Below are 55,412 nucleotides of genomic sequence, written 5' to 3' on the forward strand. Positions count from 1 at the left end.
GGCTGGTCGGACTCCTATCACGATGTCATATCTGCTCTGCCCCTCCCCTTCAAAGACAAGTATGCCGTCGTCCGATCGGGTGAAGCCTTTATTTCGGTTGACGATGAAGCTGCGATAGTTCGGTTCTTGGATGAAGCGGCGATCCAGGCAAAGAAGTCGTTGCTGGCTCTCGAAGAAGTACAAGACGCAGCGATGTTGCTTTGTGCGTATCATTTCGCAATGCGACCTATTCAGATTGCAATGCTCGCGTTTCGTGACGTAAAAATTCGTCGAGAAGATGTCGGCATGCTCGCGTCTGTCCACATCACATTCCGGATGGCGAAGCAGCGGAGTTCCAGTGCCGCCAAGCCGCTGCTCAGGCGCGTGAAACGCGAGTGGACCCCACTCTTCGTCGAGATCGAACGGCACTTTCAGGCTAGTGGCGATGATGCGGGCGCTAGGGTGTTCGGCGCCACATCCGCTAATGAAGCAAGTCGTCGCATCAGCTCCCTACTTCACGACCTTCTCGAGCTCGGCGCGACTGCCGTCAATCTGCGGCATACAGCCGCTCAGCGCCTCGTCGACGCTGGCGCAAGCCAAGAGGAACTGGCCGAGTTCCTTGGGCACTCGGATATGACTACTGCGCTGGTCTACTACGAAACATCAGCCAACCAGGCTGAGCGGGTGAACAAGGTACTGGGAATCTCCGAGATCTATCAGCGTGTAGCTCGCATTGCCCACGATCGGTTTATCAGTCCAGAAGAGCTGGCGCAATTGAAGGAGTCTCAGCAGATCGGCGGAGCGCCTCATGGTGTTCCGATCGCGGGGATCGGTGGATGCACCTCCGGGCAGGCTGCGTGTCCCTACAACCCGATTTTGTCCTGCTATGGCTGTAGGAAGTTCATGCCGATTCACGATGTTCTGATGCACTCGAAAGTTCTAGCCGACTTTCGGGGTGTGGCACGGTTCTTCCATGAATCATCTCGTGGCGACGTGGCATCGCCAGCCTATCTACAGCTTGAACGGACAATCGCTGAAGTTCAGGCTGTGGTTCTCGAGCTCGAAGGTTCGCCGTCTTGAATCCTCACTTCTCAGGTTTCATCCAGCTCGGGAAAGAGCTCGCCGCAACGCATGGAGTCGCCTGGGAGATTCCGCTGGATCAAAGCGGCACTGCGAACAAAGGACATGAATGGGACCTCACTACGCTAGCAGGGGGCGTTGCTCCCAAGCATCGCTTGCGCCACTTCAGTTCGGAAGGTTCGGCACTTGATGCGATCAACGCAGCTCGCTCTTCCAACGGGATGCCGGCTCTGCCTGCTCGCACTTTGTCGCCGGCATGGCAGGACCTCATCAAAGCTGCAGTCATGGAACAGCTGTTTGTTCGCCGCAACTCGTTCGGCCACATCGCCAACAATGTGGCACGCCCCTTGCGCGTGATCGCTACATGCGCGGGAGACACCGAGCCGTGGAGTGTCACTATTGATGAGATGGCTCTCGCGGTTCGTACCGGCAACAGCATCCAGGCATCGGGCAAGCTTGGCGATTTGATCGCGGGGCTGACCAAGGTGCTATTTGATACCAACCACTTGGCCGACGTGGGACCGCTCTACCCTGCCCTCGCCACCGCACGTCTCCAGCCTAGAGTCACTCGACGGTCCAAATTTCTCAATTCTCAAGAGGAAATTCGGCACAACCTGGAAGATCGCAAACGCGCTGAGCGCCTACCCGAACGTCGCGCTTTCTGGGAGCTGGTCCGGATCGTCATGACCGAGCAGCCCCAGACCTTCATGGACGAACTGCGTTTTGCAGCCATTCGGATCATGATCTTGACGGGCTTCCGAATTGGAGAGGCCACGCTCCTTCCCGCTGAGTGGCGAGCGGACCGGCACTACTACGACTCGAAGCAGCGGCCTGCCGGGGAGCTAGGTGGGTATTCCCATTCGCTTATGATCCGACACTTCGCCGAAAAGCAGCAAGCAAAGAACGCCGATAGCAAGGTGCTCATCGCCAGTACTCACTACGTTCCTCAGATGTTCGAGGAGATTGTGAGCGAAACCCTGACCCATGCTGCGGCAATCACCAACCCGCTACGGAACACGCTGAGAAAGCAGACTGAAACAGGGCGAGTTTTGCCAGACTTTGCGCTCAGTGATCTGGTGCCGACCACGCAAATCTACACCCGCCTCTCTGGAAACGCCTTTTGGTTAGACCTGGCCGAGGACAAAAAGCAGTATTGGATGCAGAGGTGCCGTCAGAACTATTCTGCTGATTGCTTCGACGAGCTCCACAAGGTTCAAGAGAGCTTGAACGCTAGTTTCCAAGGTGAAATGAGTGCGACCGCTCGCATGTACTTTCGCCGGATGGCGGGATTCGAGGGAAAGGATGGTGGCGCATTGGTACTGAGAGACGTGGAAGGCAGGGCAGTTTCACCCAACGGAAGGCGCGACATGAGCAAGGTCTTCGTGAGAATTGGGGATCTTGAAAATTATCTTCGTGTCGCGGCCGGCTCAAAGTTGCCGGATACCGAGCTTTTCAGTCTGACCGATCGCAGCTTTGCTTCCTGGGAGTTCCTTTTCCTGCATCCGAAACGCTCCCTGGCTGAGGAGCGAAACAATGGGGTCTGCGATGTCACCCGATACGTCTCCGTTGGTCGGCCCGATACAAGCTTGGTCAATCTTTCCCTGGGAGAGCAGAAGTCCCGCGACACGCTGTTCAAACGGTATGGTCAATCTGACGACGACAAGGACTTGGTGCTCACCTCCCACACCTTGCGTCACCTACAGAACACAGAGCTTTTCCGTCTCGGCGTAGCCGACACCATCATCTCCAAACGCTTCAATCGCCGCAGCGTGGTCCAAAGCTACGAGTACGATCATCGCAGCTTGGCGGAAGAGCTGGATCAACTCGAACTGCCTGCAGACGTGGAAATGGCGCTCGGCGAGAAAGCCAGCACTGTCGCGAAGATGATCCAATCCGGGAAAGCCAGCGGTCCAATCGTGGATGCGTTCAAGAAGATCCAGAGTACCGAGGGTGACACCGCCGCGTTCGAGTTCCTTAAGGTCGAAGCGGACGGTTTTCACGCGACTCCCTACGGGCATTGCTTGAACAGCTTCACTGTCGACCCGTGTCCAAAGCATCTCGAGTGCTTTTCCGGCTGCCGCCATCTATCGGCAACCAGCTTGCCGGAGAACCGCCGTCACCTGCAGACGCTAGAACTCAAGCTGATCGCGGCTGTCGAGATCGCAGAGGCCAAGCCTTCAAAGAGCATCGGCCGCACAAACCAGATTCAACATGCCAAGGTCAGACTTGACGGCGTGCGCACGCTCCTGGCGACCAAGCAAGGCGAAAAGCCATTCCCCGATGGTCCCGACCTCTCTCTTCCTCGCCGCACTGGAGTCATGGATGGATAACGACAGCTTGCAACAAGCCACATCCCATTCCGATCCGGAAATGTGCCGAGTGCTGGAGGACTTGCTATCGCGCGACGAGGACATCACCGCGCGAGCAGTTGCACGTTTGCATCCGCGAATCAACGCAGCGTCGTCGATCACCCGGAGCGTAGAACGCAGCCGCATGCTTGCGCAGTATCAGGAGCGGCAAGCCGAGTTCCGTCGTTGGCGAGGCAGGCCGGGAAAGCTGTCTGGTGTTGCCGCGGCCAGCGCCCTGGCGGATCGCGATATGCGCATCGCCGAGCTCGAATCGCAGGTCGCTCTGCTAACGGCATCCCACGTCGCGATGATCCGCGCAGTTGGCGAACTGGGCGGCTTCAGCAAGTGGGCACAATTCTATGAATCGTACAGCGGCTCAAGGGACCGGCTGGTGCAGTTGGGCGCGCTGCCAGAAGCAACAGTGGAGTCACTTCCGCAGCGCAGGCCAAAGTAGCAGGCCATGCTTCGGCCGCGGGCCGGCAGCGAGTGATTCACACGAATCTATTGCGAAGTAACCACTGAGCGGGCGCCAATTCCTCAAGAGCGTAGACCGCGCCGTTGGGCAGCGGCAATCCAGTCTGGAAACGGCGGAAGCGGCGCATGTCCTCACTGGTGTCCACGCCGAACCCAAGCAGCTTCCAAGCCACCATGCCGATCCAGATGCCGTGGCCGAAGCAGACCGTTCCATCGGGAAGCAACGGGAGCCGGTCGGCCATGAACACGGATACTCGGCTCGCGAACTGCCCGAAGCTTTCGGCCTGCTCGCCCATTTGTTTTGTGGGATCACCCTCTTTCCAGAACGCATCGGCGATAGGGCGCCGTTGTGCTTGGTCCATGCCAGCGATCAACACCGGGTCGACCATGTCGAATTCTTGTAGCAACGGCTCCTGCTCGATCTTGACCTGCATTCGCTTGGCGTAAGGCTCGGCGGTGTCCAGTGCCCTAATAAAGGGCGAGGCAAGAATCCTGGGAGGCCGAGCTGGCAGCCGTGCAGATAGCGCGCCTGCCTGCTTGCGCCCCGCTTCTGTCAGTGGGATCAAGGCATGGGGCATGGTGATGCCTCCAGCGTTGGAGACACTTTCTCCGTGGCGTACCAGATAGATGGAGCGAAGCATCAATGCAGCCTTCTTGTAAGTATCAGGTATATCGGGGGTGAACCCGTCGGCCGTCATCATCGCATCGCTTCCCGAAACCGTGGGGAGGGAAGCCATATCTGGCGGTCTCCCCGCCGCGATGGCCCAGTGTGGGTATACATGGTGTAATTCTCCTCGACAAACGGCGGCCGCCGGTCGCCCTCCCCCCTTTAAGCCGCCTTTGGTGCTACTTCCGATGACGCATAACGCAGGCATGAGCGATGCCCTTCGCAACTCCCCCTTTCGCGGCCAGCGGCTGGATCATGCGGGATGAGCGCTCCGTACAGCGGCCCCTATGAAGCGCTGAGAAAAGCCCTCCACGGTCTTCCGGCGACCGGTCATCCAGGCTTTGAAGGTTTCATCGGGCATGTGTTGAGCGCGATTACCGGAATCGGTTTTCGCCTCGCTGCAAGCGGGCAGCAGGATGGAACCGATGGCGATTCGGCGCAGCCCGTCGATTTCTTGAGCTACGAGTGCAAGCGTCACGATGCGCATGTCGATAGCCAAAGCGTGCTGTCCAAGCTCGCCGAACTCTCCACTCGTCAGGATGTGGATCTCTGGGTACTGGCGGGCACTGCGCCGGTCCATAGCCAGCTTGCGCGCAAGATTACCGCGATCGGGCAGGCACAGTCTCTGGAAACATTGGTCCTTGATTGGACCGAGACCACAAGCCTACCGCCTCTTGCAGTGGCCTGCGCCATGGTCGCGTCGGATGTACTCGAGTTCATGTCGAGCGGTGGACTCTCGGAACAGGATCTTCAGTGCATCCGTGACGAACTCGGCCGGGTGCCACTAGATGAGCGCTTCCTCTCACATTCCGATGCCATTCGCGCACAATTGGATACCGCGCGCCTCGGCCTTGAGGGTATCCGCCAGCGCAACATCGCGTGGATGCAATCGAGACTGTCTGATCGAGACACCGCCAGGATTGCATTTGGCCAACCTCTGGCGCCAAGAGCCGCGACGAAAAGCCATACCCTTGCTCGTCCGCGGATCACCAGCCGCGTCCAGAGTTTTCTGCGTGGCGAAGGCAACCAATCTCCACTGTTCATCCTCGGCAACGAGGGCGTCGGCAAGTCGTGGGCGGTCGCTCAAGCATGGGCACTGGAATCCGAACCGCCCGCACTTTTCATCTGCTCGGCCGATCAGTTCATGCAGATCGTACCTGGCGAGGCCATCAAGGTTGTTGCGAAGATCATCGCCAAGCAGTGCGGCGCGCAAACGCATGAATCCGAGAACATCCGCTGGCAACGAAAGTTGGAACGATGGCTGTCCACTACTCACCATAATGTTCGCTTTTTGATCTATCTCGATGGCATCAACCAGCAGCAGACCGTCGATTGGGCTAGGCTGATCGATGCCCTGGACGCGCAGATACGGCCAGCTGGCGGCCGCGTGATCGTCTCTTCCCGTCGTGCATACTTCGACAGCTACCTGTCGGGTAGGCTGATGTCGACACGCCCGCACACCATTTCGGTCCCGCAATGGGATGAGGAGGAGCGCGACGCCATTCTCCGCCAACGCGGACTCGATCCGGCGATCGTGACACGCATGGTGCTGGAATCCCTCCGCAACCCAAGGCTCCTTGGAATCGCCCTGGACCTGCTCGACAACGAAGCAATCGCAAGTCTGGAACAGCTCGACATCGGGACACTCCTGTTCGCGCACCTTCTCGCCGCCAACCAGTCCAGCCAGCAGCCCATGCCGGCGCATCTCCTCGTTAGACGACTGAGCGACCATGCCAAACAGCTCATTGCCAAGGTCAACAACGGTCAGTTCGAAGATCTGTTGATTTTCGAAGATCTCGAATCTGTCGTCGAGGAGCACTATTTCCATCCGATCGAACACGATCCGACACGTTATATCCTGAGCCAGGATGGCCTCCGTCTGGCGCTGGCGCTTGCCGTGCTCGATCATCTACGCCAAGCGATGCGCAATGGCCGCCCCCTGGTGCCGAGCGCACTGGCGCTGATCGATCCTGTGGCCGCACTCGACGATGCCAGCGGCGTGGTGCTTGCGGCGCTGTCGATCAGCTGTGCCGACGACAAAGAGAGTGATCAGATCCGCATCGCCCTGCTCGTTGCCTTTGCAGAAATGCAGAATCCGAGCCATGACGATCTCGCGCCCTTCATCGCACGGGCCATCACAAGACCTGCGACATTCATGGAGGCCGCCTACACGCTGTGCCTGGGTCGAAACAATCGGCCAAATCTCAACTGGATCAAGCTGGCGATCTGGGACGCTGCATCCAACACGGCGGCCTGGACCGTCGTCTCCGACCATCTTCTGCGATGGCTACGCACGCACACGCTGGATCCGACCCGCGTACTGTCGCATCGACATGGGGATGATCCCGAGCAACTGAAAACGAAACTGCAGGAAGCCGCGGACAAGCTCGATAACGCAATCGACGCGCTGACGCCGGCCGAGCGCCCTCTGCTCGATAGCCTCAACCGAGTGACCGAAGATTCGGCGCCGCTGCATGAACTCGCGATTGCTCTGATGGCCGGTCGACCGCTTGCGCCTTTTGCCGATGCATTCGCCGCATTCGCGCTGGGGTGCCATCTCGACCCGACTCCCTTTACAGCCGTCGATCGCCTAACCTGGATCTGCCGCCTCAACACCGTTGACTGGCCAGCGATGCGCGAGGCCATTCTGATGTGGGCCGACCGTCTGACAGGCGCCGAGTCCTCACCTTCTGCCCGTTGGTCGGGCGCGACGCTGCTGTACATGACCGGGCACCCGGAGGACGCGATCCGCGGCTACAGCCTGCGGATGTCGATGTCCCAGCGCATGACGCACTGGCAAAGGTTGAAGCGTTCATGGCGCGCCATGGATGCGAGCGACGTCAATAGCTCGGAGCCCGAAGACCTGGACGAATGCGAACAGCGCTTCCGCGAACTCCCCGTCAGCAAGCTGAGTCTGACTTTCGGCGTCACTTCCGAGGATCACACCTTCCGGGAAGCGCTCGCGCCCCTTGCGCGGTTTCGACCGGATATCGCGATCTCAAAGATCCGTGAGCTGGCCATCGATGCACCAACGCGTAGCGGAATGCCATTTCGACAAGGCCTACTCAAAGCCCACAAGCACGGTGCCGCTTTGACTCCCGAGATCGCAACCACATATCTTAAGCTGCGAGAACGAGATCTGCTCCAACGCTGCACGAAGTTATCGTCTGAGCATCCGGCTCTGCTAAGCAGTACGTGTCTGGATCTCGCGCTGCCTCACATAACGCCCGAGCAACAGCTGGAGGCGTTCTCATTCGAGGGTGCTGACAGACATGTCTGGCACCGGCTGGTCGCGAAGTTCAAGGCGGCGGAACTGCAGCCCCAGGACATCGATACGGCACTGGCTATGGCCATCGATTCGCGCAAAGACATCGCAACGTGCTACTTGCTGTGCTTGCTGAGCACTATTCCTATGCTAGATAGCCGGGGGCAAACGGCTCTGGATTTGCCCCATTCTTCTTGCGAGATGATCCGCATCCATGCCCTCGCCCTGATCGAGGCCCAGGGAACACGCTTCCAGCTGCAGCAATTCGTAGCAAGTGAATGGGACGCAGCAGGAAAAAGTGCTGCCGAGGCGTATTACGGATCACTGGTCCTACTTCGAGCCCTCTCTGAAGCCGACGCAGATCTGGCGAGCGTCGCGCGAAGAATCACCCCTGATCTTTTCGGGGCATTGGCAACGGCTTCTGACACTGGCGCCAAGCTCTGCGCTGAGTTCCTCGAATCAAACATCCGCCACGCCCTTCGCAGCACGATTCCGCCACCGGCGGTCGACATCAGCGTCAACGACTCCATCGATGGCATCGCGACAAACATCAGCGTCTCCACCAAGCCGTCCGCTGAATCCATTGCCGACGCATTTCGTAATTTCGGCGATCTGGCGGCCAGTGAAACTGAGGACCGGGAGAAAAGCGACGTTTTCAACGAGTTCGTCGATATGCTTGAAGCTCAGAAAGTATCCTTCGTCCTGCGCCCGCTCACGCCTGAGCAGACCGCCAGCATTCTGCGCGCCTGCCCGGAACGCATCGATCACTGGATCGAATTACTGCTACCTCCAGACAGCGTCCCCAACTGGATTTGCAAAGGAATCGCCTTGGCATTCGCAGCCCATCTTGCTGCCGACGATGCTGATACGGCGCTGCGCCTCATTGATGGGTATACCCGGGTTGATGACATCGTAACCCGATCTTTTGGATTCACCCGCCTAGACATGTTGCAACAGGCGATCTGGTCGTCCACGTCATCCGAAGAGTTCAATCTCAAGCGCCGAAATCGCCTCGCCCTCGCTTCCAATGATGCAGCGCTCGCGCAGGAAGTGATGGCGGCCGAACGTTGGGGGCACACTAAGTTTCTCGATGATCTTGTTCGCGAATGGGTATCGGCGCCGGAACCCGCACTCCGAGCGCGTGCTATTTCCATTCAGGGCTGGCGTGGCCTGTCGGACGTGTGGCCAGCGGAGCTAGAGGCCGCTGCCGGCACGGTTGGCTTCCTGGCTCAAGTCCATACCGCGGCCAAGAATGCGCACGACAAGAATCGTAATGCCCGCTATTGGTACGAGAAGATGTGCCATGCAACCACCAGCGTCGATTTCTGGCGTTCAATGACCTTGATGTCGAACACGGTCGACCATCGTACCGACCTGTGGAGAGAGATTCCGGCGCAAGCCAGTAAATGGGTGTCGATCTACGAGGCCGATATCCTCGACGCGACCCGAAACGCCATCCGTCACCAAAAGTCAAAACTCGAACGCACCCTGTACGGAATCAACAAGCCGCCGCAGATCTACCTCATCAAACCCCACGAGGCAGCTCCCGGAAAGAGACTAGAAGAGATCGAGGGAGCGGCGCTGTGAGCGTTGGCAAGCATGCAAGCCCATCGACACGTGGCTTTGTTATTCCGCGTTAGGGAAAATCTGACAGCCGATCGCGGCAACCACTGGCTGCGAGTATCTTGGAAGATCGTAATCTGAACCAGCCCCGCCAGCTCGGCCTCGCACCCGTCCACCGGATGCCGCTCGCCTCTGCGACGGCTGACCGGTGTGCTCGCTGGCACTTCTATGGATCTGCTCCAGCTCATCGGCTGGCGCGGGCCTTGATCGGCCTCCTTGTAAGTGTCCGTGATAACGGGAGTGCCCCCGCTCCACACTGACTTGCGCGCGCCTCGGAACCCGTGCTAGGCTTTTGCCATACCAGCGACTAGGAGTAGCTCCGGTCTAAGGTCTGGTCCCTAGGGCGTTTTATCAACTTACGCATGCCCGGTCGCAGGCTAACGCCCGACCGGGCATTTCGTTTTTGCAGCTCTAGCCGGTAATGGGCTACGCTCCCCTCCATTATAGGGAGCGAGAGGCCGCGATTCATGACCCCACAGCCGTTACACAAGCTGTTCGACGCCATGTATCACGGCAAATACCGCTTCGACGAGTTTTTGGCCCTTTCTCCCAGGGAGAACTACAGCCCGGTTAGCTGGAAGAGCCGCACCATCTATAAGCCATCCAGAATGTTGAGGGACTTTCATACCTTCCTCAACGGCTTTGTCCTAGAGCACCTGCCTGTCAACACTTCAGTCTCCTTTGCATATCGCAAAGGGGCAACCCTTATACAGGCGGTGGAGCCCCATGCTAAGAGCCGGGCCTTCTTCCAGGCCGACCTAGAGCGGTTCTTCGACAGCATCACAACGCCGCTGATTCGCCGGGTCTTGTTGGAGAGCGAGACGCCCGTCGCCGACCTTCATGATCACTTGGACCACATCCTCGGGCTGCTCACCATCGATGGGAAGCTACCCATCGGCTACTCCACCTCCCCGATCGTGAGCAACGCCTGTCTGCTCTCTTTTGACCATCGCTTGGCGCAAGTCAGCCAAGATCGTGGCTGGATTTACACGCGCTACGCCGACGACATCATGCTGTCTACTGAGGATCGCGCCAATCTTTCGAATGCAGGGGCCGTCATTGAGACCTGCCTCGCCAGTGAACTGGGCGACGAATTCAAACTCAACCCGGCGAAGAGCAAGCTGACCACGGTTGGCCGAAAGGTCAAGCTCTTAGGGTTGGTGATCCTACCCACAGGAGACATTGCCATTGATCGGGATGTCAGGAACCGCATTGAGGCTTGGATTCACTTCTACCTACGAGACCGGGCGCGGCTATTGAAGATATTTGAGGAAACATATAGCCAGGGAATGGAAGAAGGATTGGAGCGGCTCAGTGGCATGATCAGCTACACCCACGCTGCCGATCCGGCCTATCTTGAAAAGCTTAGGAGAAAGTTCGGCACCACCGTCATTGACAGCCTCCTGCATAGGTCTGCCCAATGAGTCGCCTCCAAGTAACGCTTGAGGCTATCCAGCACGTTACTCATCTCCACCTTGATATGGATCTCTCCAAGAGCGGACTGATGTGCCTCGTTGGCCGAAACGGGGCAGGAAAGACAACCCTGGTGCGGGCTCTCCGGAACCTGTCCAACTCAGACACGTTCATACGGACAGCCACGCCTTACGCGTTCTCCCAGAAAAGCCGGATCGTCTACGACTTGGGCGGCGAACAGGCAACGTTCGCCTATAACAACACCCTTCGTTCTCTGGACTGTCGAGACAAGATATCTAAAGAACTACGTGAACTCGTGGCCGCAGAGCTCCCGATGCCATACGGAGCTCGGTTCAACTACTTCAAAAGCGCAAGTGAGGCCGACCAAGACATTCGGACAGCCATCGCCTTAAAAACCTATCATTGCCCCGGTGAGTTGATCGCCTTTTTGAACGCGATCTACGAGACCGACCGCTACTCGGCAATGGCCGAGGTCCGGGTCCGGGGAAAGAACTACTACGCTCTTGTCAGGGAAGATGGGACATACATTCGAGAGGATTACCTTAGCTCCGGGGAGCACTTTCTCATCAATCTCTTCCGGACCATCAAGGGTCCCTCGAAGCTGTTGGTGATTGACGAGATTGACCTATCCTTAGATGCGGCCGCCCAAGCGAATCTGCCTAGCTGGTTGCGCGAGTTCTCCGGACAATACGATTGTAAGATCCTCTTCACAACGCACTCCCTCGCACTCATGCGGCAGCTAGAGGTTGATGAGATCTTCTACATGGAAGACAACGCTGGCAGTGTTTCCATCAAGCCTACGTCCTACAGCAATGCGATGTTGATGTTGTTCGGATTTGCTGGCTATGACAGATACATGTTGACGGAGGACAAGATGCTTGTTGCCTTCATTGAACACCTCATACGACGCTACTGTCCAGAAACACTACTTACTTACAAGATAATCTTCATCGGAGGGGCCTCTCAAATTGCCGGACTGATTGATGGCAAAGAAGCAGATCAGCTTCTGGCTTCTCAGGAAAAGGTCGTTGGCATTTTGGACGCTGATCAAAGGAACGAGAAGTTTTCGGATCATCCCCGTATCCGAATGATCCCCTTAGAGAGTGTCGAAGAGGCCATCCTGGCAGCGAGTCGCGAGGACGCCATGTTCCCGTTCCGCGCGGCGAGAAAAGATTTCTCCAAGGGAAAAGACTTTAACCACTACCTAAAACAGCAGGGTGCCACTCAAGCCCAGATCTTCGACTATTTGATAGCTCGTCATGAATCGGCGTTCCAAGACATTGCGGAGTTTTTGCGCGGCTTCTTGCCTCCTCCTCATAGATAGAGGTTGTTGGCGCATATTGGCGGCCACACCGGCTCGAGGTTAACCCCCGAATCACCTACATCTCCACAGACCAAGGCTGGCTGTATCTGGCCGTGATCCTGGATCTGTACTCGCGCAAGGTCGTGAGCTGGTCGATGTCAGAGCTGGTTTTCCGGTTACGGCACCTCCCCAGATATGCGGTTCTCCAAGGCTACTGCGCAACACTGAATACCCCCGGCATCATTTATGTGTTGCGCTCGGCAAGTTCCACAACGCAACAACTTGGCCACTTAGTTTCACGCAACATTGCGCGTGTCCAGACCTCAGAAAAGCACTACGAAAGCCGCATCGATTGCTCGCAACACCTCAAACAACTACCAAGATTGCGAAATTTCCATTACATTTGTAGTGCCCGCGGTCCTCATCCCCGCAGGCCCAGTTGATTGATGCTGAGGAAATGCCCCCATCTGCAGCGGACATCCTCCTCATTTACTGCGGAAACCTGTCCCAGATTTGGCGGAGCTTTGGATCAGCCAATACTTATACGCCGGCCATCAGCGGACAGTCGTTGAAGGCTAGCAAGCGAAGACCCTGCACCAATCTATCTGGCTACTTGAGTCGGAGGAACGTCAAAGAACGCCGCCTAGCACTTCTCCAGCCAAGCGATCATCCACGATCCACGTGAACGAATTGCCTGAAGAGCGCGCCACGACCCCGATCTCTAGGCGCGTCACCGCTTGCCGGCGAATTTTCCTTTCGATCGCGCGAGGCAGCACAAATTCGTGGACAGAACCGCGGTGGACCCTATAGGTCAATACGAAACGGCCACCCTGAATGATGATCTCAGGATTGAGGTAGTGCTCGCTGGCCACAAGGCGGCCGTCTGGATCGAACTCTGACTTATAGCCGGCGGGCACGACTCGGTACATTCCTGCGGTGCGTTGAATATCGAATACCGGACGCAGCATGTCTGTCCGGCCATAGATGCGAAGCGGATCGGTGTTTCCCAAGGCTTCTTGTCGCGTCCACCACTCGGCCCTCCTGTCGTCAGTCAGCTGGGGCGACTCAACCCAGTTGCGGCCTCGCTCTCGATCGCCGGCGGATCCCGCAGCGCCGATGCGGAGCATCTTCTCGAGCAGCCAGCGCGAGTCGTTGCCGCCCTGAAGGCTGAAGTCACTATTCAAGATCGGGGAGGTGGAGTCGATCAAACCCATCCGCAACAGAATCATGTCCACATAGTGGCGAACTTCACCGCCTAGACCTTCAAGATATGCATCACCAACATCACTATGAACGCCAGGAAGCGGTATGACCCGAATCCGGCCGTTCGAATCAGACACATCTTGGTCGACGCGGAAGAAGATACGTCGCTCGTCGAGCGAAACAAAATGCATTACGTGATCTACTGACGCCGGGATCCCCAACAGGAGGTTTCGCCGCTGACCGGTGGCCACGGTGAGGCCGCTCCACGGGAAAACCCGGCTACGAAAATACGCAGCTCCGCGTCAGGCTGTTGCAACCGGAGATCTTGGATCTGGGACATGGTGTTATAGCATGCGACCTTGGCTCGAGGCGCACTGGTACTACCAAGAGCGCCATCCCAGAATTTCGCCAATAGCCTGCCTTGAGTGGCCGTTCCTTCGTAATACTGGACTTGCGCCATCACCTCGCTTCCGTGCGATAGCTTGTCGTTGATATGTGCCACGATGGTCTGGCGTCCGCTTATCTTGACCGCCGCGCGATCGTTCCAAGTTCCATCGAACAGCACAGGAACCACGACCACCCGACGATTGTCAATCGAAGCAGCCACGCGCCATGGACTGACGGTACGGCGAGCGTCCACGATTTTCTGCAAATCGTTAAGTGGGAGCGGACGCGGCGAGGTAGCGCAACTGGTCAAAGAAATGAGCAATACGCCCCCGCCGATCAGACGCCACACGCGGCCAAAGTCAACCCGAATCTTTTCCATTTCAAAACCCACTTCTAACTCCTACCTTGCATTCCACCACGAGCAGCCGACCGCTCTTGAGCTTGGCGACGAAGTCGGGGTAGGTTCCTTCACTTCTCGGCTTCCGCCGGCACACGCACGAAGTCCACATACAAGCGCTTCGCCAAGGCCCTGCCTGCCTTGCCCAATGGCCGGGTGCTCACCAGCACGGCATCGCATAGGGCTGGCTTGCGTAGTGCAATGCACTCTGCGCGCAGTACAGCCCGATACTTGATGACTTGGTAGATGCCCCGCATGAGCTCGGCGTCGCTGGCGTTGCTGGCTTTGACCTCCACGGCCAAGCTCTCGCGCCCATTGGTGAAATAGGCATCTAGGCTGTCGCCGGAACTCAGTCTGTGCTCGTTCACCCCGGCCTCGAATGCTCCGTAGTCCTCGAACCATTCCGAGTGCGCTGCCACCCAGGCCTTAAGTGCTTTGTGCGTGGCGCTTTCGGGCCGGTAGGCGGTCGGAATGGCAGGCAGTTCAATGGGGTTCCCTTCGTCGGGGTTGGCATGTGCCGCGTCGAGCACGTCCGCCCCTAAGGCGTGAGCCACCCGGTCCCACTTCGGCCCGTAGTCGAACACCGCGGCCATGGCGGCTTGGATGTAGGCCTCGCGGTTGGCAGCCATCCCTGCCCCGCCGTCGTTGAAATAGTAGTGGGCGACTTCATCCGCACCATGACCGGGTAACTGGGTATCGGCTTGGACGACGATAAGGTTTAGCGGCGGAATCTTCTCGCCCCACTGCTCACCCAACTCCTGGATGGCGAAGCCCACGGCTCCAACGGCCGGGCCATACAAGGTCTTGCGGGCCTTCGGCTCCAGACCATGGAGGCGCTCTAGCTCGGCGGCGAGCTCCCCGTAGGTGATAGGCCGCCCGATCTTGGCCCGTTGGATGAGGATGGACGGAATGTGAGGCACCACCTCACTGCGCCATGGTGAACGCGCCAGCTCTTGCCGGTTCCAGTCGTAGGCCATGCAAATCCCCTGAGTACCGGTTGAAGTCTAACTGAGCGTTGGGCCAGGCCGAATTGCCCCCTAGCCCTGACAACGCTCACTAATCCACTACACATATATCCATTTCAGGCCATGAATGAATAGTCACGCATTCCTTAACTGTCACTGGGCTCTATATGACAGAGAGAAAATCGCTAACCCGTTGCGCACCGCAACTTGCTTTCATTTGAGACCAACTCCTACACTCCGCCGCATCACAGGTGTCCTGCCGCCGTCACGGTGCGCAGGGTGAAACGGGAAGCCGGTCCGATGCCGGCGCTGCCCCCGCAACGGTAGGCGAGAAAGCCCGACGGACGACCACTGCGCGCAGCGCGGGAAGGTGTCGGATTGATGCGCGACGCATCGCTCGCAAGCCCGGAGACCGGCCTGTGCGGGATGTCTGGAAAGGCATCCCTCTCGGGCGTTGCGGTGGGCGACTCGGCGAGCTGATGGAGCCGCCGTGCGCGCCCGTCATCTTGTCCTGTCCTCCACCCCGCCTTCCTTCGCGGGTGTGCGATTTGGAGACAGGCAAATGAATGAGATGCATCGTGTTGCGGCCAGCGCCGCGACGGTCAAGCTGCTGATCGACGGCGAGTTCGTCGAGTCCGGCAGCGCGCAGTGGCGCGACGTGGTCAACCCGGCGACGCAGGACGTGCTGGCGCGGGTGCCGTTCGCCACCGCCGGCGAGGTCGATGCCGCCGTCGCCTCGGCGAAGGAGGCCTTCAAGCGCTGGCGCAGGACGCCCATCGGCACCCGCGCGCGCATCTTCCTGAAGTACCAGCAGCTGATCCGGGAGCACATGGGTGAGCTGGCCACCATCCTCACCGCCGAGCAGGGCAAGACCCTGCCCGACGCCGAGGGCGACGTGTTCCGTGGCCTGGAAGTGGTCGAGCACGCCGCCGCCATCGGCAACCTGCAACTGGGCGAGCTGGCCAACAACGTCGCTAGCGGCGTGGACACCTACACCCTGCTGCAGCCGCTGGGCGTGTGCGCCGGCATCACCCCGTTCAACTTCCCGGCGATGATCCCGCTGTGGATGTTCCCGATGGCGATCGCCACCGGCAACACCTTCGTGCTCAAGCCATCGGAGCAGGACCCGATGGTGACGATGAGGCTGGTGGAGCTGGCGCTGGAAGCCGGCCTGCCGAAGGGCGTGCTCAACGTCGTCCACGGCGGCGAAGACGTGGTCAACGCGATCTGCGACCACCCGGACATCAAGGCGGTGTCGTTCGTCGGCTCGACCAGGGTCGGCACCCACGTCTACAACCGCGCCTCGCTGGCTGGCAAACGCGTGCAGTGCATGATGGGCGCGAAGAACCACGCGGTCATCCTGCCCGACGCCAACAAGGAGCAGACCCTCAACGCGATGGCCGGCGCCGCGTTCGGCGCGGCCGGCCAGCGCTGCATGGCGGCCTCGACGGTGGTGCTGGTGGGCGAGGCGCGCGGCTGGATTCCCGGGCTCGTCACCAAGGCCAGGACGCTGAAGGTCAACGCCGGCACCGAACCCGGCACCGACGTCGGCCCGGTGATTTCCTGCGCCGCGCGCGAGCGCATCGAGGCGCTGATCGCCTCCGGCATCGAACAGGGCGCAACCCTCGAACTCGACGGCCGCAGGCCGGAGGTGCCCGGCTTCGAGCGTGGCAACTTCGTCGGCCCCACCATCTTCTCCGGCGTGAAGCCGGGCATGCGCATCTACGACGAGGAAATCTTCGGCCCGGTGCTGGTGATCCTCGAGGCCGAAACGCTGGACGACGCCATCGCGCTGGTCAATGCCAACCCCAACGGCAATGGCACCGCCGTGTTCACCCAGAGCGGCGCGGCGGCGCGCAGGTTCCAGGAGGAGATCGATGTCGGCCAGGTCGGCATCAACCTGCCGATCCCGGTGCCGCTGCCGATGTTCTCCTTCACCGGCTCGCGCGCGTCCAAGCTCGGCGACCTCGGCCCCTACGGCAAGCAGGTTGTCACCTTCTATACCCAGACCAAGACGGTGACGGCGCGCTGGTTCGACGACGAGACCGCCGGCCACGGCGTCAACACCACGATCAACCTGAAGTGATGGCCGCCGTCATGAACCTGCACGCCGCACGGCCGCCCGGGCTGGGCGAAGAGCAGCTCGCGTTCCGCGAGGCCGCGCGCGATTTCGCGCTGGCCGAGCTGGCCCCGCACGCGGCACGCTGGGATGCCGATGGCCTCTTCCCGCGCGAAGCCATCGCCAAGGCCGGCGAATTGGGCTTCTGCGGGCTTTACACGGACGAGGCCGCCGGCGGCAGCGGGCTGACCCGGCTGGACGCGGCCATCGTGTTCGAGGAACTGGCGGCGGTCGATCCGTCCACCGCCGCCTACATCAGCATCCACAACATGGCGACGTGGATGCTGACCGCACACGCGCGCCCCGCCCTGCGCGGCGCCTGGGGCGCGGCGCTGGCGAGCGGCGCGAAGCTGGCCTCGTACTGCCTGACCGAACCGGGCGCCGGCTCCGACGCGGCCTCGCTGAAGACGCGTGCCTTACGTGATGGCGCCGATTACGTGCTGGATGGCAGCAAGGCTTTCATTTCCGGCGCCGGCGCGACCGACATGCTGGTGGTGATGGCGCGTACCGGCGGCGACGGCGCGCGCGGCATCAGCGCGTTCGCGGTGCCCGCCGATTCCCCCGGCATCACCTACGGGCGCAAGGAAGAAAAGCTCGGCTGGAACAGCCAGCCCACGCGCGGCATCACGTTCGAGAACGTGCGCGTTCCGGCGGCCAACCTCCTGGGTGAGGAAGGCGAAGGCTTCAGGATCGCGATGAAAGGGCTGGACGGCGGCCGCCTCAACATCGCCGCCTGCTCGCTGGGTGCAGCGCAGGGCGCACTGGACGCCGCGCGCCGCTACCTGGGCGAGCGCCGCCAGTTCGGCAAGCGGCTCGCCGAGTTCCAGGCGCTGCAGTTCAAGCTGGCCGACATGGCGACGCAGCTGGTCGCCGCGCGGCAGATGGTGCATACGGCGGCAAGCAAGCTCGATGCGCATACCCGCGATGCCACCGTCTGGTGCGCGATGGCCAAGCGCTTCGCCACCGATGCCGGCTTTGCGATCTGCAACGACGCCCTGCAACTGCATGGCGGCTACGGCTACATCCGCGAATACCCGATCGAACGCCTGCTGCGCGACTGTCGCGTGCACCAGATCCTGGAAGGCACCAACGAAATCATGCGCGTGATCGTCGCGCGCCACCTGCTGGATACCGAAGAGGAATTGCGATGAGCACCGACGTCATCAAGCACTACCGCCGCCGCGAATGGGCGGGATTGAAACTGGATATTGATGGCCACACCGCCGTCGTCACCCTGTCCAACCCGCCGGCCAATACCTGGACGGTGCACAGCCTGGCGGCGCTGCGCGACCTGGTCAAGGCGCTGGACGAGGACCGCGACATCTACGCGCTGGTCGTCACCGGCGAAGGCGAAAAGTTCTTCTCCGCCGGGGCGGACCTCAAGCAGTTCACCGACGGCGACAAGGCGCTGGCACGCGAGGCCGCGCGCCGCTTCGGCGAGGCATTCGAGGCGCTGGCCGCGTTCCGTGGCGTGTCGATCGCCGCGATCAATGGCTACGCGATGGGCGGCGGGCTGGAATGCGCGCTGGCCTGCGACCTGCGCATCGCCGAGGAACAGGCGCAGATGGCGCTGCCCGAAGCAACGGTCGGCCTGCTCCCCTGCGCCGGCGGCACCCAGAACCTGCCGCGCCTGGTCGGCGAGGGCTGGGCCAAGCGGATGATCCTGCTGGGCGAGCGCATCGACGCCGCCACCGCGCTGCGGATCGGGCTGGTGGAGGACGTGACTCCCAGAGGCGAAGCGAAGGCGCGTGCGCTGGCCTGGGCGAAGCAGGCCGAGAAACAGAGCCCCAGCAGCGTGGCCGCGTGCAAGCGCCTGGTGCAGGCCACCCGCATGCAACACCACGCCACCGCGCTGGTATCCGAGCGCGAGGCCTTCGTCGACCTGTTCGATCGCGCCGACCAGGCCGAAGGCGTCAACGCTTTCCTCGACAAGCGCGCCCCGCAATGGAAGAACGCATGAACGCCACCGCCGAGGCACCGGCTTCCGAACCGTGCGTGCTGTTCGAGGAGCGCCCCACCGGCAACGGCATGCGCCTCGGCATCGCCACCCTGAACGCGCCGAAGACGCTCAACGGCCTGTCCCTGGAAATGGTGCGACTGCTGGACGCGCAGCTGGTGCAATGGGCCGGCGACGACGGCATCGCACTGGTCGTCCTGCAGGGCGCGGGCGAAAAAGCCTTCTGCGCAGGCGGTGACCTGCACGGCCTGTACCGCGGCATGCGCGAGCACCAGCAGCGCGATCGCTGGGAAGGCGATGCCTTTGCCGACCCCCGCGGCAACCCGCACGCCGAAGCCTTCTTCGCGACCGAATACCGCCTCGACCACCGCATCCATACCTATCCCAAGCCGGTGCTGTGCTGGGGCCATGGCATCGTGATGGGCGGCGGCATCGGCCTGATGTCGGGGGCCAGCCATCGCGTGGTCAGCGAGCGCTCGAAACTGGCCTTCCCGGAAATCACCGTCGGCCTGTTTCCCGACGTGGGCGGCAGCTGGCTGCTGCAGCGCGTGCCGCAGCGCGCCGGCCTGTTCCTGGCCCTGACCGGCGCGCCGCTGGATGCGGGCGATGCCATCCACGCCGGCATGGCCGACGTGTTCGTGCCGGAGGCGCGGCGCGCCGAGGTGTTCGACACGCTGGCCGCCGAAGCGTGGACGCTCGACGGCGCACGCGCGCAGCTCGAGGCCCTGCTCGCCCGCTTCGCGCAGCCGACCGCGCCTGGACCGTTGCAGCGCCATGCGCAGACCATCGCCGACGTCTGCGCGCACGACACGCTGGAAGCCATCGTCGACGCCATCGCCGCACTCGATGCCGGCGAAGACCCGTGGCTGCACAACGCGCAGGCCACGCTGGCCGCTGGATCGCCCGGCTCGGCGCGGCTGGGTTACGAGCTGCAGCAGCGCGCCGCCACGCTGTCGCTGGCCGGGGTGTTCCGCCTCGAATACGTCGCCGCCCTGCACTGCGCCGCGCACGGCGATTTCGCCGAGGGCATCCGCGCCCTGCTGATCGACAAGGACCGCACCCCACGCTGGCAGCCGGCGACACTGGCCGCCGCCACGGCGGGCTGGGCGCAGGCGTTCTTCGCCGCGCCGTGGCCGGCCGACGCCCATCCACTGGCCGACCTCGGCCGCTGACGGAGAACCCCTTATGTCCCGCATCGCCTTCATCGGTCTCGGCAACATGGGCGGGCCGATGGCCGCCAACCTGCTCAAGGCCGGCCACGTGCTGCGCGTGTTCGACCTCGCGCCTGCCGCGGTAGCCGCCGCCGTCTCTGCCGGCGCCAGCGCGGCGTCCAGCGCCATCGAGGCGGTGGCGGACGCCGAGGTCGTGATCTCGATGCTGCCGGCCAGCCGCCACGTCGAAGGGCTGTACCTCGGCGACGCCGGCCTGCTGGCGAAGATTCCCACCGGCGCGCTGGTCATTGATTGCAGCACCATTGCCCCGGCTTCCGCGCGCAAGGTCGCCGAGGCCGCCGCCGCCCGCGGCCTGGCCATGATCGACGCGCCGGTCTCCGGCGGCACCGCTGGCGCAGCGGCCGGCACCCTGACCTTCATCGTCGGCGGCAGCGCCGAGGCGCTCGAACGCGCGCATCCCGTGCTGTCGGCGATGGGCAAGAACATCTTCCACATGGGCGACGCCGGTGCGGGACAGGTCGCCAAGCTGTGCAACAACATGGCGCTGGGCGTGATCATGGCGGCCACCGGCGAGGCCATCGCGCTGGGCGTGGCGCACGGGCTGGACGCCAGGGCGCTGTCGCAGATGATGGCGGTGAGCACCAGCCGCAGCTGGGCCACCGAGGTCTGCAACCCATGGCCCGGCGTGCTGGAGAACGCACCTGCCTCGCGCGGCTACAGCGGCGGCTTCGGCAACGACCTGATGCTCAAGGACCTCGGACTGGCCGCCGAGGCGGCGATGGGCACGGGCGCGTCGATCCCGCTGGGCGAGCTGGCGCGCAACCTGTACGCGATGAACAGCCGGCAGGGCAACGGCGAGCTGGATTTCTCCAGCGTGATCAAGCTGGTGGCGAAGGACGCATGAACGCCACCCGCGAGAAACTGGTGCTTCCGGGCGGCGGCGACAAGCTGCTGCTCCATTCCTGCTGCGCGCCATGCTCGGGCGAGCTGATGGAAGCGTTCGTGGAATCGGGCATCGACTACACGATCTTCTTCTACAACCCCAACATCCACCCGCTCAAGGAATACGAGCTGCGCAAGCAGGAGAACATCCGCTTCGCGCAGAAGCATGGCGTGCCGTTCGTCGATGCGGACTACGACACCGACAACTGGTTCGCCCGCGCCAAGGGCATGGAGAACGAGCCCGAGCGCGGCATCCGCTGCACCATGTGCTTCGACATGCGCTTCGAGCGCAGCGCGCTCTACGCACACGAGCATGGCTTCCAGGTGATGACCAGTTCGCTGGGCATCTCGCGCTGGAAGAACATGGCGCAGATCAACGACTGCGGGCATCGCGCGGCCGCACCTTACCAAGGCCTGCTCTACTGGGACTACAACTGGCGCAAGGGCGGCGGAAGTTCTCGCATGATCGAGATCAGCAAACGCGAGAACTTCTACCAGCAGGAGTACTGCGGCTGCGTCTATTCGTTGCGCGACAGCAACCGCCACCGCCGCGACCAGGGCCGCGACAAGATCCGACTCGGGGTTAAGTTCTACGGCGCCGAGGACACCGAAGGATGATCCTGCGCGGCGCCCCACTACCGTTGCCGGTACGGAGCTGATGGCAAAGCCCACCTATCTGGTCACGGTGGTGTACCGGGGCAAAGAAGCGCTGTTCCGCGACTTTCTGAAACAGGAACGACATCAGCGCCAATCCGGTATTGAAACCATCCTGCCTGCCGAGGAACTGGCTTTCATCGAACCCGTCCGCGCGAGCAACCGACGCGAAGCCCTGGTTCTGGCCAGGGCACTCCACCCGGGGCACGATATCGCGCCTCGAATCGTCAAGCGGGCGGCACGGCCTGGCCGGGGATGAATCGAAATTGGGCAACCGCTGGTTGCCCATGCCCGTCCTTGTGCAAGGCCCGCTCATGCGGACATACGGACCATTGCTTTGGGGGACACTGCGGAACGGTGAAGATGCCCCGCTCGGCACATCATGCGTGCCCGGGGTGGCTGCGAGCGCGGTAGTTCTCCGCCCATTCCACGGACTGGGCGATGCCTCCGAACGGAAAGAAATGCAGGTTCACCTTTCCGTGCGCTTCCGTCAGGCCATTGGCCAGGCGATCGACAAACAGGTCCGGCCCGGCCGTGCCAAGCAGCTTGCCGATCGAGATACCGTACTTGGACCAGATCGATGCGCTTGCACTGACACCGCACATGGCCGCGTAACGTACCAGTACCGCCACACCTGCAGGACCTGGCACGCCCACGCGTACCGGATGCTCGATGCCAAGCTCGCGCAATGCCTCCAGCCAAGCCACTACGGCGTCGGCATCAAACCCGAACTGCGTGACGATCAGCGGCGTCATGCCACGGCCTTCGATGCTGCGGCACTTGCGTGCAAGCACCTCCCAGCGAGTCGCCTCGCCCATCACCGGATGACCTTCCGGGTGTCCGCCCACCCCGAGGAACTTGATGCCCGCACGTTCGAACACACCGGTTTCAATAAGCGAGGCGCTGTCGGGAAACGGCCCCTTGGGGCGGGACGAATCGCCGGCGATCACGAAGCACCGCTCAGCCCCGGCCTCGGCAACCGCGCGCGCGACGAACGACTCCAGTTCAGCGAGCGAGGCGATGCGCCGTGCCGGGACATGCAGCATGGGCTCGAAGCCGAGTCCACGAACCGCAGCGGCTGCGCTCAACCGCGCATCGTCGTCTTCGCCCGGCAGATTGGGAATGAACATGGTTGAGCCGGGAGCCATCCGGGGTGCCACTGCGGCCAGCGCAGGAATTGATCTGGCGCTTACTTCCAGTGAATAGCCGTCGATGATGGGTCTGGCAAGGCCGGGCATATCGGAAGGCCGCGCGAGCGGGCTGCGCCCGGTGTTGCCATTCATCGCCTGGCACCCGGCCGGGCGGCAGCGACCGCGGCCGGGTGCCGGGCCAGGTCGATGAAGGCCCGCACGTAGTCGATGCCGGTGTCCGCCTCACGCGCGCCAAGGAATATCTGCTTGGCGATGCCGCGTGCGCCCAGCCGCACCGGCACCACCTCCATCCTGCTCGCATACTCCTCCACCAACCAGCGGGGCAGCGCGGCCACACCGCGGCGGCTGGCCACCATCTGCACCATGATGTCGGTCGTTTCGATGGTCTTGTGCCGCCGTGGCGTCACGCCGGCGGGCAGCAGGAATTGGCTGTAGATGTCCAGTCGCTCGATATCCACGGGGTAGCTGATCAGGATCTCCCGGGTCAGCTGCTGGGGCTTGACGTAAGTTGCCGACGCCAGGGGGTGATCCCTGGCCACGACCAGCACCTGCTCGTAGTCGAATACGGGCTCGAACTTCAGGCCCGGTTTGTACAGCGGGTCGGGGGTGACCAGCAGGTCGATCTCGTAGCCGAACAGCGCGCCGATCCCGCCGAACTGGAACTTCTGCCTGACGTCCACATCCACGTCCGGCCATGCGGCCAGATAGGGCGACACCACCTTGAGCAGCCACTGGTAGCAGGGATGGCATTCCATGCCGATGCGCAGCGCTCCACGCTCCCCCTGAGCGAACTGGTCCAGGCGCTCTTCGGCCAGGTCCAGCTGCGGCAGCACACGGTTCGCCACCGCCAGCAGGTATTGGCCGGCCTGGGTGAGACGCAGGCTTCGGCCTTCGCGCAGCCAGATATCCGTGCCCAGTTGCTGCTCCAGCTTCCGGATGCTGTGGCTCAACGCCGATTGGGTCAGATTCAATACGCCCGCCGCGGCCGTCAGCGAGCCCTGCTTTTCGACCTGCTGGACGATGTTGAGGTGGATGCGCTCAAGCATATTTATGAATTCCAATCATGGATTCTTGAATTAATACCATTTTACCTCATCGAACCTCATGGCTAGGATCGACTTTCGGCATCCATTCCCCCTCGGCTGCCGGACGAACCCGCTACATGAAAGGCGAAAATGACACCCCCATTTCCACTACGCGTCGTTGCGGTCTCCGGCGGACTGCAACGGCCTTCCAGGGCTGCGACGCTGGCTGAGCATCTATCGGACCTGATCGCAGCGAAGATCCCCTGCCAACGCCACCTGATCGAGCTCGGCCAACTCGCCCCCCAGCTCGCCGGTACGGTCAGGCGCAGCCAATTGCCCGACACGGTGGAGCGGGAGCTCGCAGCGGTCGAACAGGCCGATGTCCTGGTAGTGGCCACGCCGGTCTACCGTGGCTCCTACACCGGGCTGTTCAAGCACTTCTTCGACTTCATTGACCAGGACGCCCTGGTCGATATGCCGGTCCTGCTCGCTGCCACCGGCGGCAGCGAGCGCCATGCGCTGATGATCGACCATCAACTGAGGCCACTGTTCAGCTTCTTCCAGGCGCGCACCCTGCCGCTGGGCGTATACGCGACCGACAGGGATTTCGCAGGCGACAGCCTGCGCAACGACGACCTGATCCAACGCGCCAGGCTGGCGGTCGAACGGGCCTTGCCGGTGCTCGACCTGACCTGTCACGCAAGAACCCGCGCCACCGGGAACGTCGCAGCCGCCTGAAAGCCTCTCCTCCCCGCGCACCGGATCAGCATGACGCTGTGCCGGACTCCACCCGCAGAACCCACGGTAACGGGCCGCCATGAAAGAAAACTTCGAATTCAGCATCAAGCGCATCTGCTTCGATGAAAACTACCAGCCCTCGGACAGCACCCGCCTGACCACCAACTTCGCCAATCTGGCCAGGGGCATCAGCCGCCAGGAAAACCTGCGCAATACGTTGAAGATGATCGACAACCGCTTCAACAGCCTCGCCGACTGGGACAATCCCACCGGGGATCGCTATGCCGTCGAGCTGGAGATCATCTCCGTCGAGATGGACGTGGGCGCCCATGGCGCGGCCGCCGCCTTCCCGCTGATCGAGATACTGAAGACCACCATCGTCGACGGCAGAACCGGAGCGCGCATCGAGGGCATTGCCGGGAACAACTTCTCCTCCTACGTGCGTGACTACGACTTCAGCGTGCTGTTGCCGGCGTACAACAGCACCCGGCCGGTGTTCGGCACGCCGGAGGATTTCGGCGACCTGCACGGCAAGCTGTTCAAGCACTTCGTGAGCTCCGACGCCTACAAGGCCCATTTCGGGAAGCCGCCGGTGATCTGCATCAGCGCATCGAGCAGCAGGATCTACCTGCGCACCGCGAACCAGCACCCGGTGCTGGGCGTGGAGTACCTGCAGAACGAGCTCTCCTCGACCGATCACTATTTCGCGAAGATGGGCATGCAGGTGCGCTTCTTCATGCCGCCGAACGGCGTTGCGCCGCTGGCCTTCTATTTCTTCGGCGACCTGCTCGGCGACTACACGGACCTGGAGCTGATCGGCACCATCAGCACGATGGAGACTTTCCAGAAGATCTACCGGCCGGAGATCTACAACGCCAACTCGGCCGCCGGGAGCGTCTATCAGCCCAGCTTGAAGCACCAGGACTACTCCCTGACCAAGATCGTCTATGACCGCGAGGAACGCAGCCAGCTGGCCGTCAAGCAAGGAAAATTCACGGAAGAGAACTTCATCACCCCATACCGCCAGACGCTTGAGCGGTGGGCCGCCAACTGCGCGCTCTGACCATCACCCGGAACAAGAAACCACCCGTCATGAAGAAACTGTTGCCCACTTCAACCGCCGGCAGCCTGCCCAAGCCGTCCTGGCTCGCTCAACCCGAAAAGCTCTGGTCCCCCTGGAAGCTGCAGGACGAGGAGCTGGTTGAAGGCAAGCAGGATGCATTGCGTCTTTCGCTGCACGAACAACGGCAGGCCGGCATCGACATCGTCAGCGATGGCGAGCAGACCCGCCAGCACTTCGTCACCACCTTCATCGAACACCTTGAGGGCGTGGATTTCGAGAAGCGCGAGACCGTACGCATCCGTGACCGCTACGACGCCAGCGTGCCGACGGTCGTGGGTGCGGTGAGTCGACCGCAATCGGTCTTCGTTGACGATGCCAGGTTCCTGCGCCAGCAGACCAGGCAGCCGATCAAATGGGCCCTGCCTGGCCCGATGACGATGATCGACACGCTCTACGACGCCCACTACAGGAGCCGCGAAAAGCTGGCCTGGGAGTTCGCCGGAATTCTCAACCAGGAAGCCAAAGAGCTGGAAGCGGCGGGCATTGACATCATCCAGTTCGACGAACCCGCGTTCAATGTCTTCTTCGATGAAGTGAATGATTGGGGTGTTGCCGCCCTGGAACGTGCCGTTGAAGGACTGAAGTGCGAGACCGCCGTGCATATCTGCTACGGCTATGGCATCAAGGCCAACACCGACTGGAAGAAGACGCTGGGCTCGGAGTGGCGCCAGTACGAGGAATCCTTCCCGAAACTGCAACAGTCCAGCATCGACATCATTTCACTGGAGTGCCAGAACTCACATGTGCCGATCGATCTGATCGAGCTGGTTCGCGGAAAGAAAGTGATGGTAGGCGCCATTGACGTGGCCAGCGACACCATCGAGACGCCGGATGAAGTGGCAAACACACTGCGGAACGCCCTTCGGTTTGTCGACGCGGACAAGCTCTATCCTTCCACCAACTGCGGCATGGCCCCCCTCGCTCGTCGGGTCGCCCGAGGCAAGCTGCTTGCCCTCAGCGCAGGCGCAGAAATCATCCGGCGCGAACTGTTGACCTGATGGCCGGCGGAAGTCCCGCATGGTTCCGAGGGGTGGCGTCAGCGAGTTGAAGGCAGCAAAGTGCAGCCGGTGCAGTTGTCCTCCCCCTCGGACTTCAGCACCGTAGAACGGCACGACTTCACGGATCCGGGTGATCGAATCAACCGGCGATATCGACCGGCAGGACGTCAATGAAGTCCTGCTGGCTTTGCGCCGATACGGCAGCGAGCTGCGTTGGACAGGGACCGATCCGAGGTCGTGCCAGCGCAGTCCGCGTCTGGATGGGCTGCACGACCGGTCCGCCAGAACCAACAGGGCCATTACGTCGCATTTTCGGCCTGCGCGTGCAGCGGGCCAGTCGGCGTAGTCGCCGGCGCTTTCCGCGAGCAACGACAGGAGGCGCGGGTTCACTCGCTGGTGCTGGCCCACTCGTTACGGCAGGAACGTACCGCAGCCTGGCAATCCCCGGTGCTCGCGACCGTTGGAGGGGGCAGACCGGGCCTGTGTTGACCACGCTGCACTACTTTATCGATTGCATCCGGGTCGACTCTGCCGCCTGAAACGGAAGACGAATTCGCAAACCAATCGCCACCCCTGCTCGACATACCGCGCCGATTCCTCTCGTAGGAAAAGATCTACCTGCACGGAAACACAGAAGCGGCAAGCCGCATGCATCAAGAAAAGCCAGCGGTGCGCAAGGGCGCTGGGAGTCGGCCCGGATTGCCACCCCCGCAGCCATCTGCTGGATGCTCTTCAATGGAAGGAAAGCTGCACCAGCCCCTCCATTTCCCTGCTGATGGCATGGGACTGTGCATGGCACCGGGTGTCTTTTCCCCAACGCTGGTCCAGGCGATCCAGCATTCCATCGTCCCACTCCCATCCGCGATGCCAGCATCCGCGGTCACCGGCAGGCGTCGTGGACGCGATTGTCCCAGTAGCTGGACAGGGCGAATCCCCGCTTCAGGCCCGCCGCGCGATAGGCCGCATCCCTGCCCTGCCTGGCCTTGGTACAGGCATCGCCCCCGGGGCGCCGGGCACTCCGGCCGGAACCCGCGCCGGAATGACCAGCCCTGCGTCCGGCACGTACCGGTTTTCGTACTCCCGCCGTCGCCCCAGGCTCGATCGATGCCTGCGGAAGCACACTCCACATCTTCAGCGCTGCACCATCGCAGGGCATCGATTGATAGGACGCCTGTCCCTGCTCCATGCACTTGAACACCTGCGTCTGCTGGGGCGTCGGCACACCAGCCGCAAGCAGAAGAAAGAGATCGAGAACCTTCATCATCCGGACCACCCGGCTCCACGGTATGAGGTCCAACATTGGAGGAAGTGAGTGAGCCGAACCATCGGAGAAGCCGGTGCAACCCTGCCGGAAAATGCCGTGCATCCAGGTCTGCAGAGGCAGCAGCAGGCGTGTGAAGATTTTTTTTCACAAATGGCTTGCTCGGCCCGAAAAGCCGGGCTATCATTTCTTTCTCGGCAACAACGGGGCCATAGCTCAGCTGGGAGAGCGCCTGCATGGCATGCAGGAGGTCAGCGGTTCGATCCCGCTTGGCTCCACCAAATCCGGACATTAGGCCGTTCGGATAGTCGAAAAAACTTGATGAAGTTTCGCGTCCCCATCGTCTAGAGGCCTAGGACATCACCCTTTCACGGTGGCGACCGGGGTTCGAATCCCCGTGGGGACGCCATTCATCGAAAACAAAGACCCAGATTTTGCAGGGTCTTTTTTGTTGGAGAAGCTGCCTGCCCAACAGGCAATGAGGAAGAAGAAAAAGCTTCCACTCCGACGAAGAGTCCGGTATTATTCCGCGCTCGAAAATTTGGATACGGGGCCATAGCTCAGCTGGGAGAGCGCCTGCATGGCATGCAGGAGGTCAGCGGTTCGATCCCGCTTGGCTCCACCAAATCCGGACATTAGGCCGTTCGGATAGTCGAAAAAAACTTGATGAAGTTTCGCGTCCCCATCGTCTAGAGGCCTAGGACATCACCCTTTCACGGTGGCGACCGGGGTTCGAATCCCCGTGGGGACGCCAATTCAAGGAAGCTCTGCCCAGGCAGGGCTTTTTTGTTGCCTGGAAGAACGCAGGCCTGCACCGCCGCCACTTCCCTATGGCTGCAGCACCCTGGACAGGGCCCCGCGCAGATCGCTTCCCGTGTAGGGTTTGGCCAGCTTCACGCCCGCATCGAAGATCGCAGGCAACCGCCCGGCCTCCATCCCGGTCGCGACGAGGAAAGGAATCCCGCGCCCGACCAGCACTTCCGCAACCGGCGTGCTGTCCTCGTTGTCGGCCAGGCAGAAGTCGAGGAAGGCGAGCTGCGGACGCAGCTCATCGATCATGCCCAAGGCAGACTGCACGGTGTCCGCGACACCGACAACCTGCAGCCCTTCGCGCTCGAGCTGCAACTGCAGCAGCGTTGCATTCAAGTCGTCGTTCTCCACGATCACCACCCGCACGGAGTGCAGCAAACCCATCGCAATCCCCTGATCCCGGATGACTTGAGTATAGCCACCGGCGCCGTCCGGCACTTTGCGAAAAATACCCGCAAATCCCTGCCCAACCATAAAGCCGTCCGCTATACTTGCGCCCCTGCCAGCCGAAGTGGCGGAATCGGTAGACGCAGCGGACTCAAAATCCGCCGCCCTTAAAAGCGTGTGGGTTCGAGTCCCACCTTCGGCACCAGCACAGCAAAGGCCAGGCAGCGATGCTTGGCCTTTTTGCATCCATCGCCACGGCCGAATGCCGGCGCCCCACCTTGCCGAAGAAAAAGAAGGCCCCGGATACCGGGGCCTTCCTTTCGTCTGCATGGGGAGGTCAGCGCATCAACTGCGGCGCGCGCGCGCGAACGCTTCGGCCAGGGCATTGTCCGCCGGCGGCGCCGAGCTGCCTGGACGTGCGCCCCGCGACGGTTCGCCGCGGCCGCCATCGCGCCGGACAGGATGACCCTGCCCCGCGCCCTTGTCCGGTCGTTTGGCGGGCGCCGGACTGTCGTCCAGCCGGCGGGTCAGCGCGATGCGCTTGCGGGCGACGTCGACCTCCAGCACCTTCACCTTGATGATGTCGCCGGCCTTGACCACGTCGCGCGGGTCCTTGACGAAAGTGTCAGACAGCGCGGAGATGTGGATCAGCCCATCCTGGTGCACGCCGATGTCGACGAACGCGCCGAAGGCGGCCACGTTGCTGACCACGCCTTCCAGCACCATGCCTTCGCGCAGGTCCTTGATGTCCTCAACGCCGTCAGCGAAGCGCGCCGCCTTGAACTCGGGACGCGGGTCGCGGCCGGGCTTTTCCAGTTCCTTCAGGATGTCGCGTACCGTCGGCACGCCGAACGTCTCGTCGGTGAACTGCTCGGCCTTCAGGCCGCGCAGGTAGCCGCCGTCGCCGAGCAGCGTCTTGATCGGCCGCTGCGCCGCGGCGACGATGCGCTCCACTACTGGATAGGCTTCGGGGTGCACGGCCGAGGCGTCCAGCGGCTCGTCGCCATCGGCGATGCGCAGGAAGCCGGCGCACTGTTCAAACGTCTTGTCGCCCAGGCGCGGCACCTTGAGCAGGTCGCGGCGGCGTTTGAACGGCCCGTTCTCGTCGCGGTGGCGGACGATGTTCTCGGCCACGGTCGACGACAGGCCCGACACGCGCGACAGCAGGGCGGCCGATGCGGTGTTGACGAATACGCCCACCGCGTTGACGCAGTCCTCCACGCGCGCGTCCAGCGCCTTGGCCAGGCGGAACTGGTCGACGTCATGCTGGTACTGGCCGACACCGATCGCCTTGGGTTCGATCTTGACCAGCTCCGCCAGCGGGTCCTGCAGGCGTCGCGCGATCGACACCGCGCCACGCAGCGACACGTCCAGACCCGGGAATTCCCTGGCCGCGAACTCCGATGCCGAGTACACCGACGCGCCGGCTTCGCTGACCACGACCTTCTGCAGTTTCGGGTTGTTGCAGGCCTTGAGGACCTCGCCGGCCAGCTTGTCGGTCTCGCGGCTGGCGGTACCGTTGCCGATGGCGATCAGCTCGACGTCATGCTTGGCGCACAGATGCCTGAGGGTCTGCAGCGACTGTTCCCACTGGCGCCGGGGCTCATGCGGATAGATCGTCTCGGTGGCCAGCAGCTTGCCGGTGGCATCGACCACGGCGATCTTGCAGCCGGTGCGGATGCCCGGGTCCAGACCGAGCACGGCCTTCGGGCCGGCCGGCGCGGCCAGCAGCAGGTCCTTGAGGTTGTCGCCGAACACGGCGATGGCCTCGGCCTCGGCCTTCTCGCGGGCGTGGTTGAACAGGTCCAGCAGCAGGTGCATGTGCAGCTTGGCACGCCAGGTCAGGCGGCAGGCATCGAGCAGCCAACGGTCCGCCGCACGCCCCTGGTCGGCGATGCCCGCCTTCCATGCCACGCGGCCTTCGGCGTACTGGTGGCCGGTCTCGGCTTCATTGCCCGGGTCCAGCTCGAGGAACAGGATTTCCTCGCGGCGCGCGCGGAACAACGCCAGCAGGCGGTGCGAGGGAATCTTCGCCAGCGGCTCGGCGTGCTCGAAGTAGTCGCGGTATTTGGCGCCCTCGGTTTCCTTGCCCTCGGCGACACGGGCGCGGATCACGCCGACCTCGCCCAGCCACTGGCGCAGTTCGCCGACCAGTGCCGCGTCTTCGCCCCAGCGCTCCATCAGGATCGCCCGCGCGCCTTCCAGCGCGGCCTTGGCATCGGCCACGCCCTTGTCCGTATCGACGAAGCCCGCGGCGAAGGCCTGGGGATCCTGCGTGGGATCGGCGAGCAGGCCATCGGCCAGCGGCTCCAGCCCGGCTTCGCGGGCGATCTGCGCGCGGGTGCGGCGCTTGGGCTTGTACGGCAGGTACAGGTCTTCCAGGCGCGACTTGGTGTCGGCAGCCAGGATGTCGTTGCGCAGCTCGTCGCTCAGCTTGCCCTGCTCGGCGATGCTGGCCAGCACCGCGGCGCGCCGGTCTTCCAGCTCGCGCAGATAGGTCAGGCGGACTTCCAGATTGCGCAGCTGGGTGTCGTCCAGCCCGCCGGTGACTTCCTTGCGGTAGCGGGCGATGAACGGAACGCTGGCGCCTTCGTCCAGCAGCGCGATCGCGGCCTTGGCCTGTGCGGGCTGTGCGCCGATCTCTTCGGCGATGGTCTGCGCGATCTGCTGCGCGAGCTTGCTGTCTTGCATGGATTCCAGGGACTACCGCTACTCGGGAAGCCTGCATTCTGGCAGCGCGTCCCGGGAGGGGAAACCCATTGACAGCCCGCCCCGGGATTGCTCTGCGCAGCCGCGGGCCGGGCTCCCCGCCTTCTATCCCAGGTGCCGGTTCAGCCGCTGGAACGCGATGTCGTCGCGCAGTGTTTCCAGCACCATCACCCGCATCCGGCCCTTGCCGCTTACATCCATCACCCGTTCCACATAGATTTCCGGACCATCGTCGGTATCCATGCGGGTCTTGCTGAAACCATAGGGCACCACGCCCTTCTTGCCATCCTTGCTGCCACCGATATAAAGAACGACTGCCATGGTGACCGGTACTCCTGTTGCGTTTGTAACGAGCCCACTCTAGGTGGGCAGGCGTTACCAGGATGTACAAAAAAGGTTGAGGCGCCATGACCGGCCGGTTGCGCTTTCAAGACCCGGGCCTGCGCCGGCTCGATTCAGGAACGGCCCGGCCACCAGCCGCGCCCGTGCATCGCATAGCGGTCGGCCGCACGCTCGAAGGGATTGCGGACGCTGACGCCACCGCACAGCAGGTAGACCGGAAGGAACAGCGGCCCCAGCACCATGTACTGGAACACGTGCGCGCGCTCATGGTCGCCGAGGCGGACCCTTGGATGCTCGCAGCGACCGGCGCGATGTTCGTAGGTCGTGCAGGACACGTCCAGCGTATCGCCGGTGTGCAGGATCACCATGCCCAACGTGATCGCGCCGCCTGGTCCCCATGGCCAACGGTGGAATACCAGCGCGCAGTCGCGCCGATTCCAATGCGGCCTTGCGCCGGCCGCCATGCCCGCCACCCCGGCCAGCAGGCCGACCAGGGTGTTGGGCGACGTCCAGAGCGCACCCAATGCACGCGCCAGTTGAAGGCCCCACGCCGCGGCGGATTCACGCATGCTCCTGCCCCGTCACCAGAACGCCTTGCGCGAGAGTCGTCAGTGGCCGCGCAGCCGCACGAGCTGCTGCTGGAACCAGGGCGCCGAATCCTGTTCGGCATGCCCGGGGCACGATACCCGGTAGGGCTTGCCGCTGATGCTGCTGCGGCTGGCAGCGCGCTCGATGAACTGCTCGGCGGTGTCGGCCAGGTCGCGCTTGAGCAGGTAGTCGTACTTGCGCTGCAGGTGGCTGCGCGCATCGCTGGCCGGATACCAGGTGCCGTTGCGCTGGAAGCGGCAACCCGAATCCTCGAGCGCCTGCATCAACCCGTCGATCTCGCGCTGGGCCGCAGCACCTGGCGCGGCATCGGCCGTGGCGGAAACCACGGCCAGGACCAAGAGCGCCGCAACGGGGATGCGATGCCTCATGCGCGCCTGCTCAGCCAGTCGTGGATGGCGCTCGGGACTTCACGTTGCGCCCGCGCCGAGACATAGATGCCGATGTGGCCGCCGCGGAAACCCAGCTCCGTATAGTCGGTGGTGCCTGTCTTTCCACACAGCGCCTGCGAGGCCGCCGGCGGCACCAGATGATCCTGCTCGGCATAGATGTTGAGTACCGGCATCCGCAGTTGCGCCAGGTCCACCGCCTCGTCGCCGATGCGGATGCTGCCGCGCATGAGGCCGTTTCCCTGGTAGAACTGCTTGACGAACTCGCGGAACGCCTCCCCCGCCAGGTCCGGCGAATCGAAGATCCACTTTTCCATGCGCAGGAAATCCTCCAGCGCCTGCCTGTCGTCGAGGATGTCCACCAGCCCCACGTATTTCTGCACGTTGAGCCGGAACGGCTTGAGCATCAGGTAGCTGGCATTCATCAGGTCGGCCGGGACATTGCCCAGCGTATCGACGAACAGGTCCACGTCCACGTGCCGCGCCCAGTGCGAGAGCATGTTGTCCGGGGTGTGGAAATCCACCGGCGCGACCATGGTGACCAGGTTGCGCACCTTGTGCGGACGCAGCGCGGCGTAGCACAACGAGAACACGCCGCCCTGGCAGATGCCGAGCAGATTCACCGGCCCGCCATGCTGGGCCCGCAGGTGATCGACGGCGCCGTCGACGTAGCGCAGCAGGTAATCCTCCAGCGTCAGGAAACGCTCGGAGCGGTCGGGATAGCCCCAGTCCAGCACATATACGTCCTGGCCGGCGGCCAGCAGTTTCTGCACCAGCGAGCGGCCGTCCTGCAGGTCCACCATGTAGGGCCGGTTGACCAGCGCATAGACGATCAGCAGCGGCGGCTGCCCCGACGGCGGCTGCGCGCCGATAAAGCGGTACAGCTTGACCTTGCCGTCGCTCCAGACTTCCTCGCGCGCGGTGGCGCCGTAGCCGACATCCTCCACGTCCGGCAGCAGCTTCAGCCCGTCGGCAAGCTTGCGTTGCAGCTGCAGGGCTTCCTGCAGCAGATCGTCCATGCCGAAACCCAGCGGACCCTTCATGCCTTGCCTCCGCGGCGCGGGGCGGCGGCGGGGCGCGATGCGCGCTTCTTCGCGATGCTCTTGCCCGGCCTGGTAGCCGGCTTCGCTTTCGCCGCGGAAGCCGGCTTCGTCTTTTTCGCGGGATCGCCGGCCGGCTTTGCCCGCGCAGGAGCGGGTTCGGCCTGGCGTTCGGCCTGGCCGGCGGCCATGCGCCGCATCCAGCGTTCCAGTTCGGCGATGCGGCGATGGGCCACATCCATCTCGGTGCGCGTCGGCACACCCATCATTTCACAGGCGCGCTCCAGCTCCTGCCGGGTCGCCGCGCGCAGGCGCATCTGGGTATTGGCCAGATCCGCATAGATGCGCTGGAAATCCTCGGACATGGCCACCGTGGCATAGGCCTCCTCGGCCGCATCGATCCACAGGTCGAACATCGCGCGGGCGCTGGTCAGCTGGCTGCCCGGCGCCTCATGCTCGGCCAGCTTCGCCTCGAAGCGCCGGAACGCATCGTCCAGCACGCCGCGGATCGACGCGACATAGGCCTCCATGCGCGCCTGGTGCTCGCGCTGCGCCCGCAGCAACGCCTGCCAGCGCGCCTGGTGCTCGCGTGCCGGACCGAAGGCCGGTGCGTTCAACCAGTCCGCCTCGCCGAAACCGGACTGCAGCGCGTGGACGAAGTTGCGTACCCAGGGCTGGTCGCCCAGTGCGTTGCCACCACGGGCCGCGTCGAGCATCCAGCGCACCATGGCATCGCCCTGCCCCTCCACGGCTTCGCGCCAGGCGCCGGCGACCTCGCCGGCACTGCTGTCGCGGCCAGCGAACCGGGCCGCGACCTGCTGCATCATGCCCAGCCAGTCGCCGGCCTGCTGCTGGAAGCGGGCGCCAAGCTCCTGTACCTGCGGCGCGGCATCGGCACCGACCAGCCGGGTCCACTGCTCGATGCCTTCCCGCCAGGGAAAGGCACCGGAGGACATGCCGTCTCCCTGGCCCATGGCCTGCAGCCATGCCTCCCATGAGCGTTTCAGGCCGGCGTCGAAACCCGCGCTGTCGTTGTCGTCCGCCACTGCCATCGCCCTGCTTCGCCGTCGTCGCGACGATGATAGCAACGCGGCCGCGTTCCGGCGGTCAGGGCTTGGGAATATGCAGGGTCTTGCTGATCATCAGCGAACCGGACAGCGCGAACAGCAGCACCAGCGGATGCAGCTGCCAGGGCCCCAGTTGCCAGACGCCCCCCCAAAGAGTCGCGCCGATCGCCTCGAAATGGGCGGCCACCGCCAGCAGGATCACCAGCGCCAGGCTGGTGGGGATCGGCGTTCCCTCGAAGTAGGGAACCTTGTCCGAATCGCCGGCTATTTCCTCGGCGGTGACGTTGTAGCGCGCCAGCCGGCTCACCCCGCAGCAGACGAAGTAGCTCAGTACCAGCCAGTCCCACCCGCCCTGCATGCCGCAGGCGTATGCCAGCGCCGCAGGTGCGACGCCGAAGGAGATCACGTCGGCCAGCGAATCCAGTTCGCGCCCCAGGGTCGAGGAGGACTGCCGCCAGCGGGCGATCCGCCCATCCAGCGCGTCGAACACGAATGCCAGCGGAATCAGCGCCATGCCGAACAGCAGGAAACCGCGCTGGCCGTCCTGCAGGAAACGCATCGCGGCGAACACCGCGCCGGTCCCGCAGAACGCGTTGCCCAGGGTGAACCAGTCGGCGAGCCGGAACTCGCGCAGCATGGAGAAATGACGTTTCATCTAGGGTTTCCGGATCATGGCCGTCCCAGCCTAGCGCGATTGCCGTGAATACCGCCATTTCGCATGCGCACGGCATGCGTGCGGCTGCGAGAGGCAGTGCGAGCCTCGCACGCAGGCCGCCCGGAGCTGGGCATCGGCGCCCTGTGCGCCCGCCTACAACCGCGTGTAGCTCCACGACTGCATGCGCCCGTCGCGGTATGGCATCACCCCGTGGAAAGGCCGGGGATCGGCGTCGAACACTAGCGGCAGGAAATGCCGGTCGCCCTCCCACAGCGGCAGCGATTCGAGCTGGTCCACCGGCACCCACTCCAGCGTGCCTTCCGGATTCGACTGCAGCGGCGTACCGGTCCAGTCCTCGATCACGAATACGAAGGCGAACCAGTCCTCGCCCTGCTTGCCGAAGCCCGGCCAGCTGATGGTGCCGCGCAGTCGCGTGGTACCGCATTCGATGCCGGCTTCCTCGCGGATCTCACGGTGCATGCAGGCAAGTGCGTCCTCGTCCAGCTCCATCTTGCCGCCCAGCCCGTTGTACTTGCCCAGGTGCAGGTCGCCGGGACGGGTATTGCGATGGATCATCAGGGCCTGGGTACCGTCCTTGGACAGCACGTAACCCAGGGTGGCGAGAATCGGCGTGTAGGGCATCGGAATCGGGGCTGAGCGGCGAAAGCGCGCAGTATGACCGATCGCCCGCGCCTTCTCAGTGCTCCAGCGGCAGCGAAGCCGGGCCGGGCGCCACCGCGTCGCGGATGCGATGCAGGGTCGCCACGCCATGCCCGCGCTCGGCCAGGTATTCCAGCCACTTGCCGAGGAAGGTGTTCATGCGCAGGCGGTGGCTGACCAGTTCGTCGGCCGGCGGGTACATCCCCATCACGTCCTGCCAGCGCCGTCCGACATAGCAGTGCGTGGTCTCCACCTGCTGCGCGTCGCGGTACAGGCGCACGTAGGCCGACGGGTCGGGCTCACCGGTCAGCGGATCGAGGATGCCGTAGGTCATGCGCAGCTCGACCGTATAGCGATGGCATTCGATCACGTCCAGGTACAGGTCCAGCCCGTCGCCGATGGACGAGGCGTAACGCCCCTCGTGGAGATGGTCCGGCGCGAACAACCGCACCAGGTGCAGGTAGTTCTCCGCGTACAACCCCATCAGCCAGCCGAGGCGGCTGAGCCGGGGAATGCGATCGACGCGGGAAAGAGCCTGTGTCATGGCCTGATCGTACACGGCCGGCATCGCGCCGGCATGCGGCGCGGCTTCAGAACATCTCCCGCTGCAGCCCCAGCGTGCCCAGCACCTTGCTGGAAATCTCCTCGATCGAGGTATGCGTGGTGCTCAGGGTCGGGATGCGCTCCATCCTGAACATGGTTTCGGCCGCGGCCACTTCGCGGCGGCAGACCTCGGCGCTGGCATAGCGGGAGTTCGGCCGGCGCTCCTGGCGGATCTGCTGCAGCCGCTCCGGGTCGATGGTCAGGCCGAACAGCTTGTTGCGGTACGGACGCAGGCGCGGCGGCAGGCGGTCGCTCTCCAGATCCTCCTCGGTCAACGGGTAGTTGGCCGCGCGGATGCCGTAGTGCAGCGCCAGGTAGATGCAGGTCGGGGTCTTGCCGGCGCGGGACACCGCCACCAGCACCACGTCGGCCTCGTCGTAGTTCACCGCGATGCCGTCGTCGTGGCTGAGAGCGAAGTTCATGGCGTTGATGCGGCGGTGGTAAGTGTCGAAATCCACCATGCCGTGGGCCTGGCCGATCTTCGAATGACGGGCCGCATCCAGTTCCTGTTCCAGCGGGCCGATGAAAGGCACGAACACATCCAGCACCAGCGCCCCGCTCTCGTCCTCCAGGATCCTGCCCAGTGCCGAATCCACGCAGGAACTGACCACGATAGGCCGCACCTGGTAGCGCTCCCCCGCGGCACGGATGCGAAGCGCGGCCTCACGTGCCTTGTCCGCATCGTCCACGAACGACATGCGATCGGTCACGAAACTGAAGCCTGAGAACTGCGTCAACAGGCTGTGGCCCACGGTCTCGGCAGTAATGCCGGTACCGTCCGAGACATAGAACACCGGGCGGATCGCCGTCATGCAGGACTCCTTGGAGGATTGAGGGTGCCGGGGCCGGCCGGGTGACCCGCCCCTGTCCCGGGAAAGACAAGCACAAGACAAAGTAATGTCACAAGCTTGTGCCGCTTAGGTGTGCACTGCATCATATTGGCTTCTTCCTACGGACGTGGCCATCCCAGCCCGCCTCGGGCGATGGCCTCAACGGAGCATCGCGCTTGAACGAGAACATCCTGTGGTTGCATGAGCTGCGCCTGGCCGACCTGGCCCGCGTGGGTGGCAAGAATTCCTCGCTCGGCGAGATGATCGGCAACCTTGCCGGCCTGGGAGTCTCGGTGCCCGGCGGCTATGCCACCACCGCCGAAGCGTTCAAGGATTTCATCGCCCACAACGACCTGTCCAAGCGCATCTTCGACCGGCTGGCGACGCTGGACGTCGAGGATGTCAACGCGCTGACCGCCGCCGGCGGCGAGATCCGCGGCTGGGTGATCGACGCCCCGCTGCAGCCGGCGCTGGACAAGGACATCCGCGACGCCTACGCCAAGCTGAGCGCCGACAACGGCGGCGGCGAAGTGGCCGTGGCGGTGCGCTCCTCGGCCACCGCCGAGGACCTGCCCGATGCCTCCTTCGCCGGCCAGCAGGAAACCTTCCTCAACGTCACCGGCGCCGACGACGTCGTGCGCAAGGTCAAGGAAGTATTCGCCTCCCTGTACAACGACCGCGCCATCGCCTACCGCGTGCACCACGGTTTCAAGCACGAGGACGTGTTCCTGTCCGCCGGCGTGCAGCTGATGGTGCGCTCCGGCGTGGGTTCCTCGGGCGTGCTGTTCACCCTGGACACCGAATCGGGCTTCCGTGACGTGGTCTTCGTCACCTCCTCCTTCGGCCTGGGCGAGATGGTCGTGCAGGGCGCGGTCAACCCGGACGAGTACTACGTCTACAAGCCCACCCTGCAGGCCGGCAAGCCGGCGATCCTGCGCCGCTCGCTCGGCAGCAAGGCGATCCGCATGGTGTATTCGGACGTCCCCGGCGAACGCGTCAGGATCGAGGACACCCCGGCCGAGCTGCGCAACACCTTCTCGATCAGCGACGAAGACGTGGCCGAGCTGTCGCGCCAGGCGCTGACCATCGAGAAGCACTACGGCCGCCCGATGGACATCGAATGGGCGAAGGACGGCGTAAGCGGCAAGCTGTTCATCGTGCAGGCGCGCCCGGAGACGGTGAAATCGCGCAGCCACGCCACCCAGATCGAGCGCTTCGCGCTGACCGGAAAGGGCGGCAAGGTGCTGGCCGAAGGCCGTGCCGTCGGCGCCAAGATCGGCTCGGGCACCGCCCGCGTGGTCAAGACGCTGGACGACATGAACCGCGTGCAGCCCGGCGACGTGCTGATCGCCGACATGACCGACCCCGACTGGGAGCCGGTGATGAAGCGCGCCTCGGCCATCGTCACCAACCGTGGCGGCCGCACCTGCCACGCCGCGATCATCGCGCGCGAACTGGGCGTGCCGGCCGTGGTCGGTTCGGGCAACGCCACCAAAGTCATCGAAGATGGCCAGCAGGTCACCGTCAGCTGCGCTGAAGGCGATACCGGCTTCATCTACGAAGGCAAGCTCGACTTCGAGCGCACCACCACCGATCTGGGCAACATGCCCCCGGCGCCGCTGAAGATCATGATGAACGTGGCCAACCCGGAACGTGCCTTCGACTTCGGCCAGCTGCCGAACGCCGGCATCGGCCTGGCCCGCCTGGAAATGATCATCGCCAGCCACATCGGCATCCACCCGAACGCGCTGCTGGAATACGACCGCCAGGATGCGGCGACCAGGAAGAAGATCGACGAGAAGATCGCCGGCTACGGCGACCCGGTCAGCTTCTATGTGGACCGCCTGGCCGAAGGCATCGCCACCCTCACCGCCTCGGTTGCGCCGAACCCGGTGATCGTGCGCCTGTCTGACTTCAAGTCCAACGAGTACGCCAACCTGATCGGCGGCAGCAGCTACGAGCCGCACGAAGAGAACCCGATGATCGGCTTCCGCGGCGCCAGCCGTTACGTCGATCCGAGCTTCTCGGCCGCCTTCGCGCTGGAATGCAAGGCCGTGCTGCGCGTGCGCAACGAAATGGGCCTGGACAACCTGTGGGTCATGATCCCGTTCGTGCGCACGCTGGAAGAAGGCCGCAAGGTCGTCGAGGTGCTGGAGCAGAACGGCCTGAAGCAGGGCGAGAACGGCCTGAAGATCATCATGATGTGCGAAGTGCCGTCCAACGCGCTGCTCGCCGATGAATTCCTGGAGATCTTCGACGGCTTCTCGATCGGCTCCAACGACCTGACCCAGCTCAGCCTCGGCTTGGACCGCGACTCGTCGATCGTGGCGCACCTGTTCGACGAACGGAATCCGGCGGTGAAGAAGCTGCTTTCGATGGCGATCAAGGCCGCCCGCGCCAAGGGCAAGTATGTCGGCATCTGCGGCCAGGGCCCGTCCGACCACCCGGATCTGGCCGAGTGGCTGATGCAGGAAGGCATCGAGTCGGTGTCGCTGAACCCGGACACCGTGGTCGACACCTGGCTGCGCCTGGCCAAGAGCAAGGCCGCTTCCTGACGCCGGTACGCAACGCGAAAAACGGATCGAGGCCAGGCCCCGGGAATCCGGGGCCTGGCTTTTTTACAGGCGCCACCCTCATGCGCACCGCCGGCACCCCACCCCGACCTGGTTGCCAGCAACGACACACCCGTAGTTCCGGCACCCGCAAAAAGACAACGCCCCGAGTGCGGGGCGTTGTCTGGAACGACTGCAGGCGGGAAGGTCACCCCTTCCGGCGAGGGCTCAGCGTCGGCTGGATGCCGTGTCCATCGCCGCGGTCTGCGTCACTACCTGGCCATCGATGACCGGCAGGCGATCGCTGGCCGGCTTGTCGTCCATGCGCACCTTCTTTTCCTGCCCGTTGAAGCGGTAGGTGACGTCGTAACCGACGGTCCGGCTGGCGTTGCCGAGGGCGACACGGTTGCCCGGCTGCTTGTCCATGCGCATGGTGCCGGTGCTGCCGTCGGCCTTGCGGTAGGTGACGTTGTAGCCGGTGACGCGCGACGACTCCGAAGCGGTCTGCTCGGTATGGCACTGGCGCTCGGTACGCTGCACGACGCGGCCGCCGACATGGCGCTTGTCGACCTGGTTGCCGATCACGCCACCGGCCACGGCACCCGCGGCGGTCGCCGCCTTGCGGCCGTTGCCCTTGCCCACCTGGTTGCCCAGCAGGCCACCGATGACCGCGCCGGCGACCGTGCCACCGACGTTGCCGTCGCGCTCGGGCAGGCGCTCCTGCACAACCACGTCTTCGCACACCTCGTGCGGCACCGTCGTGGTGGAGGTTTCGCGAACCGGCTCGGTGCCGATCACGGTGGCGTAAGCAGGCTCGCTGCGGCTGACCGGCTCGACCTTGAGCACGTCGGCGTATTCCAGCGCCGGTTCGTGCGGGGCGAGCGCGTTGCCGGCCGCGGCATCATCGGCCAGCGGCGTGGTGTCCAGCACCGGCTGCTCGGCCTGCATCGCCGGCAGGGGCGCCGCCTTGTCGCGGGCGCTCATGAACGCTGCGGTGGCGATGCCTCCCACCAGCAGGGCGCCGGCAGCTACCAGAACGGTGGTCGTATTGCTCTTCATCGTCTGCTCCCAGCGGGACGCCCGCCTGTTGACCTGGGGGCAATTCCAGCACGATAAACCTGAACGGAGGCATCCATCGCACCGTTCCCCTCATGAAAATCCGGCCGGCTGTCGCAATATTGGACTTCCCGCTCCACCACCGCTTCCAGGATTCCGCCATGTCCAGCCCCATGCTGCTGCCCTTCATGGAATGGGCGCGCAAGCTGCGCTACCCGACGCTGTTCAAGATCACGGCCACCCTGTTCGTGCTGAGCATGCTCCTGCCCGACCCGGTCCCCTTCATCGACGAGATCCTGTTCGGCATGGGCACCCTGCTGCTGGCCAACTGGAAGCGCCGCAAGGATCCGGTTGCCGGAGCCGAGCCTCCCGCGCTTCCGCGCAAGCGTTGAGCCATGCACCTGGTAGACAGCCACTGCCACCTGGATGCGCCGGAATTCGATGGCGACCGTGACGCGATGCTCGCCCGCGCCAGGGCGGCAGGCGTGGCCGCGATGGTGGTTCCGGCGATAACCGCGGCAAGCTGGCCGGCACTGCGCCAGGCCTGCGCGAGCGATGCTGCGCTGCACCCCGCCTATGGCCTGCACCCGATGTTCCTGGCCGAACACCGCCCCGCGCACCTGGACGAACTGCGGACCTGGCTGGAGCATGGAAAGCCCTGCGCCGTCGGCGAATGCGGACTGGATTTTTTCGTGGACGGCCTGGACGCCACCGCACAGCGCCACTACTTCGAAAAGCAGCTGCAGCTGGCCCGCGAATTCGAACTGCCGGTGATCGTGCACGCCCGCCGCGCGGTGGAGGACGTGATCCAGACCCTGCGCCGCATCGGCGGCCTGCGCGGCGTCATCCACAGCTTCTCCGGCAGCCCGGAACAGGCCCGGCAACTGTGGGACATGGGCTTCCTGATCGGGATGGGCGGGCCGGTCACCTACCCGCGCGCCAACCGCCTGCGCACGCTGGTGGCGACGATGCCACTGGAGTTCCTGCTGCTGGAAACCGATGCGCCGGACCAGCCCGATGCGGACATCCGCGGCCAGCGCAACGAACCTGCGCGCCTTGCCGCCATCGCCGCGGCCGTCGCCACGCTGCGCGGACAGGCCGTGGAGGAGATCGCTTCGCAGACCACCGCGAACGCACGACGCCTGTTCAACCTGCCGGTTTCGGCGCCCCACTAGGAGCGGTTTCAGCCGCGATGGACCCATGCGCCAGCGCACGCAGCGTGCGAGGGGCCATGACGGGAAAGCCCGGTCGCGACTGAAATCACTCCCCTGGAAGGAGCCCTCAGCGCACCTTGGGCTTGAGCAGCATTTCAAGCGCCTTGCCGACCGCGGCGAAGGCGAATGCGCCGGTGATATGGGTCGCCGCGCCCAGGCCGGCGCCGCAATCGAGCTTGAGCGCCGCATCGGCGCCAAGGTTGGGCCGCAGCCCGCAGACGCTGCCATCGGCCTGCGGATACTTCACGTTCTCCAGCGAATACACCGCGGGCACGCCGAAATAGCGTTGCGAGTTCTTGGGGAAATTGAACTCGCCGCGCAGCTTCCGGCGGATCAGCGCCAGCATCGCATCGTGTTCGGTCCGTGACACATCGCGCACCCGCACCAGGGTCGGGTCGGTACGCCCGCCGGCCGCGCCCACGGTGATCAGCGGCAGCTTGCGGCGGCGGCACCAGGCGATGGTCTCGACCTTCACCCGGAAGCTGTCGCAGGCATCGACGACCAGGTCGAAACCGCGATCCAGCAGCTCGGCCATGTTGGAGCCGGTCAGGAACGCCTCCACCGCCTCGACTTCGGCGTCGGGGTTGATCGCGCGGCAGCGCTCGGCCATCGCCACCGCCTTGTTCCGCCCATACTGGCCCGCCAGCGCCGGCAGCTGCCGGTTGGTGTTGGACACGCAGATGTCGTCGGCATCAATCAGGGTCAGGTGCCCGACCGCCGAACGCACCAGCGCCTCGACCACCCACGAGCCGACACCGCCCATGCCCACCACGGCCACCCGGCAGCCGGACAGCCGCTCGATGGCGCCAGCCCCATACAGCCGGTCGATGCCGGCGAAACGTTCGCGCACTTGTTCTTTCATGCGCGCATTTTAACCGTGGCCGGAAACGCGCCGTGCGTCGTACCATCGACGCATCCCCAAGGAGCCCGGGCCATGACCGAACCCAGCCGTACCCAGTCCAACGCATCCCGTTACCTGTTCGTGCTGATCGCCGGCCTGCTGGTCGGCATCGTCGTCACCGTCATGGCGATGCGCGCCCTCCAGGCCCGGCAGGATCCGTTCCCGCACAGCCTGATGAACGTCATGGCGCGCCAGGCACAGCTGCTGGGCGACAGCCGCAAGCAGAACCGCTGCAGCGTCAACGACTCCACCCCGCGCCTGCAGACCCTGCGCTCGCTGACCAACGACCTGGACCTGGCCTTCCCGGGCCTGCGCGACGACACCCGTTTCCAGCAGCACGCCAGCCGCTTCCGCGCCACCTTGAACGACGCGCTGGCCTCGCCGCCGGCCGATTGCACCGCGCTGGCAGCGGTCACTGAACAGCTTGGAAACGACTGCAAGGCCTGCCACCAGGATTTCAGGTGAATCGACTTCCGTTTCACGCGTGGTTGGCCCGCCATTCACGCGCGAAAAGGGAGGATTCACCGTGCCGGGTATGGTCATACCCGCTACCCATCTGGCAAGGAGAATCACCATGAAGATCCAGTTGATCGCTGCGGGCGCCATCGCCAGCCTGGCCCTGGCCGGCTGCGCCACTTCCCCGGGTTACAGCGGCGGTGGCGGCTACAACAACGGCGGTTACAGCAGCGGCGGCTACAACAACGCCCGCTGCGCCGACTGCGGCATCGTCACCCGCATCGATACGGTGGCTTCGGGCCGTACCGCGCCCTCCGCTACCGGCGCGATCCTCGGCGGCATCGTCGGCGCCGTGGCCGGCCATGAAATCTCCAGCCACACCGGTGGCAGCAAGGGCAACCAGAACATCTCCGCGGCCGCTGGCGCGGCGGCCGGCGCCTTGGCCGGCAACAAGATCCAGCAGAACGTCACCGGCGACTCGTACGACATCCAGGTACGGATGGACGACGGCCGCGTGATCATGGTCAACCAGAAGGATCTCGGCGGCATCCGCGAGAACACCTACGTGCGCGTGGTCAACGGCCGCGTGGTGCTGCGCTGACCCAGGCTGCGCCCGCAAGGACGCTGCATGGAAAAGGCCCGCTTGCGCGGGCCTTTTCGCTTTCCTGTTCCGCGGGCTGTATCAGACCGGCTGCACGGCGTCAGCCTGCAGACCCTTCTGCCCCTGGACCACGGTGAAGGTGACCTTCTGGCCTTCCTTCAGGCTCTTGAAGCCCTGGGTCTGGATGGCGCGGAAGTGCACAAACACGTCTTCGCCATTCTCGCGGCTGATGAAGCCGAAGCCCTTGGCGTCATTGAACCACTTGACAATGCCGGTTTCGCGATCGGACATCTCGACTAACTCCCTGTTGCTCTCTCGTATGATGGATACGCCCCGGAAGGCGGCTGACTGCAAGGAGGAAGCGAGGTGCAACGATGCAGCAAATCATGCGATCTACCCATCAGGCCACGATTCACGGTGACCTTGCCAAGCTCAGCGGCTGAAACTTAACCCGACCATAACCAAAAATCAATCGGGTAAAGACAATCTTGTCAACCCCTTTTGGCCATCGCCCGGAACCCGCATGGACTATTCATTCATATTGTATCTGCTAGCGGCCCTGCTGGTGATCGTCGGCATCGCCGGCGTGATCCTGCCCGCCCTGCCCGGCATCCCGCTGGTCTTCGCCGGCTTGCTGGTCGCGGCCTGGACCGACGGCTTCACCCATGTGGGCTGGCTGCCGCTGGTCGTCCTCGGGGTGCTGACCATCATCTCCATCGTGGTCGACGTGCTCTCCACCACCTTGGGTGCGCAACGGCTCGGCGCCAGCCGGCTGGCGCTGGTCGGGTCGCTGGTGGGAACCGTGGCCGGGCTGTTCTTCATGCCGATCGGACTGTTCGCCGGCCCCTTCCTCGGGGCACTGCTCGGCGAGTACCTGCACGGCCGCAAGCTGGGCCAGGCGACCAGGGTCGGCATCGGCACCTGGCTGGGCATCGTGCTGGGCGTGGCGCTCAAGCTCGGTCTGGCCGTGGCGATGCTCGGGGTTTTCGCCATCGCCTGGTTCGTCTGAACCGGGCCCGCGCCGCCGATGACTCCCGCTGCACACGGCAATGACCGACAATCCTGCCGATGGCCCCCGCCCTGAACGTGCAGGGGCCTTCCTCTACCTCGTCCGGATGGACCGCTCCCGTATGCATACGCCCCGCGCCCGCCCTGTCCTGCTGCTCGCCCTGACGGGCTGCTCCGCTGCCGCTCTGGCGCAGGAATCGATCACCACGCCGGCCTCGCCGCAGGCCTGCTTCGCACTGGACTCGGACGCCGCGCGCCTGAGCTGCTACGACCGCGCCCTGGGCCGCACGCCGGCCGACACCCGTGCGGCGGACGCCGCCGCCAGCGCCGCCCAGCAGACGCTCAAGGAAGCCAAGGCCAGCGCAAAGGAGCTGGACCAGCCGCTGCCGCGCCGCAACGAGCTCTTCGCCCACGACGACCTCGCCTCGGCCGTAGCCAACGCCGGCCGCGGTTCGATGCTGGACAGCCGCTGGGAACTGGCCAAGGACTCCAAGCTCGGCCTGTTCCAGCTGCGCGCCTACAAGCCGGTGTACCTGCTGCCCGCGTTCTGGACCGACAAGCCGAACCGGATGCCGCACTCGCCCAACCCGGCCAACACCGTCACCGAGGCCGAGGAACTGGACAACACCGAACTGAAGTTCCAGCTCAGCTTCAAGACCAAAGTCGCCGAGAACCTGTTCGGCGACAACGGCGACATCTGGGTCGGCTATACCCAGAGTTCGCACTGGCAGGCCTACAACAGCGAAATCTCGCGCCCGTTCCGCGAGACCAATTACGAGCCGGAAGCCATGCTCGTCTTCCGCAACGGCTATTCGCTGTTCGGCTGGAACGGCCGCATGACCGGCATCAGCCTCAACCACCAGTCCAACGGCCGCAGCGATCCGCTGTCGCGCAGCTGGAACCGGGTGATCCTCAATGTCGGCCTGGACCGGGACAACTGGGCGATCATGCTGCGCCCCTGGTATCGCATCCCGGAGAAAGCCAAGGACGACAACAACCCGGACATCGAGGACTACACCGGCCGCGGCGACGCCACCCTGGTCTACAACCGCAACGGGCATGAGTTCTCGGTGACCGCGCGCCACTCGCTGCGCGGCGGCGACCGCTCGCACGGCTCGGTGCAGCTGGACTATGGTTTCCCGCTCAACCGGCTGCTGCGCGGGCATGTACAGGTGTTCGACGGCTATGGCGAAAGCATGATCGACTACAACCACCGCGCCACCTATATCGGCGTCGGCATCTCGCTGTTGGAATGGTTCTGAAGGTAATGAACGCAACGATCTGGCACAACAACCGCTGCTCGAACTCGCGCGGCGCTCTGGCCCTGCTGCAGGAGGCCGGCGCCGACATCGAGGTCATCGACTACCTCGCCACCCCGCCCGATCCGGCGACCCTGCGCCAGCTGCTGGACGAGATGGGCATGCCCGCGCGCGACCTGCTGCGCAGCAAGGAAGCCGCCTATGTCGAACTGGGGCTGGCGGACAAGCTCGACGACGAAGCCGCGCTGGTCGAGGCGATGGCGATGCACCCGGCGCTGATCAACCGCCCGATCGTGCGCACGTCCAAGGGCACCGCGCTGTGCCGCCCACCGGAGACGGTGCGCACGCTGCTGTAAGTCCTGGGGAACGCCGCAGAAGCGGCTTCAGCCGCGAAACGACCGCCTCGACAAAGCTCCATCGCGGTCGCAGCCGCTGCTTTGGTCTGCTCCGCCTGCACGCATAAGCGGGCTTGCCGCCCTTGCTGGCGCGCAGGCAGAATCCGGCGATCTTCGACAGGAAGTCCCGCATGGCCCGACCGCACCGCTCCTTCTTCGCCTACGCCTCCGCACTGCTGGGGCTGTTGAGCCTGATGGCGGTGGCCTGCTTCCACTTCCCCGAACTGCTGACCAGCCGCGAGTTCCGCGCCGTCTACAACGAGCAGTTCGCCCGTCACCTGCTGCTGGTCGGGCTGGCCGCGGCTTTCATCCTCGGCACGCTGGCCATCCTGCGCGACCGCAACAAGCACATCGCCACGATCGGCGTCGGCAGCGCGACCCTGGCGGTGCTGCTGGGCGGCACCAACGTGCAGTTCGACGCCATCGGCAGGACGCCCTATTCGCTGGGGCTGGACTGGTTCGTGCTGTCGCTGTTCTTCTCGGCGCTGGTGTTCGTGCCGCTGGAGCGCTACCTGGGCAAGCGCGCGCTTTCGCCGCTGCGCCCGGGCTGGCGCACCGACGTGGCCTATTTCTTCATGAGCCATGTGCTGGTCCAGTTCATCCTGATCCTGGTCACCGCCTCCACCTCCACCATCGCCGGGCTGGCCGCGTTCCCGTCGCTGAAGGCCGCAATCCAGTCGCTGCCGGTCTGGGCGCAGTTCCTGATCGCGGTGTTCGTGGCCGACATGGCGCAGGCGCTGCTGCACCGCGCCTACCACAACGTCCCGTGGCTGTGGCGCTTCCACGCCGTGCACCATTCCAGCCGGCACATGGACTGGCTGGCCGGCTCGCGCATCCATTTCATCGAGATCGTGATGACCCGCAGCGCGGTGCTGCTGCCGCTGCTGGTCCTTGGCTTCTCGACCCCGGCGGTGAACGCCTACGTGATCCTGGTCGGCCTGCAGGCGGTGCTGGCCCACGCCAACCTCGGCATCCGCTTCGGCTGGCTGGAGTACCTGGTGGTGCTGCCGCGCTACCACCACTGGCACCACGCCCGGCAGAAGGAATACATCGACGTGAACTACGCCATCCACCTGCCGCTGGTGGACATGCTGATGGGTACGTTCAAGCTGCCGCGCGACCAGGCGCAGTGGCCGCAGGAATACGGCGTGATGAAGCTGGAGACCGTGCCCAAGGGCATCGTCCGGCAGCACGTGATGCCGTTCCAGGGCGGGCGCCGGTTCGACGACTACGTGGATTGAAGGGTCGGCGGGTGCGCACCGCCTTCCGCTGGCCGCACGCGGGGACGGGCGCCACGCTTCAGGTCCAGTCGCTGATGCCCTCGCGACGGTAGACCTCGGCCAGCGCGGGGCGATCCTTCATCCGCCGCGCATGCGCGGCCAGGACCGGCCAGGCGTCGGCCGGGCACGGCATGTTGCGCGACCAGCGCATCAGCATGGTCAACATGAAATCCACCGCCGAGACCTGCGCGCCCAGCATGTACGGCCCCTCGTCCTGCAGGTGATCGGCGACCTGCTGCCAGGCCGCCTCCAGCTGCACGCGGGCGCGCTCCTTCACCGCGTCGATGCTGGCCTCGCCGGCCGGCTCGTGCGGGTAGAACCACGCGCGGTAGGCCGGCATCAGGGTGTAGACGCAGAAACACATCCAGCGGTAATAGTCGCCGCGCGCCGCCGTACCCGGCGCCGGCGCCAGCCCGGCCTGCGGATGCAGATCGACCAGGTGCATGGCGATGGCCGCCGATTCGGTGAGTACCTGCCCGTCGATCAGCAGCGTCGGCACGCGCCCGGCCGGGTTGATCGCGAGATAACCGGGAGACTTCTGCTGTCCCCGCTCGAAATCGAGCTGGTGCAGTTCGTGCTCGATGCCCAGTTCGATCAACAGCCAGTGCACGACCAGCGAAGCGGTGCTTTGCGATCCATACAGGACGACAGACATGGGGCTCTCCCTGGCAGGCGGTGCGCCATCTTAGCGCCGGAGCGGCCGCCGCATTGCCGGGCGGAAACGCGCCATGGCGCTGCCGCCGGACCTCGCCCTCAGTTGCAGCTGGACATGCAGCTGTTCAACCTCTCGCCGCAGACCGCGGCCGCCGAGCGGTTCTGGCAGAACGCCTGCGAGGTCTGACAGGCCCCGCGCAGCTCAGGATTGGTGATCCTGTCGCACTGGTTGTCGCGGTTGGCCTCGCCGCAATCGCCATAGCCGCGCGGATTGGCGCTGCAGAGCTGATGGGCCTTCTGGCAGTAGCTCACGCAGGCGGCCGGGTCGTTGCGCGGCGGTTCGCGCGAACCCCCATCGCTGGAGCACCCCGCCAGCAGCAGCGATACGCCGATCAGCCCCGTCCACAGCCCTGCACGCATGTCCACAGCCCCATATGGAAACAGCCCGAGCATACGCCCGGGCTGTTTCGATGCCACATCGGACGTGGCGGCGCCTTATTCCACGATCACCGGAATCTTGCCGATGCGGGCCTGCCATTCGCGCGGACCGGTCTTGTGCACCGATTCGCCGGTGGAATCCACCGCCACGGTCACCGGCATGTCCTGCACGGTGAACTCGTAGATCGCTTCCATGCCCAGGTCGGCGAAACCGACCACCCTGGAGGCCTTGATCGCCTTGGACACCAGGTAGGCCGAGCCACCGACGGCCATCAGGTAGGCCGACTTGTTGTCGCGGATCGCCTCGATCGCCGCCGGGCCGCGCTCGGCCTTGCCGACCATGCCCAGCAGGCCGGTCTGCTCCAGGATCTGGCGGGTGAACTTGTCCATGCGGGTGGCCGTGGTCGGGCCGGCCGGGCCCACCACCTCGTCGCGCACCGGATCGACCGGACCGACGTAATAGATGAAGCGCCCCTTCAGGTCGACCGGCAGTTCCTCGCCCTTGTTGAGCATGTCGACCATGCGCTTGTGCGCGGCATCGCGGCCGGTCAGCAGCTTGCCGTTGAGCAGCAGGGTCTGGCCCGGCTTCCAGCTGGCCACTTCCTCGGGGGTGATGGTGTCCAGGTCGACGCGGGTGCCCTTGGAGGCGTCGTAGGTGATCTGCGGCCAGTCTTCCAGCGACGGCGGGTCCAGCATCACCGGGCCGCTGCCGTCCAGAGTGAAGTGCGCGTGGCGGGTGGCGGCGCAGTTGGGGATCATCGCCACCGGCAGGTTGGCGGCGTGGGTCGGGAAATCCTTGACCTTGATGTCCAGCACCGTGGTCAGGCCGCCCAGGCCCTGCGCACCGATACCAAGCGCGTTGACCTTGTCGTACAGCTCCAGGCGCAGCTCCTCGGCACGGTTGGAAGCGCCGCGGGCCTTGAGGTCGTTGATGTCGATCGGCTCCATCAGCGCTTCCTTGGCCAGCAGCATCGCCTTCTCGGCGGTACCGCCGATGCCGATGCCGAGCATGCCCGGCGGGCACCAGCCGGCGCCCATGGTCGGCACGGTCTTGAGCACCCAGTCGACGATGGAGTCGGACGGGTTGAGCATGGCGAACTTGCTCTTGGCCTCCGAACCGCCGCCCTTGGCGGCGACGATCACCTCGACGGCGTCGCCCGGCACCACCTTCACGTTGACCACGCCCGGGGTGTTGTCCTTGGTGTTGGTGCGCTTGCCGGCCGGATCGGCCAGCACCGAGGCGCGCAGCTTGTTGTCCGGGTAGGCGTAAGCGCGGCGGATGCCCTCGTTGGCCATGTCCTCCACGCCCATGGTGGCGTCATCCCAGCGCACGTTCATGCCGATCTCGAGGAACACGGTGACGATGCCGGTGTCCTGGCAGATCGGGCGATGGCCCTCGGCGCACATGCGCGAGTTGATCAGGATCTGCGCCATCGCTTCCTTGGCCGCCGGCGACTCCTCGCGCTCATAGGCGGCGGCAAGGTTCTTGATGTAGTCGGCCGGGTGGTAGTACGAGATGTACTGCAGCGCGTCGGCGATGGACTGGATGAGGTCTTCCTGCTTGATCGATGTCACGGCTTGCTCGAGGCTGGCGGGGGTTGAGCCGGGTATTTTACGCCCTGCCATCCATGGCGGGCGCCCTGCGGGCCATCGCCGCGCGATGTTGGAAACCGCTCCAGGCGGTTTCCTGTCCGCCCTGCCATCCATGGCGGGCGCCCTGCGGGCCATCGCTGCGCGATGTTGGAAACCGCTCCAGGCGGTTTCCTGTCCGCCCCGCCATCCATGGCGGGCTGCAACGCTCCGTCCGCGGCCGCGCGCCGGCCAGTGAGGCAAAGTAGCGGTTTCCCGTTGTCACGCCTGCACGCGCTGCCGCGTCCTTCCCGCATGGACATGACCGCAACCTTCCAGCACCACCGCCCGCGCCTGCTGGCGCTGGCTTACCGCCTGCTCGGCAGCCGCGCCGACGCCGAGGACGTGGTCCAGGACGCCTGGCTGCGCTGGGCCGGCACCGATACCGCGGCCATCGCCGATCCGGAGGCCTGGCTGGTCACCGCCACCACCCGGCTCGGCCTGGACCGCCTGCGCACGGCCACCCGCCAGCGCCTGGACTACGTCGGGCCCTGGCTGCCCGAGCCGCTGCACATCGCCGTGGAGCTGCCGCCCGCGCCCGATCCCGCGCAGGTCCACGCCCTGGCCGAGGACGTCTCGCTGGCCTTCCTGGCCCTGCTCGAACAGCTCGGCCCGGAAGAGCGCGCCGCCTTCCTGCTCAAGGAGGCGTTCGACCATGACTACGGGCTCATCGCCGGCCTGCTCGGCCACAGCGAAGCCAACTGCCGCCAGCTGGTGCATCGCGCGCGCAAACGCCTGCAGGAAGGGCGGCCGCGTTTCGCCGCCGATGCAGGCCAGCACCGACGCCTGCTGGCCCGGTTCATGGAGGCCTCGCAACGGGGCGACAACGCCGCCCTCCAGGCCTTGCTGCATGCCAACGCGCAGCTGGTCTCCGACGGCGGCGGCGTAGTCACCGCGGCGATCCGGCCGTTGCTCGGCGCCGAGCGCATCGGCCAGTTGTTCTGGGCCATCGCGCGCCGCGGCGGCACCCATCCGGCGCGGCTGGGCAGCGTCAACGGCGAGCCGGCGATCCTGCGTTTCGATGGCGACCACCTGCATTCGGTCACCACCATCGTGGTCGACGGCAACCGCATCGCGCGCATCTACAGTGTGCTCAATCCGCACAAACTGCGGGCCCTTGTCACGGCCGAGGACACGGGTGCGTCCTTGCAATGAAGGCGGCCACTGCGGCCGTCCACTGGAGCCCTCCCGATGAGCAGCACTTTCCCCCGCGTTCCCTACACCCGCCTGGCCGCCGATGCGTTCAAGGCCCTGCTGGCGACCAGCCAGGCCGTGCATTCGGCTTCGTTGGAGCCTGGCCTGCTGGAACTGGTGTTCCTGCGGGTCTCGCAGATCAACGGCTGCGGCTACTGCATGGACATGCATGCCACCGCGCTGCGCAAGGCCGGGATCGAGCCGCGCAAGCTGGACACCCTGCCCGCCTGGCATGAGAGCCGCTTCTTCGACGAGCGCGAGCGCGCCGCGCTGGGCTGGGCCGAAGCCCTGACCCGCCTGCCCGACGGCGCGCCGCCGCAGGCCGCGTTCGACGCGCTGGCGCCGCATTTCGACGAGAAAGGCATCAGCGACCTGAGCATGGCGGTGGCGGTGATCAATGCCTGGAACCGCCTCGGCGCCGGACTGCTGCCGCCGTTGCCCTGACCTCTTCCGCGCCGCGTCCATCGCTGCTGGCGGCGCCCATGTGCCCGGGCACGATGGCCGCCGCCAGCGGCAGGCCGCACAATACGGCCGCATGGGAACCCTGGTACTGATCCTCGACCTCATCGGCACCTTCGTCTTCGCCCTGTCCGGCGCGACGATGGGCGTGCGCCGGCGGCTGGACATCTTCGGCGTGCTGGTGCTGTCTTTTGCCGCCGCACTGGCCGGCGGCATCACCCGCGACCTGCTGATCGGCGCCACGCCGGTGGCCGCGATCAGCGACTGGCGTTATCCGGCCATCACCCTGCTGGCTGGCGTGGTCACCTTCTTCTGGGCGCCGCTGATCGAACGGCTGCAGTACCCGGTGCGCATGTTCGATGCCTAATTTGCTGATTTTTCAGCAAATTTCAACAAAATTCCGGTTACACGCCCGATTCCAACTTTCCTGCCCCCGCAACGGACCGCGCTGATTCCGCAGGTGTTTTCTGCTTAACCGTCGCTTCCCGATGAAGTCCCAGAAACGGATGCGGATGATCCGTATCCGGCCATTCCCTTGAGCGGCGTCCTAAGTTGGCTTCCGAGCCACTTACGGAATTCACGCCTCAATGAAAGCCGCCCTCAACAAGCGCATCGCCGCCAGCGCCCAACCCCAAGATCGCCCCTACGAGCTCAGGGACACGCAGGTGCGTGGCCTGATCCTGCGCGTGCAGCCGTCAGGGCATAAAGCGTGGATCGTCACCTGGGCACATGGGAAGCGTCGAACCCTTGGAGCAGCGACGTCCCCCCGCTTTCAGTAGCGGGGCCCTTTTGAGTCCAAATTTAATCGTAGCGGCTTTGGCCGCGAGTAGTTGGGCATGGGCGGCCGGCGTCAGACCTCCCAGGATCTTCTTCGGTCGTTCCTCGTTGTATTCCCGTCGCCAGGTTTCGATCTCGGTACGTGCGTGCAGCAGTGTGGGAAACCAGTGCTCGTTGAGGCATTCGTCGCGTAGGCGGCCGTTGAAACTCTCGATGTAGGCGTTCTGATTGGGCTTTCCTGGCTGGATCAAGCGCAACTGCACGCCTCGCTCGTAGGCCCACGCCACCATCGCCTTGCTACAGAACTCCTTGCCGTTGTCGGTCCGGATCACCTGCGGCAGGCCTCGGGTCAGCGCCAGCCGGTCCAGCACCCGTGCCACGCCGTGGCCGGAGATCGCCCGCTCCACCTCAATCGCTACCGCCTCATGTGTGGCATCGTCGACGATAGTCAGCGCCTTGATTACACGACCCTCGGCGGTGCGATCGAACACGAAGTCCATTGACCAGACCTGGTTGGCTGCCTCCGGCCGCAGCAACGGTTGACGCTCGCCCAGCAGAACTTTCTTCCGCTTGCGCCGACGCACCTGCAACTTGGCGTCCTGATACAAGCATTCCACCCGCTTGTAATTCACTGGCCACTGTTCCTGCCGCAGCTTCAGGTAGATCATCCCCACGCCGTAGCGCTTGTGTCGCTGTGCCAGCGCCAGGATCCTTTCGCGAAGTTCGATATTGCGATCGGGGCGCGGGGCATAGCGCAGTGCGCTGGCGCTCATCCGTACCACGGCCAATGCCCGCCTCTCTGTGAGCCCGCGCTCCATCAAATGCCGCACCAGCGTCCTGCGCGCCGGTGCGCTCACCACTTTTTTCGCAGGGCGTCCTTGATGACGTCGTTCTCCAGCAACTGCTCGGACAGCAGCTTCTTCAGCCGGGCATTCTCCGCCTCCAGCTCCTTGAGCCGCTTGGCCTCCGGCACACTCATGCCGCCGAATTTGCTGCGCCACAGGCAGTAGGACGCCTCACTGAACCCGTGTCGGCGGCACAACTCTTTCACCGCCATGCCGGCCTCTGCCTCACGCAGGAAGCCAATGATCTGTTCTTCGGAAAAGCGCTTCTTCACGTCCAATCTCCGTCTCGTTGGGGATTGAACTCCAAATCACCGCGCTACTCAAAATAGGG

At 64.1% G+C, this 55,412-nt stretch carries 52 protein-coding genes, 5 tRNA genes, 1 pseudogene and 1 riboswitch (1 of these 59 only partly in view); of the genes and pseudogenes, 33 read left to right on the forward strand and 25 right to left on the reverse strand.

The features are described 5' to 3' along the window. The 3 genes in view from ABB22_RS02345 to ABB22_RS02355 are tightly spaced (each overlapping or abutting the next) and all read left to right on the forward strand, a layout consistent with a single transcriptional unit that may run on beyond the window. Positions 1–1,059 carry the 3' portion of a site-specific integrase gene (locus ABB22_RS02345; RefSeq protein ID WP_057505040.1) on the forward strand. 456 nt of this gene lie to the left of the window's left edge, so 1,059 of the gene's 1,515 nt are visible here — the last part of the coding sequence; its start codon lies off the left edge, out of view; it ends in the stop codon at positions 1,057–1,059. Beyond that, the gene (locus tag ABB22_RS02350; RefSeq protein ID WP_055769161.1) at positions 1,056–3,389 is read left to right on the forward strand and encodes a hypothetical protein; all 2,334 of its coding nucleotides are present in this window, start codon (positions 1,056–1,058) and stop codon (positions 3,387–3,389) included. Before ABB22_RS02345 ends, ABB22_RS02350 begins: the two co-directional genes overlap by 4 nt. Beyond that, positions 3,382–3,861, forward strand: coding sequence for a hypothetical protein (locus ABB22_RS02355; protein ID WP_055770279.1), 480 nt, complete (start codon positions 3,382–3,384; stop codon positions 3,859–3,861). Before ABB22_RS02350 ends, ABB22_RS02355 begins: the two co-directional genes overlap by 8 nt. Before the next feature lie 37 nt (positions 3,862–3,898). Here ABB22_RS02355 and ABB22_RS02360 read toward each other — a convergent pair whose 3' ends face one another. Further along, positions 3,899–4,618: a histidine phosphatase family protein gene (locus ABB22_RS02360; RefSeq protein WP_235504294.1), complete on the reverse strand. Its 720-nt coding sequence runs from the start codon at positions 4,616–4,618 to the stop codon at positions 3,899–3,901. Positions 4,619–4,810: 192 nt separating this feature from the next. Between ABB22_RS02360 and ABB22_RS02365 the strand changes: the two genes are divergently transcribed. The 3 genes from ABB22_RS02365 (at position 4,811) to ABB22_RS02375 (ending at position 12,194) form a co-directional block, all read left to right on the forward strand. Further along, the gene (locus ABB22_RS02365; protein ID WP_152984000.1) at positions 4,811–9,400 is read left to right on the forward strand and encodes a hypothetical protein; all 4,590 of its coding nucleotides are present in this window, start codon (positions 4,811–4,813) and stop codon (positions 9,398–9,400) included. A gap of 503 nt (positions 9,401–9,903) precedes the next feature. After that, entirely contained in the window at positions 9,904–10,860 is a 957-nt protein-coding gene (locus ABB22_RS02370) for a reverse transcriptase domain-containing protein (protein ID WP_055769167.1), read from the forward strand. Then, complete coding sequence (locus tag ABB22_RS02375) at positions 10,857–12,194, forward strand: ATP-dependent nuclease (protein WP_055769171.1); 1,338 nt, start codon at positions 10,857–10,859, stop codon at positions 12,192–12,194. The genes ABB22_RS02370 and ABB22_RS02375 overlap by 4 nt, the downstream gene beginning before the upstream one ends. Before the next feature lie 608 nt (positions 12,195–12,802). Here ABB22_RS02375 and ABB22_RS02380 read toward each other — a convergent pair. The 3 genes from ABB22_RS02380 to ABB22_RS02385 all read right to left on the reverse strand — a co-directional run bounded on the left by ABB22_RS02380 (position 12,803) and on the right by ABB22_RS02385 (position 15,137). Next, the gene (locus ABB22_RS02380; protein ID WP_152984001.1) at positions 12,803–13,567 is read right to left on the reverse strand and encodes a hypothetical protein; all 765 of its coding nucleotides are present in this window, start codon (positions 13,565–13,567) and stop codon (positions 12,803–12,805) included. 8 nt (positions 13,568–13,575) lie between these two features. Next, positions 13,576–14,154, reverse strand: coding sequence for a phospholipase effector Tle1 domain-containing protein (locus ABB22_RS17670; RefSeq protein WP_152984002.1), 579 nt, complete (start codon positions 14,152–14,154; stop codon positions 13,576–13,578). A 77-nt stretch (positions 14,155–14,231) separates the two neighbouring features. Further along, positions 14,232–15,137, reverse strand: coding sequence for a hypothetical protein (locus ABB22_RS02385; protein WP_055769175.1), 906 nt, complete (start codon positions 15,135–15,137; stop codon positions 14,232–14,234). A 220-nt stretch (positions 15,138–15,357) separates the two neighbouring features. Next, a riboswitch (cobalamin riboswitch) is annotated at positions 15,358–15,560 on the forward strand. A gap of 136 nt (positions 15,561–15,696) precedes the next feature. On the opposite strand from ABB22_RS02385, the gene ABB22_RS02390 reads away from it, so the two are divergent. From ABB22_RS02390 to ABB22_RS18045, 7 genes are read left to right on the forward strand one after another with little or no spacing between them, the layout of a single operon-like run. After that, on the forward strand, positions 15,697–17,211 hold the full coding sequence (locus ABB22_RS02390; RefSeq protein WP_055770285.1) for a CoA-acylating methylmalonate-semialdehyde dehydrogenase: 1,515 nt from the start codon (positions 15,697–15,699) through the stop codon (positions 17,209–17,211). An 11-nt stretch (positions 17,212–17,222) separates the two neighbouring features. Beyond that, on the forward strand, positions 17,223–18,395 hold the full coding sequence (locus ABB22_RS02395; protein ID WP_152984003.1) for an acyl-CoA dehydrogenase family protein: 1,173 nt from the start codon (positions 17,223–17,225) through the stop codon (positions 18,393–18,395). Then, the gene (locus ABB22_RS02400) at positions 18,392–19,204 is read left to right on the forward strand and encodes an enoyl-CoA hydratase (RefSeq protein ID WP_055769180.1); all 813 of its coding nucleotides are present in this window, start codon (positions 18,392–18,394) and stop codon (positions 19,202–19,204) included. The genes ABB22_RS02395 and ABB22_RS02400 overlap by 4 nt, the downstream gene beginning before the upstream one ends. Beyond that, entirely contained in the window at positions 19,201–20,373 is a 1,173-nt protein-coding gene (locus ABB22_RS02405; protein WP_425477770.1) for an enoyl-CoA hydratase/isomerase family protein, read from the forward strand. The genes ABB22_RS02400 and ABB22_RS02405 overlap by 4 nt, the downstream gene beginning before the upstream one ends. A gap of 13 nt (positions 20,374–20,386) precedes the next feature. Beyond that, on the forward strand, positions 20,387–21,277 hold the full coding sequence (gene mmsB, locus ABB22_RS02410) for a 3-hydroxyisobutyrate dehydrogenase (RefSeq protein ID WP_055769187.1): 891 nt from the start codon (positions 20,387–20,389) through the stop codon (positions 21,275–21,277). After that, positions 21,274–21,933, forward strand: coding sequence for an epoxyqueuosine reductase QueH (locus tag ABB22_RS02415; protein WP_055769189.1), 660 nt, complete (start codon positions 21,274–21,276; stop codon positions 21,931–21,933). Before mmsB ends, ABB22_RS02415 begins: the two co-directional genes overlap by 4 nt. 40 nt (positions 21,934–21,973) lie before the next feature. Then, a complete protein-coding gene (locus tag ABB22_RS18045) occupies positions 21,974–22,228 on the forward strand; it encodes a hypothetical protein (protein ID WP_152984004.1) in 255 nt (84 codons plus the stop codon). A 121-nt stretch (positions 22,229–22,349) separates the two neighbouring features. Here ABB22_RS18045 and ABB22_RS02420 read toward each other — a convergent pair whose 3' ends face one another. Together ABB22_RS02420 and ABB22_RS02425 are read right to left on the reverse strand one after the other, a co-directional pair. Next, on the reverse strand, positions 22,350–23,252 hold the full coding sequence (locus tag ABB22_RS02420) for a methylenetetrahydrofolate reductase (RefSeq protein WP_425477771.1): 903 nt from the start codon (positions 23,250–23,252) through the stop codon (positions 22,350–22,352). After that, entirely contained in the window at positions 23,249–24,166 is a 918-nt protein-coding gene (locus tag ABB22_RS02425) for a LysR family transcriptional regulator (RefSeq protein WP_055769191.1), read from the reverse strand. Before ABB22_RS02425 ends, ABB22_RS02420 begins: the two co-directional genes overlap by 4 nt. Before the next feature lie 129 nt (positions 24,167–24,295). On the opposite strand from ABB22_RS02425, the gene msuE reads away from it, so the two are divergent. The 3 genes from msuE to ABB22_RS02440 all read left to right on the forward strand — a co-directional run bounded on the left by msuE (position 24,296) and on the right by ABB22_RS02440 (position 27,004). Next, positions 24,296–24,883 carry an FMN reductase gene (gene msuE / locus ABB22_RS02430; RefSeq protein ID WP_055769194.1) on the forward strand — a complete coding sequence of 196 codons (588 nt, stop codon included), beginning with the start codon at positions 24,296–24,298 and terminating at the stop codon, positions 24,881–24,883. 79 nt (positions 24,884–24,962) lie between these two features. After that, complete coding sequence (locus tag ABB22_RS02435; protein WP_055769197.1) at positions 24,963–25,946, forward strand: DUF1852 domain-containing protein; 984 nt, start codon at positions 24,963–24,965, stop codon at positions 25,944–25,946. Positions 25,947–25,975: 29 nt separating this feature from the next. Next, complete coding sequence (locus ABB22_RS02440) at positions 25,976–27,004, forward strand: methionine synthase (protein WP_055769200.1); 1,029 nt, start codon at positions 25,976–25,978, stop codon at positions 27,002–27,004. An 880-nt stretch (positions 27,005–27,884) separates the two neighbouring features. Here ABB22_RS02440 and ABB22_RS02445 read toward each other — a convergent pair. Further along, positions 27,885–28,370, reverse strand: coding sequence for a hypothetical protein (locus tag ABB22_RS02445; protein WP_152984005.1), 486 nt, complete (start codon positions 28,368–28,370; stop codon positions 27,885–27,887). A gap of 100 nt (positions 28,371–28,470) precedes the next feature. On the opposite strand from ABB22_RS02445, the gene ABB22_RS02450 reads away from it, so the two are divergent. The 4 genes from ABB22_RS02450 (at position 28,471) to ABB22_RS02465 (ending at position 29,019) form a co-directional block, all read left to right on the forward strand. Beyond that, positions 28,471–28,546 (forward strand) — tRNA-Ala (locus tag ABB22_RS02450). Between the two features lie 52 nt (positions 28,547–28,598). Further along, positions 28,599–28,674 (forward strand) — tRNA-Glu (locus tag ABB22_RS02455). Positions 28,675–28,814: 140 nt separating this feature from the next. After that, positions 28,815–28,890: transfer RNA gene (locus tag ABB22_RS02460), tRNA-Ala, on the forward strand. Positions 28,891–28,943: 53 nt separating this feature from the next. Further along, positions 28,944–29,019: transfer RNA gene (locus ABB22_RS02465), tRNA-Glu, on the forward strand. A 74-nt stretch (positions 29,020–29,093) separates the two neighbouring features. Here the strand turns inward: ABB22_RS02465 and ABB22_RS02470 are convergent. After that, positions 29,094–29,549, reverse strand: a complete 456-nt coding sequence (locus tag ABB22_RS02470; RefSeq protein WP_235504295.1) for a response regulator — start codon at positions 29,547–29,549, stop codon at positions 29,094–29,096. Positions 29,550–29,580: 31 nt separating this feature from the next. Here ABB22_RS02470 and ABB22_RS02475 point away from each other — a divergent pair. Then, a tRNA-Leu gene (locus ABB22_RS02475) sits at positions 29,581–29,667 on the forward strand. Between the two features lie 140 nt (positions 29,668–29,807). Here the strand turns inward: ABB22_RS02475 and ABB22_RS02480 are convergent. The 10 genes from ABB22_RS02480 to ppsR all read right to left on the reverse strand — a co-directional run bounded on the left by ABB22_RS02480 (position 29,808) and on the right by ppsR (position 38,345). Continuing rightward, positions 29,808–32,153: a Tex family protein gene (locus ABB22_RS02480; RefSeq protein WP_055769205.1), complete on the reverse strand. Its 2,346-nt coding sequence runs from the start codon at positions 32,151–32,153 to the stop codon at positions 29,808–29,810. Positions 32,154–32,276: 123 nt separating this feature from the next. Further along, a complete protein-coding gene (locus tag ABB22_RS02485; protein WP_055769208.1) occupies positions 32,277–32,492 on the reverse strand; it encodes a hypothetical protein in 216 nt (71 codons plus the stop codon). Between the two features lie 134 nt (positions 32,493–32,626). After that, complete coding sequence (locus tag ABB22_RS02490; protein WP_055769212.1) at positions 32,627–33,082, reverse strand: hypothetical protein; 456 nt, start codon at positions 33,080–33,082, stop codon at positions 32,627–32,629. Positions 33,083–33,121: 39 nt separating this feature from the next. Continuing rightward, positions 33,122–33,490, reverse strand: a complete 369-nt coding sequence (locus ABB22_RS02495) for a YfeK family protein (RefSeq protein ID WP_055769215.1) — start codon at positions 33,488–33,490, stop codon at positions 33,122–33,124. After that, positions 33,487–34,551: a class III poly(R)-hydroxyalkanoic acid synthase subunit PhaC gene (phaC, locus tag ABB22_RS02500; RefSeq protein ID WP_055769218.1), complete on the reverse strand. Its 1,065-nt coding sequence runs from the start codon at positions 34,549–34,551 to the stop codon at positions 33,487–33,489. The genes ABB22_RS02495 and phaC overlap by 4 nt, the downstream gene beginning before the upstream one ends. Further along, on the reverse strand, positions 34,548–35,600 hold the full coding sequence (phaE, locus tag ABB22_RS02505; protein ID WP_055769222.1) for a class III poly(R)-hydroxyalkanoic acid synthase subunit PhaE: 1,053 nt from the start codon (positions 35,598–35,600) through the stop codon (positions 34,548–34,550). Before phaE ends, phaC begins: the two co-directional genes overlap by 4 nt. A 55-nt stretch (positions 35,601–35,655) precedes the next feature. Continuing rightward, on the reverse strand, positions 35,656–36,270 hold the full coding sequence (locus ABB22_RS02510; protein ID WP_055769224.1) for a CDP-alcohol phosphatidyltransferase family protein: 615 nt from the start codon (positions 36,268–36,270) through the stop codon (positions 35,656–35,658). 153 nt (positions 36,271–36,423) lie between these two features. Then, complete coding sequence (locus ABB22_RS02515; protein WP_055769227.1) at positions 36,424–36,912, reverse strand: NUDIX hydrolase; 489 nt, start codon at positions 36,910–36,912, stop codon at positions 36,424–36,426. A 55-nt stretch (positions 36,913–36,967) separates the two neighbouring features. After that, complete coding sequence (locus tag ABB22_RS02520; protein WP_055770295.1) at positions 36,968–37,474, reverse strand: DUF1249 domain-containing protein; 507 nt, start codon at positions 37,472–37,474, stop codon at positions 36,968–36,970. A gap of 46 nt (positions 37,475–37,520) precedes the next feature. Further along, positions 37,521–38,345 (reverse strand): posphoenolpyruvate synthetase regulatory kinase/phosphorylase PpsR, encoded by an 825-nt coding sequence (gene ppsR / locus ABB22_RS02525; RefSeq protein WP_055769230.1) that lies wholly within the window; start codon positions 38,343–38,345, stop codon positions 37,521–37,523. Positions 38,346–38,539: 194 nt separating this feature from the next. Between ppsR and ppsA the strand changes: the two genes are divergently transcribed. After that, on the forward strand, positions 38,540–40,918 hold the full coding sequence (gene ppsA, locus ABB22_RS02530; RefSeq protein ID WP_055769233.1) for a phosphoenolpyruvate synthase: 2,379 nt from the start codon (positions 38,540–38,542) through the stop codon (positions 40,916–40,918). 225 nt (positions 40,919–41,143) lie between these two features. Here the strand turns inward: ppsA and ABB22_RS02535 are convergent, their stop codons facing one another. After that, the gene (locus ABB22_RS02535) at positions 41,144–41,974 is read right to left on the reverse strand and encodes a glycine zipper 2TM domain-containing protein (protein ID WP_055769236.1); all 831 of its coding nucleotides are present in this window, start codon (positions 41,972–41,974) and stop codon (positions 41,144–41,146) included. A gap of 158 nt (positions 41,975–42,132) precedes the next feature. On the opposite strand from ABB22_RS02535, the gene ABB22_RS02540 reads away from it, so the two are divergent. Continuing rightward, on the forward strand, positions 42,133–42,363 hold the full coding sequence (locus tag ABB22_RS02540; protein ID WP_055770298.1) for a DUF6116 family protein: 231 nt from the start codon (positions 42,133–42,135) through the stop codon (positions 42,361–42,363). 3 nt (positions 42,364–42,366) lie between these two features. Continuing rightward, positions 42,367–43,146, forward strand: coding sequence for a TatD family hydrolase (locus ABB22_RS02545; RefSeq protein ID WP_055769239.1), 780 nt, complete (start codon positions 42,367–42,369; stop codon positions 43,144–43,146). A 106-nt stretch (positions 43,147–43,252) separates the two neighbouring features. Here ABB22_RS02545 and ABB22_RS02550 read toward each other — a convergent pair whose 3' ends face one another. Further along, entirely contained in the window at positions 43,253–44,047 is a 795-nt protein-coding gene (locus tag ABB22_RS02550) for a tRNA threonylcarbamoyladenosine dehydratase (protein WP_055769242.1), read from the reverse strand. A 72-nt stretch (positions 44,048–44,119) separates the two neighbouring features. Between ABB22_RS02550 and ABB22_RS02555 the strand changes: the two genes are divergently transcribed. Next, positions 44,120–44,551, forward strand: a complete 432-nt coding sequence (locus ABB22_RS02555; RefSeq protein ID WP_055769245.1) for a cytochrome c — start codon at positions 44,120–44,122, stop codon at positions 44,549–44,551. Positions 44,552–44,660: 109 nt separating this feature from the next. After that, entirely contained in the window at positions 44,661–45,143 is a 483-nt protein-coding gene (locus ABB22_RS02560; protein WP_055769248.1) for a glycine zipper 2TM domain-containing protein, read from the forward strand. An 81-nt stretch (positions 45,144–45,224) separates the two neighbouring features. On the opposite strand, the gene ABB22_RS02565 is transcribed toward ABB22_RS02560, so the two are convergent. After that, entirely contained in the window at positions 45,225–45,434 is a 210-nt protein-coding gene (locus ABB22_RS02565) for a cold-shock protein (protein WP_054665365.1), read from the reverse strand. Between the two features lie 232 nt (positions 45,435–45,666). On the opposite strand from ABB22_RS02565, the gene ABB22_RS02570 reads away from it, so the two are divergent. From ABB22_RS02570 to ABB22_RS02585, 4 genes are all read left to right on the forward strand, one after another. Further along, complete coding sequence (locus tag ABB22_RS02570; RefSeq protein ID WP_055769251.1) at positions 45,667–46,152, forward strand: DUF456 domain-containing protein; 486 nt, start codon at positions 45,667–45,669, stop codon at positions 46,150–46,152. A 121-nt stretch (positions 46,153–46,273) separates the two neighbouring features. Beyond that, positions 46,274–47,413 (forward strand): phospholipase A, encoded by a 1,140-nt coding sequence (locus ABB22_RS02575; RefSeq protein ID WP_055769254.1) that lies wholly within the window; start codon positions 46,274–46,276, stop codon positions 47,411–47,413. Positions 47,414–47,418: 5 nt separating this feature from the next. Then, on the forward strand, positions 47,419–47,766 hold the full coding sequence (gene arsC / locus ABB22_RS02580; protein WP_055769257.1) for an arsenate reductase (glutaredoxin): 348 nt from the start codon (positions 47,419–47,421) through the stop codon (positions 47,764–47,766). 170 nt (positions 47,767–47,936) lie between these two features. After that, the gene (locus ABB22_RS02585; RefSeq protein ID WP_055770301.1) at positions 47,937–49,046 is read left to right on the forward strand and encodes a sterol desaturase family protein; all 1,110 of its coding nucleotides are present in this window, start codon (positions 47,937–47,939) and stop codon (positions 49,044–49,046) included. 58 nt (positions 49,047–49,104) lie between these two features. Here ABB22_RS02585 and ABB22_RS02590 read toward each other — a convergent pair whose 3' ends face one another. The 3 genes from ABB22_RS02590 to ABB22_RS02600 form a co-directional block, all read right to left on the reverse strand. Then, complete coding sequence (locus ABB22_RS02590) at positions 49,105–49,740, reverse strand: glutathione S-transferase family protein (protein ID WP_057505041.1); 636 nt, start codon at positions 49,738–49,740, stop codon at positions 49,105–49,107. 98 nt (positions 49,741–49,838) lie between these two features. Further along, on the reverse strand, positions 49,839–50,159 hold the full coding sequence (locus ABB22_RS02595) for a hypothetical protein (protein ID WP_055769262.1): 321 nt from the start codon (positions 50,157–50,159) through the stop codon (positions 49,839–49,841). 75 nt (positions 50,160–50,234) lie between these two features. Beyond that, a complete protein-coding gene (locus ABB22_RS02600; protein ID WP_055769265.1) occupies positions 50,235–51,752 on the reverse strand; it encodes a fumarate hydratase in 1,518 nt (505 codons plus the stop codon). Positions 51,753–52,061: 309 nt separating this feature from the next. On the opposite strand from ABB22_RS02600, the gene sigJ reads away from it, so the two are divergent. The 3 genes and pseudogenes from sigJ to ABB22_RS02615 form a co-directional block, all read left to right on the forward strand. Next, positions 52,062–52,961 carry an RNA polymerase sigma factor SigJ gene (gene sigJ / locus ABB22_RS02605; RefSeq protein ID WP_055769267.1) on the forward strand — a complete coding sequence of 300 codons (900 nt, stop codon included), beginning with the start codon at positions 52,062–52,064 and terminating at the stop codon, positions 52,959–52,961. Positions 52,962–52,997: 36 nt separating this feature from the next. Beyond that, the gene (locus ABB22_RS02610) at positions 52,998–53,444 is read left to right on the forward strand and encodes a carboxymuconolactone decarboxylase family protein (RefSeq protein ID WP_055769269.1); all 447 of its coding nucleotides are present in this window, start codon (positions 52,998–53,000) and stop codon (positions 53,442–53,444) included. Positions 53,445–53,535: 91 nt separating this feature from the next. Further along, a pseudogene (locus ABB22_RS02615) lies at positions 53,536–53,823 on the forward strand (trimeric intracellular cation channel family protein); the annotation flags it as partial. Positions 53,824–54,154: 331 nt separating this feature from the next. On the opposite strand, the gene ABB22_RS02620 reads toward ABB22_RS02615, so the two are convergent. Next, a protein-coding gene (locus tag ABB22_RS02620; RefSeq protein WP_425477778.1) for an IS3 family transposase occupies positions 54,155–55,293 on the reverse strand; the annotation gives its coding sequence in 2 pieces (ribosomal slippage) (positions 54,155–55,095 and positions 55,095–55,293; 1,140 coding nt in all). Between the last annotated feature and the right edge of the window lie 119 nt (positions 55,294–55,412).

It is taken from the genome of Stenotrophomonas nitritireducens, assembly GCF_001431425.1.
Classification (GTDB): Bacteria; Pseudomonadota; Gammaproteobacteria; order Xanthomonadales; family Xanthomonadaceae; genus Stenotrophomonas; species Stenotrophomonas nitritireducens.

What these genes read in the sequence shown, in the direction of transcription:
- ABB22_RS02590 (WP_057505041.1), bottom strand. Translation starts at nt 49,740, where the DNA reads ATGTCTGTCGTCCTGTATGGATCGCAAAGCACCGCTTCGCTGGTCGTG.
- ABB22_RS02375 (WP_055769171.1), top strand. Translation starts at nt 10,857, where the DNA reads ATGAGTCGCCTCCAAGTAACGCTTGAGGCTATCCAGCACGTTACTCAT.
- ABB22_RS02395 (WP_152984003.1), top strand. Translation starts at nt 17,223, where the DNA reads ATGAACCTGCACGCCGCACGGCCGCCCGGGCTGGGCGAAGAGCAGCTC.
- ABB22_RS02405 (WP_425477770.1), top strand. Translation starts at nt 19,201, where the DNA reads ATGAACGCCACCGCCGAGGCACCGGCTTCCGAACCGTGCGTGCTGTTC.
- ABB22_RS02520 (WP_055770295.1), bottom strand. Translation starts at nt 37,474, where the DNA reads ATGACACAGGCTCTTTCCCGCGTCGATCGCATTCCCCGGCTCAGCCGC.
- ABB22_RS02380 (WP_152984001.1), bottom strand. Translation starts at nt 13,567, where the DNA reads ATGCATTTTGTTTCGCTCGACGAGCGACGTATCTTCTTCCGCGTCGAC.
- ABB22_RS02480 (WP_055769205.1), bottom strand. Translation starts at nt 32,153, where the DNA reads ATGCAAGACAGCAAGCTCGCGCAGCAGATCGCGCAGACCATCGCCGAA.
- ABB22_RS18045 (WP_152984004.1), top strand. Translation starts at nt 21,974, where the DNA reads ATGGCAAAGCCCACCTATCTGGTCACGGTGGTGTACCGGGGCAAAGAA.
- ABB22_RS02560 (WP_055769248.1), top strand. Translation starts at nt 44,661, where the DNA reads ATGAAGATCCAGTTGATCGCTGCGGGCGCCATCGCCAGCCTGGCCCTG.
- ABB22_RS02445 (WP_152984005.1), bottom strand. Translation starts at nt 28,370, where the DNA reads ATGCACGGCATTTTCCGGCAGGGTTGCACCGGCTTCTCCGATGGTTCG.
- ABB22_RS02550 (WP_055769242.1), bottom strand. Translation starts at nt 44,047, where the DNA reads ATGAAAGAACAAGTGCGCGAACGTTTCGCCGGCATCGACCGGCTGTAT.
- ABB22_RS02610 (WP_055769269.1), top strand. Translation starts at nt 52,998, where the DNA reads ATGAGCAGCACTTTCCCCCGCGTTCCCTACACCCGCCTGGCCGCCGAT.
- ABB22_RS02360 (WP_235504294.1), bottom strand. Translation starts at nt 4,618, where the DNA reads ATGGCTTCCCTCCCCACGGTTTCGGGAAGCGATGCGATGATGACGGCC.
- ABB22_RS02565 (WP_054665365.1), bottom strand. Translation starts at nt 45,434, where the DNA reads ATGTCCGATCGCGAAACCGGCATTGTCAAGTGGTTCAATGACGCCAAG.
- ABB22_RS02535 (WP_055769236.1), bottom strand. Translation starts at nt 41,974, where the DNA reads ATGAAGAGCAATACGACCACCGTTCTGGTAGCTGCCGGCGCCCTGCTG.
- ABB22_RS02510 (WP_055769224.1), bottom strand. Translation starts at nt 36,270, where the DNA reads ATGAAACGTCATTTCTCCATGCTGCGCGAGTTCCGGCTCGCCGACTGG.
- ABB22_RS02570 (WP_055769251.1), top strand. Translation starts at nt 45,667, where the DNA reads ATGGACTATTCATTCATATTGTATCTGCTAGCGGCCCTGCTGGTGATC.
- ppsR (WP_055769230.1), bottom strand. Translation starts at nt 38,345, where the DNA reads ATGACGGCGATCCGCCCGGTGTTCTATGTCTCGGACGGTACCGGCATT.
- ABB22_RS02575 (WP_055769254.1), top strand. Translation starts at nt 46,274, where the DNA reads ATGCATACGCCCCGCGCCCGCCCTGTCCTGCTGCTCGCCCTGACGGGC.
- ABB22_RS02370 (WP_055769167.1), top strand. Translation starts at nt 9,904, where the DNA reads ATGACCCCACAGCCGTTACACAAGCTGTTCGACGCCATGTATCACGGC.
- ABB22_RS02545 (WP_055769239.1), top strand. Translation starts at nt 42,367, where the DNA reads ATGCACCTGGTAGACAGCCACTGCCACCTGGATGCGCCGGAATTCGAT.
- ABB22_RS02355 (WP_055770279.1), top strand. Translation starts at nt 3,382, where the DNA reads ATGGATAACGACAGCTTGCAACAAGCCACATCCCATTCCGATCCGGAA.
- ABB22_RS02415 (WP_055769189.1), top strand. Translation starts at nt 21,274, where the DNA reads ATGAACGCCACCCGCGAGAAACTGGTGCTTCCGGGCGGCGGCGACAAG.
- ABB22_RS02585 (WP_055770301.1), top strand. Translation starts at nt 47,937, where the DNA reads ATGGCCCGACCGCACCGCTCCTTCTTCGCCTACGCCTCCGCACTGCTG.
- ABB22_RS02365 (WP_152984000.1), top strand. Translation starts at nt 4,811, where the DNA reads ATGAGCGCTCCGTACAGCGGCCCCTATGAAGCGCTGAGAAAAGCCCTC.
- msuE (WP_055769194.1), top strand. Translation starts at nt 24,296, where the DNA reads ATGACACCCCCATTTCCACTACGCGTCGTTGCGGTCTCCGGCGGACTG.
- ABB22_RS02515 (WP_055769227.1), bottom strand. Translation starts at nt 36,912, where the DNA reads ATGCCCTACACGCCGATTCTCGCCACCCTGGGTTACGTGCTGTCCAAG.
- ABB22_RS02555 (WP_055769245.1), top strand. Translation starts at nt 44,120, where the DNA reads ATGACCGAACCCAGCCGTACCCAGTCCAACGCATCCCGTTACCTGTTC.
- ABB22_RS02490 (WP_055769212.1), bottom strand. Translation starts at nt 33,082, where the DNA reads ATGCGTGAATCCGCCGCGGCGTGGGGCCTTCAACTGGCGCGTGCATTG.
- arsC (WP_055769257.1), top strand. Translation starts at nt 47,419, where the DNA reads ATGAACGCAACGATCTGGCACAACAACCGCTGCTCGAACTCGCGCGGC.
- ABB22_RS02540 (WP_055770298.1), top strand. Translation starts at nt 42,133, where the DNA reads ATGTCCAGCCCCATGCTGCTGCCCTTCATGGAATGGGCGCGCAAGCTG.
- ABB22_RS02400 (WP_055769180.1), top strand. Translation starts at nt 18,392, where the DNA reads ATGAGCACCGACGTCATCAAGCACTACCGCCGCCGCGAATGGGCGGGA.
- phaC (WP_055769218.1), bottom strand. Translation starts at nt 34,551, where the DNA reads ATGAAGGGTCCGCTGGGTTTCGGCATGGACGATCTGCTGCAGGAAGCC.
- phaE (WP_055769222.1), bottom strand. Translation starts at nt 35,600, where the DNA reads ATGGCAGTGGCGGACGACAACGACAGCGCGGGTTTCGACGCCGGCCTG.
- ABB22_RS02440 (WP_055769200.1), top strand. Translation starts at nt 25,976, where the DNA reads ATGAAGAAACTGTTGCCCACTTCAACCGCCGGCAGCCTGCCCAAGCCG.
- ABB22_RS02420 (WP_425477771.1), bottom strand. Translation starts at nt 23,252, where the DNA reads ATGAATGGCAACACCGGGCGCAGCCCGCTCGCGCGGCCTTCCGATATG.
- ABB22_RS02485 (WP_055769208.1), bottom strand. Translation starts at nt 32,492, where the DNA reads ATGGCAGTCGTTCTTTATATCGGTGGCAGCAAGGATGGCAAGAAGGGC.
- ABB22_RS02390 (WP_055770285.1), top strand. Translation starts at nt 15,697, where the DNA reads ATGCATCGTGTTGCGGCCAGCGCCGCGACGGTCAAGCTGCTGATCGAC.
- sigJ (WP_055769267.1), top strand. Translation starts at nt 52,062, where the DNA reads ATGGACATGACCGCAACCTTCCAGCACCACCGCCCGCGCCTGCTGGCG.
- ABB22_RS02385 (WP_055769175.1), bottom strand. Translation starts at nt 15,137, where the DNA reads ATGGCCTACGACTGGAACCGGCAAGAGCTGGCGCGTTCACCATGGCGC.
- ABB22_RS02495 (WP_055769215.1), bottom strand. Translation starts at nt 33,490, where the DNA reads ATGAGGCATCGCATCCCCGTTGCGGCGCTCTTGGTCCTGGCCGTGGTT.
- ABB22_RS02425 (WP_055769191.1), bottom strand. Translation starts at nt 24,166, where the DNA reads ATGCTTGAGCGCATCCACCTCAACATCGTCCAGCAGGTCGAAAAGCAG.
- ABB22_RS02435 (WP_055769197.1), top strand. Translation starts at nt 24,963, where the DNA reads ATGAAAGAAAACTTCGAATTCAGCATCAAGCGCATCTGCTTCGATGAA.
- ABB22_RS02595 (WP_055769262.1), bottom strand. Translation starts at nt 50,159, where the DNA reads ATGCGTGCAGGGCTGTGGACGGGGCTGATCGGCGTATCGCTGCTGCTG.
- mmsB (WP_055769187.1), top strand. Translation starts at nt 20,387, where the DNA reads ATGTCCCGCATCGCCTTCATCGGTCTCGGCAACATGGGCGGGCCGATG.
- ABB22_RS02470 (WP_235504295.1), bottom strand. Translation starts at nt 29,549, where the DNA reads ATGGTTGGGCAGGGATTTGCGGGTATTTTTCGCAAAGTGCCGGACGGC.